This is a genomic window from Streptomyces minutiscleroticus (assembly GCF_014650875.1).
Classification (GTDB): Bacteria; Actinomycetota; Actinomycetes; order Streptomycetales; family Streptomycetaceae; genus Streptomyces; species Streptomyces minutiscleroticus.
In genome coordinates, this window is record NZ_BMVU01000017.1 from 1 (window position 1) to 57,671 (window position 57,671).

Below are 57,671 nucleotides of genomic sequence, written 5' to 3' on the forward strand. Positions count from 1 at the left end.
GGGACCATGGTCCCGGCGCGCTTCGCGCACATCTCCTCCAACCGCCCGGCTCGCCGGCTGCCGCCGCCTGCACCGCCGCTACGAGCGCAAGGCGGAGCACTTCCTGGCCTTCACCAGCATCGCCTGCACCCTCATCTGCCACCGCCGCCTCGCCAAATGAGATGACCTCTTAGCCGGTCCAGTCCGGGCCTGATTCCCCGTCCTTCAAGGTGGTAAGCACGTCAGTCCTGCGGCGGATCCTGCGTCTTTCCCAACAGTGCGTGCCACATCAGCATGGTCCCTCCGCCGTCCGGAGTGGTGATCTCCAGGTCGCCGCCCAGCTGCCGGGCCCGTTCGGCCATGTTGCGCAAGCCGCTGCGCCGGCCGCCGGGCGGGATGCCGACGCCGTTGTCGGAGACGGTCAGGCGCACTTCGCGCCCGTCCGTCTCCAGCACCACCTCGACGCGGTCGGCGTGCGCGTGCCGGGCGACGTTCGTCAGGGCCTCGGACAGGACGGCCAGGATGTGGTCGGCCGTCTTCCTGGGCACGTTCGTGTCGAGCAGGCCTTCCATGCGCACGCTGGGGGGAAAGCCCAGCACGGACGCGGCCTCGCCGGCGGCCCGTACGGCGCCGGCGCGCAGTCCGGGTGCGACGTCGTCGTCCCGCGTCCGCAGGGCGAAGATCGTCGACCTGATGATTTTGATGGTCTCGTCCAGGTCGCCCACGGCCCGCAGCACCCGTTCGGAGGCCTCCGCGTGGTCGATGAACCGGCCGGCGCTCTGCAGGGTCATGCCGGTGGCGAACAGCCGCTGGATCGCCAGATCGTGCAGGTCGCGTGCGATACGGTCGCGGTCCTCCAGAACAGCGATCTGTGCCGCGTCCCTGCGGCGTTCGGCCAGTTCCATGGCGATTGCGGCCTGCGCCGCGAAGCCCTGCAGCGGTTCCATCTCCTTCTCGGAGAACTCGGCTCCGCTCGCCTCCCGTGCCAGCAGGACGACACCGCGTACGCCGTCCGCCGTTCCCACGGGGACCGCCACGGCCGGGCCCAGGCCGGTGAAGCGCGGCGGGCCGGCCGAGATCCGGTCGTCCTGCGAGACCGTCCGGGGTGATCACCGGTGCGGCCTGGGCGAAGGCCCGGCCGATGAGGCTGTTCTCCTTGGGCAGTACCAGCCCGCGGTGTGCCTCGGCCTGCCGGCCCATGGCCAGTTCCACCGTGAGCGTGTCGGTGTTCTGCATCGGCACCGCGACCACAGCGAGGGCGGCACCGGTGATCTCCCGTGCCCGCTCGGCGATCAGCCGCAGCACCTCCGCCTGCCCGCTGCCCGACATCAGACGGTGCGTGATCTCGCCGTTCGCCCTGAGCCAGCGCTCACGCAGCCGGGACTCCTCGTACAGCCGGGCGTTGTCGATCGCCACGCCGGCCGCCACCGCCAGCGTCGACAGCACGGACTCGTCGTCCTTGTCGAACTGTCCCCCGCCGCGCTTCTCGGTCAGGTACAGGTTGCCGAAGACCTGGTTGCGCACTCGGATGGGCACGCCCAGGAAGGTGTTCATGGGCGGGTGGTGGGGCGGGAAACCGTAGGAAGCCGGATGCTCGGACAGCTTCGGCAGCCTGAGCGGTTCGGGGTGGCGGATCAGCTCGCCCAGGATGCCGTGTCCCTCGGGGAAGTTCCCGATGCGGGTGATCTGCTCCTCGCTGACGCCTACGGTGTGGAAGGCCGACAGCCGCTTGCCGTCCGGGCCGATCACGCCGAGCGCGGCGTACTCCGCCTCGACCAGTACCGCCGCGGCTTCCACGATGCTGTACAGCGCCTGCTCAAGGTCGAGTTCCCGGCCGACGGACAGCACCGCCTCCAGCAGGCTGTGCACCCGGTTCTGGGTGCCCCGGGCCGCGTCCAGGCGGGCCTGAAGTTCCTCGAGCAGTTCGTCCAGCCGGAGCTGGGGCAGCCGTATGCGAGCTTCCCGCGCTTCCTCGGAGCCTGCCAACGTGACCCTTCACCGTCCCGCGTAGTACCGACAGCTGTTCGACCCGGCTGCCACGGTAGCCGGTGGAGGAGGAACTCCACCACGGGATCACATCGGCCACGAAAGAGCGGGCCGTCCGGCCGGCGGGCGGGTCGGGAAGCGGGCGGTGGCGCTGGTCAGCGGCGCGGGAGCCGGGCGGCGACGTACTCGGTGAGGTCCAGCAGACGGTTGGTGTAGCCCCACTCGTTGTCGTACCAGCCGAAGACCTTCACCAGCTCGCCGCGCACTTGGGTCAAAGGGGCGTCCAGGACGCAGGAGGCGGGGTCGCCGACCACGTCGCGGGAGACGATCGGGGCGTCGGACACCCGCAGGATACCCTTCAGGGGCCCGTCGGCGGCCTCGCGGAAGGCGGCGTCGACCTCGTCCCCGGTGACGGGCCGCTGAAGGATCACGCTCAGATCGGTCAGGGAGCCGTCCTCGACGGGCACGCGCACGGCGATGCCGTCCAGCGTCCCGGCCAGCTCCGGCAGCACGAGCCCGACGGCCCGCGCGGCGCCGGTGCTGGTGGGAATAATGTTGACGGCGGCGCTGCGGCCGCGGCGCAGGTCCTTGTGCGGGCCGTCCAGGACGACCTGGTCGTTGGTGTAGCCGTGGATCGCGGTCATCAGGCCCTTCACGATGCCGAAGCGCTCGGCCAGCACCTTCGCCATGGGGGCGACGCAGTTGGTGGTGCACGAGGCGTTGGAGACCACGTGATGCCGGTCGGCGTCGTAGGTTCCTTCGTTGACGCCCATGACCACGGTCGCGTCGACGTCCTTGCCGGGTACCGACAGCAGCACCTTGCGGGCTCCCGCCGTCAGGTGCCGGCCGGCCTGCTCACGGGTGCGGAAGCGGCCCGTGGACTCGATGACGATGTCCACGCCGAGGTCGCCCCAGGCCAGGGCGGCCGGGTCCCGCTCCGCGGTCACGGCGACGCGGTGGCCGTCCACGGTCAGCGAGGTGTCGTCGTGCTCCACGGCCCGGCCGAGCCGTCCGTAGGTCGAGTCGTAGGCCAGCAGGTGGGCCAGTGCCTGCGGGGAGGTGATGTCGTTGACCGCCACCACCTCCACCGGCGTACCGGCCCCGCTGTGCGCGCGTTCCAGCACACAGCGCAGGTAGTTGCGTCCGATGCGGCCGAAACCGTTGATGCCCACGCGTACGCTCATGTCGGTCGTCCTTTCGACGGGTCCGTGGTGCCCGGTGAGGTCCGGGCGCGATGTCAGCCTTCCGCCGGTGCCCGGGGACGGGCTTGGGCCGGAGAGGGACCGGATGCGGGACGTTCGGCCCTGCGCGGCGGGCCGGACGGACGGCTCCGGGTCCGCACGCGGGCCCCGGCCGGCGGTCGGCGGCCGGGGCGTCGGTGTGGATGCGGCCCGGCAGGCGAGAAAGGGGGCGGGACCGGTCGGCCGGGCCCGGTTGCTCGCGCCGGGCGGGTTCAGCCGTCCCAGGTCCAGTCGGCGACCTCGGGCAGGTCGGTGCCGTGTTCGCGGATCCACATGTCGTGGCGCTGCCGGGCGTCCTGCATCCGCTGCCGCAGGGCCGCGGCACGCACGGCGAGGCCGGGCACGCGGTCGATGACGTCCATGACCAGCCGGTAGCGGTCCATGTCGTTGCGGACCACCATGTCGAACGGTGTCGTGGTGGTGCCGATCTCCTTGTAGCCGCGCACGTGCAGGTTCCTGTGGCCGGTGCGGCGGTAGGCCAGGCGGTGGACCAGCCACGGGTAACCGTGGTAGGCGAAGACCACTGGCTTGTCCGGCGGGAAGAGCCCGTCGTACTCGAAGTCGGTCATGCCGTGCGGGTGCTCCTCCTGCGGCATGAGCCGGGCGACGTCGACGACGTTGACGACCCGTACCGCCAGTTCCGGCAGGTGGCGGCGCAGCAGCTGGGCGGCGGCCAGGATCTCCTGGGTGGGTACGTCGCCCGCGCAGGCGAGTACCACGTCGGGTGCGCGTGAGCCGTCCTCGGTCCCCGCCCAGTCCCAGATGCCGGCGCCCCGGGCGCAGTGCGCCTTGGCCTCCTCCATGGACAGCCAGTCGAAGCAGGACTGCTTGCCCGCGACGATCACATTGACGTAGTCGCGGCTGCGCAGGGCGTGGTCGGCCACGGACAGCAGGGTGTTGGCGTCCGGCGGAAAGTAGACGCGGACGGCCTCGGGGCTCTTGTTGAGGACGTGGTCGACGAAGCCGGGGTCCTGGTGGGAGAAGCCGTTGTGGTCCTGGCGCCACACGTGCGAGGTCAGCAGATAGTTCAGCGAGGCGATCGGCGCCCGCCAGGGCAGGCGGCGGGTGACGCGCAGCCACTTGATGTGCTGGTTGACCATCGAGTCGACGATGTGGACGAATGCCTCGTAGCAGGAGAACAGCCCGTGCCGTCCGGTGAGGAGGTAGCCCTCCAGCCAGCCCTGGCAGGTGTGCTCGGACAGGATCTCCATCACCCGGCCGTGGTGGTCGAGGTGTTCGTCGACCGGCAGTGTCTGTGCCTGCCATGCCTTGCCGCTGGCGGTGTAGACGGCCTGGAGGCGGTTGGAGGCGGTCTCGTCGGGGCCGACCAGGCGGAAGTCGCGCCGGTCGGCGGTGGCCTCCATGACGTTCTCCAGCAGGTCGCCGAGGACCCGGGTGGGCTCGTGCATGCTCGCCCCGGGCTTGTCCACCGGGACCGCGTAGCGCTCCAGCGCGGGAAGCGGCAGTTCGCGCAGGAGCAGTCCGCCGTTGGCGTGCGGGGTCGCGCCCAGGCGACGGGGGCCTTCCGGGACGCAGGCCAGTACCTGTTCGCGGGGGTGGCCGTCCTTGTCGAAGAACTCCTCGGGCCGGTAGGAGCGCAGCCACGCCTCCAACTGGCGCAGGTGGTCGGGGTTGTCGCGCACGCCGGACAGCGGAACCTGGTGCGCGCGCCACGTCCCCTCCACGGGCAGGCCGTCGACCTCGGCGGGACCGGTCCAGCCCTTCGGGGTGCGCAGCACGATGACCGGCCACAGCGCACGTTCGGTGCCGCCCTCCTCGCGGGCGGTGCGCTGGATGAGCGCAATGCGGTCCAGAGCCTGGTCCATCGCGGCCGCCATCGCTCTGTGCACCGTCATCGGATCGTTCCCCGTGACGTGGACCGGCTCGTGACCGTAGCCGCGCAGGAGGGCGTCCAGCTCCTCGCGCGGGAGCCGGGACAGCACGGCCGGGTTGGCGATCTTGTAGCCGTTGAGGTGCAGGACCGGCAGGACCGCGCCGTCGTGGACGGGGTCGAGGAACTTGTTGGAGTGCCAGGACGCGGCCAGCGGGCCCGTCTCCGCCTCGCCGTCGCCGATCACGCAGGCGACGACCAGGTCGGGGTTGTCCAGGGCGGCGCCGTAGGCGTGGGAGAGGGAGTAGCCCAGTTCACCGCCCTCGTGGATCGAGCCGGGGGTCTCGGGCGCCACGTGGCTGGGCACACCGCCGGGGAAGGAGAACTGCTTGAAGAGGCGGGCCATGCCGGCCGCGTCCCGCGTGATGTCCGGGTAGGTCTCGGTGTAGGACCCCTCCAGCCAGGAATTGGCCAGGACGGCGGGCCCGCCGTGGCCGGGACCCCAGATGCACAGTGCCTGGAGGTCACGGGCCTTGACGGCACGGTTGAGGTGGGTGTGGACCAGGTTCAGGCCCGGAGAGGTGCCCCAGTGGCCGAGCAGCCGCGGCTTGACGTGCTCCGGACGCAGGGACTCGGTGAGCAGGGGGTTCGCCATGAGGTAGATCTGGCCGACGGCGAGGTAGTTCGCCGCCCGCCAGTGGGCGTCCAGACAGGCCAGCTCCTCCTCCGTCGGTGCGTTGGATACCTGCTGCTTGTCCGAGGACATAGGGGTTTCCTCCGTATCGGAACAGCGGTTGGGCAAGTGCGCCGGTGGTGTCGTCTCCACCCTCCGCCGATCCGCCGGGCGACCGACAGGGCCCATCGACCCCGACGCCCGGGTCCGCCGGCACCTGTCGGCGGGCGCACGCCCGGACCCACCCTGGCACCGGAACGCGTCAGCCCCCGGCCCGAGGAGCGCAGCGTCATGGCCCGTTACGTGTACGACTTCACGCAAGGCGGCCGGGACCTGGCCGACCTGCTCGGCGGCAAGGGAGCGAACCTGGCCGAGATGACCCGGCTCGGCCTGCCGGTCCCGCCGGGGTTCACCCTCACCACCGAAGCCTGCCGGGCCTTCCTCACCACCGGCGAAGAGCCCGCGGGCATGGCGCGGGAGGTCTTCGACCACCTGGCGGCCGTCGAGACCGCCGCGGGCCGCCGGCTGGGGCAGCCCGACGACCCCCTGCTGCTGTCCGTGCGCTCCGGAGCCCGCTTCTCCATGCCCGGCATGATGGAGACCGTCCTCGACATCGGCCTGAACGACGCCTCCGTCCTCGGCCTGGCCAAGGCCTCCGGCAGCGAACGCTTCGCCTGGGACTCCTACCGGCGCCTGCTGCAGATGTTCGGCAGCACCGTCATGGGCGTCGACCCCGCCCTGTTCGAACGGGCTCTCACCCTGCTCAAGGACCTGCGCGGCGTCCCGGACGACGTCCACCTGGGCACCGCCGACCTGACCGAACTCGTGGCGGTCTACAAGAACCTCATCCGGGACGAGACCGGGGAGGACTTCCCCCAGTCCCCCGCCGAGCAGCTGCGCCGGGCGATCCTCGCCGTCTTCGCGTCCTGGAACGGCGAGCGCGCCCGCCTGTACCGGCGCCGCGAGCACATCCCCGACGACCTCGGCACCGCCGTCAACGTGCAGCGCATGGTCTACGGCAACCTGGGTCCCGACTCCGGCAGCGGCGTGGCCTTCACCCGGGACCCCGCCACCGGGCGCCCGGACCCGTACGGCGACTACCTGCCCGACGCCCAGGGCGAGGACGTCGTCGCCGGCATCCGCAACACCGTCCCCCTGTCCGAGCTGCAACGGCTGGATCCCGTCTCCTACGACCGGCTGCGCGACCACCTGCGGACCCTGGAACGGCACTACCGGGACCTGTGCGACATCGAGTTCACCATCGAGCGCGGCACGCTGTGGATGCTGCAGACCCGCATCGGCAAGCGCACCGCCGAGGCCGCCTTCGTCATCGCCGCAAAGCTGGCCGACGAAGGTCTCATCACCCCTGACGAGGCCCTGGCCCGGGTGAGCGGGGACGAGCTGGCCCGGCTGATGTTCCCGCGCTTCGACACCTCCGCCGCCGGCGAGCCGCTCACGCGCGGCCTGCCCGCCTCCCCCGGCGCCGCGGCCGGTACCGCGGTCTTCGACTCCGCCGAGGCCGTACGACGCGCCGCGGCCGGTGAGAAGGTCGTCCTCGTCCGCCAGGAGACCACCCCCGACGACCTGCCCGGCATGATCGCCGCCCAGGCCGTGCTCACCGGCCGCGGCGGGAAGACGAGCCACGCGGCCGTGGTGGCCCGCGGGATGGGCAAGGTCTGCGTGTGCGGTGCCGAGGAACTCTCCGTGGACACCCGCGGACGGCGCTTCACCGCACCCGACGGCACCGTGGTCGACGAGGGCACGGTCATCTCCGTGGACGGCTCCACCGGGGCGGTGTACCCGGGATCGGTGCCCCTGGTGGACTCGGCGGTCATGCGCTTCCTGCAGACCGGCGACGGCGACGGAACGGCGTCCGAGCCGGTCGGCGCGGTGGCCCGCGCACTGACGCGGGCCGACGCCGTCCGGCGGCTCGACGTACGGGCCAACGCCGACACCCCCGAGGACGCCGCCCGCGCCCGCCGATTCGGCGCCCAGGGCATCGGCCTGTGCCGCACCGAGCACATGTTCCTCGGAGAGCGCCGCAAGCTGATCGAGAAGATGATCCTGGCCCGCTCGGACACCGAGCGCGACCAGGCCCTGGCCGCGCTCCTGCCGCTGCAACGGCAGGACTTCGCCGGCATCCTGGAGGCGATGGACGGCCTGCCGGTCACCATCCGCCTGCTGGACCCGCCGCTGCACGAGTTCCTGCCCGACCGCACCGACCTCGCCGTCCGCGTCGCCGCCGCCGAAGCCCGCGGCGGCGTACCCGATCCGCACGACGTCGAACTGCTGGCCGCGGTGAACCGGACGCACGAGGAGAACCCGATGCTCGGCCTGCGCGGCGTGCGCCTGGGCCTGGTGGTTCCCGGCCTGGTCGCCATGCAGGTACGGGCCATCGGCGAGGCCGTCGCGGAGCGCACCCGGGCCGGCGGCACTCCCCGCGCGGAGATCATGGTCCCGCTCGTCGGGGACGTGAGCGAACTGCGGATCGTGCGCGAGGACGTGAAGCGGGTGCTGGCCGAGGTCTCCGCCTCCTGCGGCGTCCCCGTCACCTGCCCAGTCGGCACCATGATCGAGCTGCCGCGGGCCGCCCTCACCGCGGGCCGGATCGCCCAGGAGGCGGAGTTCTTCTCCCTGGGCACCAACGACCTCACCCAGACCACCTGGGGCTTCTCCCGCGACGACGTCGAGGCCTCGTTCTTCTCCGCCTACCTCGACCAGGGCGTCTTCACCGCCTCCCCGTTCGAGACGATCGACCGCGACGGCGTGGGCCGCCTGGTCCGCATCGCCGTCGAGGAGGGCCGCACCACCCGGCCGGACCTGACCGTCGGCGTGTGCGGCGAACACGGCGGCGACCCCGGCTCCGTCCACTTCTTCCACGCCGCCGGCCTGGACTACGTCTCCTGCTCGCCGTACCGGCTCCCGGTCGCCCGCCTGGAGGCCGGACGGGCCGCACTGGGGGAAACCGATGTCAGCGACAGCAGGTGACCGAAACCCACGCCCCTCCGCCCGGGGCCGACCGGCCCTGGCACAAGCGGCTCGGCGAGCAGCAGCCCCGAACCGGCGCACTGATCACAAGGAGTGAGACGCATGACCGCCAAGGACGTCGAAACCAGCGGCCCCACCGAGGCTGTACAAGTGCGGACCGAGGGTGACGTGGACGAGGAGTCGCTCGCCTACTTCCGGGAGAAGGTCCGCGCCGTGCTCGGCCGCCCCGGACTTCCCCCCGCCAGCGGCGAGGTGCGCCTCACCCGGGCCGCATCCCACCACGTCGTACTTCCCTGGTTCGCCGGCGCCGAGATCCAGGTGGGCGGCGACCTCGTCGTCGTACACGCTCGCGAGGCGAGCGCCCGGGAGGTCGCCGACCGGTTGCAGGACCGGCTGCGCAGCCGCACCGAACGCTGCGCGCACCGCCGGGACACGGACCGCAGGACGGCCACACCGCCCCCGTGGCGCGGCGGCTCCCGGCCGTAGCGGAAACTCCCCCGGCAGCCGTCCAACCGCCGGAGCGGTCAAGCGGCCGGTGACGGGCCGCCTGCCAAAAGCGCCGGCCCCGGCCCGCGACGGGCCACCCGGCCCGGGTGACCGGGACCGGCGGATGCCGAATGGGGACCTTCGGCGCCTGGGGCGGCCCCGCGAACCGCAGCACAGTGGAGATCGCGAGCGGCGTCCACGGCGCCGCTCCCGCCCGTCCGCCGCCGCCCGTCCGCGGCGGCTCCCCACCACGGAGGCGCATCCCCATGACCCGACACGACGCAACCGCGGACCCGGCTGTCACCGGCGCGCCGTCCGACACCGCCATCGCCGTGGACCGCCTGGTGACCTCCGCCCTGAAGGCGCTCGACGACTATGAGGCGCTCACCCAGGAACAGGTCGACCACATCGTGAAGAAGGCCTCCGTCGCCGCCCTGGACCAGCACACGGCGCTGGCACGGCTCGCGGTGGAGGAGACCGGACGCGGCCTGTTCGAGGACAAGGCCGCCAAGAACATGTTCGCCTGCGAGCACGTCACGCACAGCATGGGTCCGATGAAGACCGTCGGCGTCATCGCCCGCGACGACACCGAGGACATGGTCGAGATCGCGGAACCGGTGGGCGTGGTGTGCGCGGTCACCCCCGTCACCAACCCGACCTCCACCACCATCTTCAAGGCACTGATGGCACTGAAGACCCGCAACCCGGTCGTGTTCGCCTTCCACCCCTCCGCCCAGCGGTGCAGCGCCGAGGCGGCCCGCACCGTACGCGACGCGGCCGTCGCCGCCGGGGCGCCCGAGTACTGCGTGCAGTGGATCGAGACGCCGTCGGTGGAGGCGACCGGCATGCTGATGCGGCACCCGGGCGTCTCACTGATCCTCGCCACCGGCGGCAACGCCATGGTCAAGGCCGCCTACTCGGCCGGCAAGCCCGCCCTCGGCGTCGGCGCCGGCAACGTCCCCGCCTACGTCCACAAGAGCGCCGGGCTGCGGCGCGCCGTCAACGACCTGGTGCTGTCCAAGTCCTTCGACAACGGCATGATCTGCGCCTCCGAACAGGCCGTCATCCTGGACACCGAGATCTACGACGCGGCCCTGGCCGAGTTCGGCACCCTCCACGCCCACTTGGCCACCGCCGAGGAGAAGGCGAAGCTGGAGGCGTTCCTCTTTCCCGCCTCCGGCGGCTCGGGCGCGGGCTGCGAACCCAAGGTCAACGCGGCCGCCGTCGGGCAGAGCCCGGCCTGGATCGCCGAGCACGCCGGATTCACCGTGCCCGACGACACCTCCCTGATCCTGGTGCAGGCCGAACGGGTCGGTCCCGACGAGCCGCTGACCCGCGAGAAGCTCTGCCCCGTCCTGGCCGTGCTGCGCGCGAAGGACGAACAGCAGGGCTTCGACCTGGCCGCCGACATGGTCGCCTTCCACGGCCAGGGCCACAGCGCCGTCGTCCACACCGAGGATGCGGACCTCGCCGAGGCCTACGGCCGGCGCATGAAGACCGTACGGGTCATCGTCAACGCCCCCTCCTCCCAGGGCGCCATCGGCGGCATCTACAACAGCCTGCTGCCCTCGCTGACCCTGGGCTGCGGTTCCTGGGGCAGCACGTCGGTGTCCGACAACGTCTCCGCCGCCCAGCTGCTGAACGTCAAGCGGGTCTCCACCCGCCGCAACAACCTGCAGTGGTTCAAGGTCCCGCCGAAGATCTACTTCGAACCGCAGGCCATCCGCTACCTGACCTCGATGCCGGACGTGCACCGCGTCACCGTGGTCACCGACGCGACCATGACCCGCCTCGGCTTCGTCGACCGGATCACACGCGTGCTCCAGCGCCGACGCGAGCCGGTGACCATGCAGATCATCGACAACGTCCGGCCCGAGCCGAGCATCGACTCCGTGCAGCGCGGCGCCGACCTGATGCGGGACTTCCGCCCGGACACGATCATCGCGCTGGGCGGCGGCTCACCCATGGACGCGGCCAAGGTGATGTGGCTGCTGTACGAGCAGCCCGGCATCGACTTCGCCGACATGCGGCAGAAGTTCTCCGACATCCGCAAGCGCGCCTTCCGCTTCCCCGTCCTGGGCAGGCTGGCCCGCCTGGTGTGCGTGCCCACCACCTCCGGCACCGGCGCCGAGGTCACCCCCTTCGCCGTCATCTCCGACCCGGCCACCGGCAAGAAGTACCCCCTGGCCGACTACGCCCTCACCCCCAGCGTGGCCATCGTCGACCCGCTGCTGACCACCGCGCTGCCCCCGGCGCTCGCCGCCGACAGCGGCTTCGACGCCCTCACCCACGCCATCGAGGCGTACGTGTCCGTCTACGCCAACGACTTCACCGACGGCCTCGCCCTGCACGCCGTCCGGCTGGTCTTCGACCACATCGAAGCGGCCGTGAACGACCGCGCGGGCTCACCGCAGGCGCGGGAGAAGATGCACAACGCCGGCACCATCGCGGGCATGGCCTTCGGCAACGCCTTCCTCGGCATCGTCCACGCCATGTCCCACACCCTGGGCGCCACCTTCCACGTCGCCCACGGCCGCACCAACGCCGTCCTGCTCCCCCACGTCATCCGCTACAACGGCACCGTCCCGGGCAAGCTCACCGGCTGGCCCAAGTACGAGAGCTACCGCGCCCCCGAACGCTTCCAAGACATCGCCCGCACCCTCAACCTGCCCGCCGCCACCCCGGCCGAGGGCGTGGAGTCGCTGGCCCGTGCCGTGGAGCGCCTGCGCGACGCCGTGGGCATCGAGCCGACGTTCGCAGCGCTGGGCGTCGACGAGCGAGCCTTCCTCGACGCCCTGCCCCAGCAGGCGCTCAACGCCTACGAGGACCAGTGCGCGCCCGCCAACCCGCGGATGCCGATGCTCGACGACATGCAGGAGCTGATGCGCGCGGCCTACTACGGCTGAGCGCGGACGGCACCGGCGGACGCGAAAGAGCCGGCCGGGGGCCGGGGCCCGATGCCCCGGCCCCCGGCCGGCTCTTGTACACCGCGGCAGGACCGGGGCACGGCTCCCGTCCCGCACGTGGCAGCCGGGCCCCACCACCATGGGCCGGGATGCGCGGAAGGGGCCCGACGCGAAGGCCGTACCGGCCATGTGTGCCGCAGGTCCGCGTGAGCCGTCCGAAGCGTCCAGATGGTTCCGCCGGCTGCGGGCGGCCGGCACGGTGGTCGGGGGGAGCGGGCGGCGGGCGGATCGCCGATCGCACGGACCTGGACAAGAAGAGGAACCGCCGATCAGGACGTGGCAGCACGGCGTACGCAGGGAACGGGAGCCGCCCCGGGTCGCTCGCGGGCCCGGCGCTTCAGCGGGCGAGGTCCACCCCGTACAGGGTGCGCCCGCCGAGGAGCTCCCGGCCGGTGACCAACTCCGGCTCGATCCGCACGAAGACCTCGTCGGGCCGGGCCGCCCAGGAACGCGGGCCGGTCCGGACGAGACGCTCGAGGACGACCGGCCGCTCGGCCCGGGCCACCGCCGCCGTGGCCACGGAGCCGAGCAGGGCTCCGGTGGTCCTGCCGAGGCCGCGGGAGCCGAGTACCAGCAGGTCGGTCTCCCGCGCAAGGACCGGCAGCGCCGTGGCAGGCTGCCCGGGAACCTGCTCGGCGATGATCCGCAGGCCGGGACGACGGTACGCAAGGGACGCCCGTACCTCGCTCAGCATGCGCGCGGACAGGTCCGGGTGGGGCAGGGGCACGGCCTCTCCCGCGAACGGCACGTAGGCGTGCGGCGGCTGGTCCCCGGCGTGGACCACGCGCAGAACGGCCGACCGGAGCTCAGCCTCACGGGCGGCCCAGCCGGCTGCGGCGAGGCTCTCGGCCGAGCCGTCCACACCGACGGCGATGGTGGAACGCATGAGCAGGTCTCCTCAGGGATGTGGGGCCGCTCGGTCCTTCAGCGGGCCGGGGCGGCGGGGGTCGCGGGGCCTTGTGCGCTGTACGGCCGGCCCTTGTGCCGCTGGACGGCGAAACGACCGGGGCACCTCCGCTGCTCGGCGGAGGTGCCCCGGTCCGTCGGGCACGGGGTCACAGGAGCCAGTGGTTGCGGCTGACGAACGGCAGGCGGACCCAGAGCCGGCCCAGTCCCCACGTGGCTCCGGCGCCCGCAGCCGCGAGGGCGATGAGGACGGCGGCGTAGACCAGGTGGTAGTCGGCGAACGGGTTGGTCGACATGCTGGCCGTGCCGTCGGACAGGTGCCGGGCGGGCGGCCACTCGGCGATCCACATCAGCGCCATCATCACCGTGCCGGCGACGGCGGCCGGACGCAGGGCGATCCCTACGCCCAGTGCCAGGCCGATGCCGAGCAGTCCGAGCATGAACAGCCAGTCGGCCCAGCCCGCGCCGGCCCAGTCGTGGAAGGTGGACTCCATCGGCCCGGCGGCCACGGAACCGAGGAACCCCTCGGTGGGCGAGCCGCCGTCGATCCAGCCCTTGCCGGACGGCGTGGCGTATCCGAGGCCGAGCGCCTTGTCCAGGAAGGCCCACAGGAAGACGAACCCGGTCAGGATGCGCAGTCCGGCGAAGACGTACGCGGAATGCGCCGTTGCCGTGGCAGGCGTCTCCGTGGTCTCCGTGGCCGTCCGGAGGCCGCGCGAGGACCGCAGGTGGAGTCCCGGACGCCGCTGAGGGTGGTGGATTGCCATGACGTTCATCCCTTCCAAGGGGGCGAGCGCTTCCCGGTGTCTCTCGTTGCGGCTTCAATGTCCCGCCCCGGCGGTGGTCTCGGCTTGGGCTGCGGGGCCCTACCTCGGCGGGCCGAACGTCCCGACCCTGCAGGTCTGTCGGCGTTCCCGCGTTCCGAGCGCAGACGCCGACCGGTGGTCAACAGGTGGGCGGGCGCCTCGGTGACGGGGCATCACGTCCGCCCCGGACGGCCCGGGCCGTCGTCGTGGAAGCAGCCCTGCCGTGGGCCGGAGGACCACTTGGACCCTTCGTCCGGCCGGCAGGGTACGAGGTCGAGGTGGCCCGCGGATACGGTGCGGTGCCGCCCTTGAGCGGCCCTCCGGCATCTGCCGTCCCGGATTGCGTTCCGCCCGGTGCTCCGCGGGTGCGGGGCACCGGCAGCCGGACAGTCACCACCGTGCGGCCGGCGTGGGCGACGGGCCCGATGCACGGACCGGACGTCCGCCGCCGCGGGACGACGAGGAGTCGAGTCGTGGCATCGTGCAGTCGCACGATCCGGTCACGGCGTCTGCCCGCCCTCAACGCATGCTGCGGGGCTTCCGCCATGCCGGTCGGTGCTGCCGAGCGTCTTGTGAAGCAAGAGCGGCTTCCAGGACCTTGCAGCACCCACCCACCTTGTACGGGCCCGCCGGCCGTTCGAAGGTCGGCACGGAGGCGTCGCGTCTGCCGCGTATGCGCGCCTGTGGAGGCGCCCGCGGCAGCACGTCGGCCGGCACGGCCCGCCTGGGCCGGTCCCCGGACAGACAGTGCCGGCCGAGGCACTGCGTCCCCGTGCGATCACCACGGCCGCGCCTGCCCGGCGGGCCGGGGCAAGGCAGGGGCCGGCCTGGCGCACACCGCTTTCGCTCACTGCGGGACGTGAGCCTGTGGAAGGCCGCGCAGGGCGGCCTTCCACAGGCGCTCTGTCGATGGCGCGCGGGCTCGGCTCAGGGCCGTCGACGCCCTCGGCCGGGTGTTCCGCCGTTCTCAGCCTCCTGTGCCGAGGTCGAAGACGATGCGGGCCTTGACCTGGCCGCGCAGGACCTCGTCGATGGAGGCGTTGACGGCGGCCAGCGGCCGGGTCTCGTAGATGACCTTCGTCCGGCCCGCGGCGTGGAGCTGGAAGACCTCGGCGAGGTCCTGGCGGGTGCCGACGATCGAACCGATCACCGAGGTGCCGTTCAGGACGGTGCCGAAGATGGGGACCTGGACGGTGCCGTGCGCCGGCAGGGCGACCATGACGAGCTTGCCGCCGCGCCGCAGCCCGGCGTTGACCGCTTCGAACGCGGCCGGGTTCACCGCGAGCGCGAGCGCGGCGTGCGCGCCGCCGTGCTGCCTGAGCACCTCGCCGACGTCGTCCTTGCGAGCGTCGATGAGGATGTCCGCGCCGAGTTCCCGGGCGAGTTCGAGCTTGTCGTCGGTGACGTCGATCGCGGCGACGGTGGCTCCGGCGATCTTGGCGTACTGCACGGCCAGGTGGCCCAGGCCGCCCACGCCGGAGACCGCGACGAGTTGGGCGGGCCGGACGCCGGCGACCTTGAGGGCCTTGTAGGTGGTCACGCCCGCGCAGGTCAGCGGGGCGGCGTCGAAGGGATTGACGCCGTCGGGCACCGGCTGGGCGAAGTCGGCCCAGGCCAGCATCTTCTCGGCGTAGCCGCCGTCGCAGCCGTAGCCGGTGTTGACCTGGCTCTCGCACAGCGTCTCCCAGCCGGTCAGGCAGTGCTCGCACCGTCCGCACGCCTTGCCCAGCCACGGCACGGCGACCCGCTGTCCCACGGCGAGACGGGTGACGCCCTCACCGAGCTCGTCCACCACGCCGACGCCCTCGTGGCCGGGCACGAACGGGGGGTTCGGCCTGACCGGCCAGTCGCCGTGGGCGGCGTGGATGTCGGTGTGGCACAGCCCGGAGGCCTCCACCCGGATGCGGACCTGGCCGGGGCCGGGCTCGAGGTCGGGGCGCTCCTCGATGACCAGGGGCTCGCCGAAGCCTCGTACGACCGCTGCTTTCATGACGTGTCTCCTTGCGGGGCGGTGCGTCAGCCGTGCGCGACGACGGCGACGGGGGCGGTGGCGTGGTGCAGGACCGCGTGGGTGACGGGGCCGAGGTGGACGCCGAACGGGCTGCGGCGGATGCGCCGGCCCACCACGACGAGGGAGGCCTCACGGGACGCGTCCACGATGTGCTGGGCGGGACTGCTGCTGCGGGACACCTCGACGACCTCGACACCCGGGTACTTCTGCCGCCAGGGACCCAGTACCTGGGTCAGCTCGGCGACCCGCTGGCGGGCGATCTCGTTTAGGAGGTCGGCATCGGCGGCCATGCCGTAGACGTAGTACGACGGCAGGTTCCAGCCCTGGACGACGTGCAGGGCCGTGCCGCGGCGGGCGGCCTCCTCGAAGGCGAAGGCGATCACCGTCTCGTCGGGGCGGTCGGTGTCCAGGCCCAGGACGACCGGGCGGAACCCGGTCGCCGCCGACGGGACGCCCGAAGGATCCGCCGCGTGCTCGTCGGCGGCCTGCTCCCCGGCGCGCACCAGGACCACGGGCGTCTCGGTGCGCGCGACCACGGCCTGTCCCACGGACCCGACGAGGAAGCCTCCGATCCCGCTGAGCGCGCGGGAGCCGAGGACCAGCAGGTCGGCGTCCTTCGCGGCGTCGACCAGGGCGTCGGACGGCCGGCCCGCGAGCTGCTCCGTGAGGACGTCGACCACGGGGTGGCGCAGCCGCAGGCCCTCGGCCGCCTCGCGCGGGATGCGCTCCGTCCAGTGTTGGTGGGTCTCGGCACCCAGGAGCGGGGCCTGGGCCATCGGTTCCGGTACGGGTTCCCACACGTGGACGAGCTTCAGCGGCAGGCCGCGCAGTTCGGCCTCGCGGGCCGCCCACTCGGCGGCGGCGCGGCTCTCGGGCGATCCGTCGAGTCCTACGGTGATGGTGCGGGGCATGGTGTCCGCCTCTCCAAAGGGGTGAGTGATGCGCCGTGCGTCTTTTGTTGCGGATGTCGGGCGGGCCGAGGCCGCCGGCCCTTGCGTCCGGGACGACCGGGCCGGCCGGGAGCCCGCACGGTGCGTCCGCCGCGGATGCGGCTCAGCGGAGCCGGCGGTGGGTGCGGACGAGCGGGAGCCTGCTCCAGAGCCTGCCGAGGCCGAGGCCGTCACCGGCCGAGGTGACGGCGAGGGCGACGAGTGCGACCGCGTAGATGAGGTGGTCGACGAACGGGTTGGCCGACATGCTCGGCGAGCCGTCCGAGAGGTGCCGGGCGGGCGGCCGTTCGGCGACCCACATCAGCGCCGTCATCACGCTGCCCGCGGCGGCCGCGAGCCGCAGGGCGACTCCGGCGGTCAGGGCGGCACCGACACCCAGCAGTCCCAGCATGAACAGCCAGTCCGCCCACGCGGCGCCGGCCCAGGCGTGGAAGGTGGACTCCGTCGGCCCGACGGCCACGGAGCCGAGGAAGCCCTCCGTCGGCGAACCGCCGTCGATCCAGCCCTTGCCGGACGGCGTGGCGTACCCCGGTCCGAAGGTCTTGTCGAGGAACGCCCACAGGAACACGAAGCCTGTGAGCAGGCGCAGCGTTGCGAGGGCGTAGACCCGCGCAGGGTGCGCTGCCGCGTCGCTGCGTGCCGGCACGGCCGACCTGGTCGCGGCCCGGTTCCTGCGCGCCGACGGCGGGTGGAGGCCCGCGTTCTTGAGTGAGTGTTCGTGTACGGCCATGGCGGGGTTTCCTCGGGAGCGGTCCGGTGGTTGCCGACATGACCACTCTCGTGTCCGGCACCGGTCCGGTCCGGACGCCGAAGGTCCACGACCATGGGGCCGAAGGGCCCTGATCGCCGGGACCGCCGGGCCGGGCATGCGCGGCGGTACCGTGGGAGCCGGCCAGGAAATCGGCTCCCCCCGGCGAACAGGCGCAGCGGCCCGGTCACTTGGCCGAAGAACTCCCTGCCGTCTGCTTCTCGGCCGGGCAGAACCAGGGTTTCCACGGGCTCGCGTTCCGGCCGGCGGGAAGGCCGCCATCACCTGAGGCCGACAAACCACGCCGAAGTCGTCGGGCTGCGGTCGCCCGTAGCCACGTCCGGGATTCTCACCGCCAGGTCACCGGCGCAGGCCCACCCGGTGGGGCTGCGCCGGTGCAGGCGTCACGACGCGGTGCACTCCGCATTCCGGCCACGGTCGTTCTTGGCGCGGGCATCCGGAATCCTTGGTTTCGGAGCGGGAAGGCGCCGGTGCCCGGCTTCGCCCTCCGACGGCTTCAGTTCCTCCCGCTCTGCAAGCGCTCCTGGGTCTGGGTGGCGATGACGGCGGCCTGGACGCGGCGCTCCACGCCGAGTTTGGCCAGCAGTCGGGAGATGTGGTTCTTCACCGTCTTCTCCGCCAGGTACAGCCGCTGGCCGATCTGCCGGTTGGTCAGCCCTTCGCCGATCAGCGCCAGGATCTCCCGCTCCCGGTCGGTCAGGCCGGGCAGGACGTCCGGCTCCTCCTGCTCCCGTCCGCCGTCCCGCAGCCGCGCCATGAGCCTGGTGGTGGCGCTCGGGTCGAGCAGCGACTGGCCACGGGCCACCGTGCGCACCGCCGAGACCAGGTCCGAACCCTGGATCTGCTTCAGGACGTATCCGGACGCCCCCGCCATGATCGAGTCCAGCAGCGCCTCCTCGTCGTCGAAGGAGGTCAGCATCAGGCAGGCCAGCTCCGGCATGCGCGAGCGCAGCTCCCGGCACACGCTCACGCCGTCGCCGTCCGGCAGGCGGACATCGAGGATCGCCACGTCCGGGCGCAGGGCGGGCACGCGGGTCAGGGCCTGCTCGACGTCGACGGCCTCCCCTACCACCGTGATGTCCGCTTCGTCGTTCAGCAGGTCGTGCACCCCGCGCCGCACCACTTCGTGGTCGTCCAGCAGGAAGACCCGGATCGAGGTGTCGGAACCGGTCTGCTCGCTGTCCGCCATCGGCTGCTCCTCGTGGTGTCGTCCTGCCGCCAGGGTCGCCCCTGCCCGTCGAACATACTTCCCCATGATGGAAAGGCGAGACCAGAGCCGATCGGCCCTGATGCCCCATCCACGTCATAGAACACAGTTGACCGCTGTCTTCGCTGTGTGACGCCGACGCGTCAGAAATCCGCTCACAGCACTGGCGGTTCTGATCGTGACCGCGTCACAGCGGCCCGTAGTGCCGTCGCAGGCCGGTCGAAGACGTGCTCCACCTGCACGGCAGGTGGGAACACATGTCCCGGCCCCGGCGGTGTCGGACTGTCCCGCGTCAACCGGGGCGACCGCCATCGCGCCGACCGGCTCGCAGGCCGGCGGTGACACGGCCGGCAGTACCGTGTGCGGGTGATGGCATGTCGGCCTCGGTGCCGAACGCCGGGCGGGCGGACACCGGCGGCGAAGGGGCCCGAAGGGCCCTGCGCCATCGCCTGGTCGGCCCAAGCCGCATCCCGCTCCCGGCTGCCATCTTCTTTCTCATGACATCGAAGAAGCGGCGCGCACCGATGCCCGTGACCAGGAGGACCGGCGAGAGGTCTCACCGTGGGAGAGTGAGGCTGTGGAGGTGGCGGCGCAATCCGCTGCGGCGGCGCGGCGACATCATCGAGGCGTGGGTCATCCTGGCTGTCTGGGCTGTCGTCCTGGTGGGGAGCACGGTCGCGGCTGTGACGACCTTCCGTGCCGCCGACGCCATGTACGCACGGCAGCGAGCCGAGCGGCATCCGGTGAGCGCTGTGCTGGTCACCGACGCATCGTCCGTCGCCGGAGACGAGGACGCCTCCGGCGACAAGGTTCCGGCGAAGGTGCGCTGGACGGTTCCGGGTGGTTCCTCCCGTACGGACAAGACCCTGGTGGATGCCGGTCAGACGGCCGGTACCCGGGTCACCGTCTGGGCTGACGCTCGAAACCGGCTGGTCACCGAACCGCCGACGTCCGCCGAGGCCGTCTTCGAGGCCGCCCTCCTCGGAGGCGCCGCCGCGTTGGCCCTCGCCTGTGCGGCCATCGGCGCCGGGGCCGCGGCTCGCCATGGGCTCGCTCAGAGGCGCATCGACTCCTGGGGAGCGGCCTGGGAGCTCGCCGACCCCCGGTGGGGGCACCGAACCGGTTGAGGCGAGGCTGCCGTTCGTGTCAAAAGACGCGGCGCGACGCAGTACGCCCTGCACCCGAGCCCGCGCGTAGGACGGGGGACCGGCGTCACACGTCAAGGCCGCTGTACCGGCCGCTGCGAGCCCCCTTGCCCGTTTCCCGCGTGCTCCGAGACACCGCGGCACGCCCGCTGACCGCTCCGGTTCCGGCTCCGCCTCGGTACCTGCCGGCGCCATCGCGAACACGTCGTGGAGCGCGCTTCGCTCACCCAGCCGCTCCTTGGAGAGCGAGCGAGCCGCACCGTGAAGGGAAGAGCAGTGGCAACCGGCGGCAAGGCATCGCGCCTACGTATGTGACAGGTGGAAGGTCAGGGCGCTTCGGCCCGGGTCCCCGGGCCTGCACGGCCCGCTGTCCGGGCGCATCGACCCGTGGGCCGCACATCGCCCGGGCGGCAGGCTGGAAGAGCGGGCCCGCGAGCACCGGCCGTTGCGGCCGGCACAAGGCAGACGACACCGGTGAAAGATCCGCTTCTTTCTCGGTGCCCGTGAGGGAGGACAGAGCCGTGAAGACGCACATCGTCGGCGAGATCATGACGACCGAGGTGGTTCAGGCCCGGCGGCAGACCCCGTTCAAGGAGTTGGTCCGGCTGCTGGACCGGCACCGGATCAGCGGTCTGCCCGTTGTGGACCACGACGACAAGGTCGTCGGCGTGGTCTCCGGAACCGATCTGGTGCGCGGGCAGGCGGCCCGGGCCCGTGCCGGCCTGGACTCCCGCTTCCGGCCGTCCCGCCTTCGCCGCCTCACCCGCAAGGCGGCCGCCGGGGGACGCGGCACCACCGCCGGAGAGGTGATGACGGCGCCCGCCGTCACGGTGCACCCTGAACAGGGTGTCCCGGACGCCGCGCGCGTGATGGAACGGCACGGCGTCGAGCGGCTGCCCGTGGTGGACGAGGAGGACCGGCTCATCGGCATCGTCACCCGCCGTGACCTGCTGCGGGTCTTCCTGCGCACGGACGAGGACATCCGCCGGCAGGTGGACGGCGACGTCCTGGCCGCTGCCTTGGGCCTCCCTGCAGACGCCGTGGGTGTGTCCGTCCGGGACGGCGTGGTCACGCTGGCCGGGTGCGTGGAGCACCGCAGCGACATCCCGACGGCAATACGCTCGACCTGGCGTGCAGAGGGCGTGGTCGGTGTGGTCAACCGCCTGACGTACCGCGTCGACGACGTACAGCCGTCTCCGCCCGCCCCCCACGCGGCCACCCGTCCCCAATCGTGATCGAAAGGTCCGGCCCGGTCGTGCGGAGGGCGTCACCGATCGCGTTCGGGGGCCGGACACCGACTGCTCGGAACGGGCGCAGGGACAGCAGGAGTTCCTCAACGGCTGCGGGAAAGGCCCCGGCCGCGGAAGGACGACACGGCCGGGGGCGCAGACGGTGCCCGCACGGCCCAGCCCCCTCGTGGACGACCTGCGCGCGCCTCGTCCGCGACGACCGCCGGAACCTGTTCGGCGGTCCGCCCGGCATTGCCCCGGTGTGCCGCCTGTCCCTGGCCGGCCTGCATCCGCAACGCGTCGATCAGCCCGGGCGGCAGAGGCCGCAGGTCCCGCACCCGGTCCAACCAGCCTCGTCGGTATCGGGCGGCACTTTCTCGGCTCCGGCCGGCCTCGGGGATCCGGGGCGCTGCAGGACTTTGCGCCGCCGCCATGGCATCCAGTGTGGCTCTGACGGCGGCGTTCCAGCCGGTCGACGCACATGCCCCCTTCAAGGAGCGCTCCGGGCAACGGGCTCGACGCCGTGTGGCCGAGGCTTTCCCCGCCTTCGCCGCCCCGCCCCCGGCCCTTGGACCCAGCGGTCCGGGCCGTTCAGCCTCTGCCCTCGCCCCGTCCCGGGGCAGCAAGGTTGTGTCCAGGGGAGGGCTCCTCCCGATACGTGGAAGGAGAGCGTCATGCACCCCCTTCCCCGCGCTGGAGGAGGACCGTGCCGACCGGGAGGACCACGAGGTCCGGCTCCTGGCCGACGCGCTGCGGCCGTGGCGGGAGAAGTATCCGACGGTGCCGGTCTTGGAGGACGTCGTGCTGCTCGACCCGGCCGAAGCCCTGATCCGGCGCACCGGGTCCAGTTCCCTGGTGGTCATGGGGCAGCCCAGCCGGCGGGCGGACACCGTGGTGGAGGCGCTGCTGCGAGAGGTACGGTGCCCGGTGGCGGTCGTGCCCCCGTCGGCCGGGTGAGCGACCTCGAGAATGTGCGGGGACCCGGCCGGAGCGGCGTTCCCGCTGCCCGGCGCGAGCACCGGACCGAGTGCCCGAACACCACGGCCCGAGGTGTGCGCTGCACTGTCCCGACCGCCTGGCACGCCCCCGGTGAGCTGCCGCCGGTGGCGTCACGGCGGCACAGGTCACGACGGTGGCCCGGCCGGTGCAGGCGCTCCTGCGGTCGTGTGCACGGTGGCATCGTCCGGTACGGGCTCTTTCCGCTCTCCGCCCGACACGCCTCGTGTGCTACGGGTCGTCCTGCGCCGTTCGCGTACTGGTGTCAGGTGCTGACTCCGGCTCCGCCGGGGACCCTGCCGCCGGACGGCCCCGCGGCAGCGCGTTCCGGCCGTCCTCCATGCCGGGGCCTGCCGGCCCTTCCGAACGCCCCGCCGTTGCGGATCGTCTTCCACCACGCCCGAAACGCACACCGAGCCGCGAACGTCTGTCACAAAGCACCGCACCGGTCGGACGGGGCGGTGACACGGCCCGAGCCGGACGGCATTTCAGGGTGCCGTCGGCCTTCGCCGTGCCGGATGCGGGGCAAGGACACCCGTGGCCGGGAGTGCCAAAGGACACGGCGCATCCGGCCGCCCCGGCCGGCGGACGGATCAGTAGGCGCTCAGTCCACGGGCGAGGAACTGCTCCCTCACCTGCTGCACCAGTTCGGGAGCGGGGGCTGGGGTGTCCCGCAGCGGGAAGGGCAGGCCGAGGGCCTCGTACTTCGCCGCGCCCAGCTTGTGGAACGGCAGGACGTCCACCCGGTCGACGGCGCCGAGGCCGGACAGGAAGCGGGCCAGACCGTCGATGGCCCTCAGGTCGTCGGTCCAGCCGGGAACCAGGACGTAGCGGATCCATGTGCGCACGCCGAGCCGGTTCAGGCGGGTGGCGAAGTTCAGGGTGGGGGCGAGTTCGCCGCCGGTCAGCCTGCGGTAGGTGGCGAGGTCGAAGGATTTGACGTCCAGCAGTACCAGGTCGGTGTCGGCGAGGAGACTGTCGGTGGCGCGGGCCCCGAGGAAGCCGGAGGTGTCCAGGGCGGTGTGCAGGCCGGCCTCCTTGCAGCGGCGCAGCACGGCGGCGGTGAAGGCGGGCTGGAGCAGGGGCTCCCCGCCGGTGACGGTCACTCCCCCGCCGGCGGTGCTGAGGAAGTTCCGGTACTTGTCGATCCGCGCCATCACCTCATCGACGGTGGCCGGGCGGCCGTCGCGCATGTGCCAGGTGTCGGGGTTGGCGCAGTACAGGCAGCGCAGCGGGCAGCCGCTGACGAAGAGCACGAACCGGGTCCCGGGACCGTCCACGCCGGTGGACAGGTCCCAGGAGTGGATCCGGCCGACCGCCGCAGGCCGCGCCGCGGTCTCGTGCGCAGCGGCCTGCGCCGCCCTGGTCTCCTTCACAGCGATCCGTGGAAGGTCCGGCTGATCACGTCGAGCTGCTGCTCGCGGGTCAGGCGCACGAAGTTGACCGCGTACCCGGAGACCCGGATGGTCAGCTCGGGGTACCGCTCCGGGTTCTCCATGGCGTCCTCCAGCGTGGCCCGGTCCAGGACGTTGACGTTCATGTGGAAGCCGCCCGACGCCATGTAGGCGTCCAGGATGCCCACCAGGTTGGCCGGGCGTTCCCCGGGAACGTGGCCGAGTCCCTCGGGTGTGATGGTGGTGGTCAGGGAGATGCCGTCGCGGGCCTGCTCGTAGGGCAGCTTGGCCACCGACAGCGCCGAGGCGGCCACACCGTGCCGGTCGCGGCCGTTCATGGGGTTGGCGCCGGGCGCGAAGGGCTGCCCGGAGCGCCGGCCGTCCGGGGTGTTGCCGGTGTGCCGGCCGTAGACGACGTTGGAGGTGATGGTCAGTACGGACTGGGTGTGTTCGGCGTCCCGGTAGGTGGGGTGCTTGCGCACCTTCGCCATGAACGACTCCACCAGCCCGGCGGCAAGGGCGTCGGCGCGGTCGTCGTTGTTGCCGTAGGCCGGGTAGTCGCCCTCGGTGCGGTAGTCGACGGCCAGACCGGTGGTGTCGCGGATCACCTTCACCCGCGCGTGCTTGACGGCGGACAGGCTGTCCGCGGCGACGGACAGGCCGGCGATGCCGCAGGCCATGAAGCGGTGCACGGGGTGGTCGTGGAGTGCCATCTCGATGCGCTCGTAGGCGTACTTGTCGTGCATGTAGTGGATGACGTCGAGCGCGTTGACGTAGGTGGCCGCCAGCCACTCCAGGACCTGGTCGTAGGCGGCCGCGAGTTCCTCGTAGTCCAGGTACTCGCCGGTCAGCGCCGGCATCGCGGGGGTGATCTGCTCGCCGGTCATCTCGTCCCGGCCGCCGTTGACCGCATACAGCAGCGCCTTGGCGAGGTTGACGCGGGCGCCGAAGAACTGCATCTGCCGGCCCACCGCCATGGCCGACACGCAGCAGGCGATCGCGGTGTCGTCGCCGGTGTACGGCCGCGTCAGTTCGTCCGACTCGTACTGCACGGCGCTGGTGTCGATGGAGACGCGGGCGCAGAACTCCTTGAAGGCGGCCGGCAGTCGCGGCGACCACAGCACGGTCAGGTTCGGCTCGGGCGCGGGGCCCAGGTTGTACAGGGTCTGCAGGAAGCGGAAGGAGGTTCGGGTGACCAGGGGGCGCCCGTCCTCGCCGATGCCGCCGATGGACTCCGTCACCCAGGTGGGGTCGCCGGAGAACAGCGCGTCGTACTCGGGCGTGCGCAGGAAGCGCACGATCCGCAGCTTGATCACGAAGTCGTCGACCAGCTCCTGGGCCCGGGACTCGTCGATCACGCCGTCGTCCAGGTCGCGCCGGAGGTAGACGTCCAGGAAGGTGGAGGTGCGGCCCAGGGACATCGCGGCCCCGTTCTGCTCCTTCACGGCGGCGAGGTAGCCGAGGTAGAGCCACTGCACGGCCTCGTGCGCGGTGGCGGCGGGCCGGGAGACGTCGCAGCCGTACGCGGCCGCCATGCGGGTCAGCTCGCCCAGGGCCCTGATCTGCTCGGCGAGTTCCTCGCGGTCGCGAATGACGTGCTCGGTGGAGGGCTCGGCGTCCAGCAGCGCGCGCTCGGCCCGCTTGGCGTCGATCAGCCGGTCGGTGCCGTACAGCGCCACGCGCCGGTAGTCGCCGATGATCCGGCCCCGTCCGTAGGCGTCCGGCAGGCCGGTGATGATGCCGACCCTGCGGGCCGCCCGCATCGCCGGGGTGTAGGCGTCGAACACCCCGTCGTTGTGGGTCTTGCGGTAGGTGCCGAAGACCTTCGTCACGAACGGGTCGGCCTCGTAGCCGTACGCCCTGAGGCTGTTCTCCACCATGCGGAGCCCGCCGTTGGGCATGATCGCGCGCTTCAGCGGGGCGTCGGTCTGCAGGCCGACGATCAGCTCGCGCTCGCGGTCGATGTAACCGGGAGCGTGCGAGGTGATCGTCGACGGGGTGGCGGTGTCGACGTCGAGGACGCCGCGGCGCCGCTCCTCGGGAAACAGCGCGCGGACCTTCTCCCACACCGTGCGGGTGCGGTCGGTCGGCCCCGTCAGGAACGCCGCGTCGCCTGTGTACGGGATGTAGTTGGCCTGGATGAAGTCGCGCACGTCCACGTGCTCGCGCCAGCGCCCGCCGGCGAAGCCTCGCCACGCCTCGGCCGCCCGGGACCCGATTGCCGCCGTTGCCGTCATCGCCGGTCTCTCCCTCACTGTGCGCAGGAACTTCCGCACTTCCGATCCTGGCCGCCCGCGCCGCTCCCGAGCAGGGCCCCTCGGCACACCCGGCGCCCGCCGACCGGCCCCGGGCGGCTGGGCCCTTCGGCCCCGGAGCAGTTGACCGATCCGGCAGCATTCAGGATCGTCGTGCCCCGAAGCTGTCCGTCTGCGTTCCGCCGGCGGTTCCCCGGCCGACGCGGGACGGTCGCGGAACACTACCGGCGTGGGGCGGAGCATCAGGCCGACCGATCCGGTACGGGTGCTGCCGCGGGCCGGGCGAGCACGCCCATTCCACCGGCGAGCGCGAGCGTCAGGCGGGCCGACGGGGACGGCTCGCCGACGGGTGCGAGGCTCTGGCCGACAGACGCGGACAGCGGCTCGCCGCGCGGGAGAGCCCGCTCGGCCGCGAGCCCGTGTCCTGCACCGGCCTGTTCCGCACCCTCGCGAGCGCGCGTATGAATCGGTGCAGTACCCCTGTGACCTGCCGGCTGCAAGCCAGGACCGGCGACCGCAGTGAAGATGTGCTGCGCCGCGCCGCAGCACGCGGCCTGCGCAAGCAACGCACCGTTGAGCAGGAAACTGACGCCTTCGCCGGACAACGGCGCGCTCCCGCGCGGACGCCTGGGCGGCGGCGTGCGCCTCATGAGCCCGACGAGCGTTCCCCCAATGATCACTACCGTCCACATCACCAGCGTGGCCCAGACCTCTACGGCATCGTCGCGGCGCCGCAGGGGGCTGGCCCGCCAGCGCCACAGCCGCCTTGCCGCGCTCTTGCCCACGCACATCGCCGTTCCTTCCTCGTCCATTTCGCTGGCCCTTCGCCGGTGGCAGCGCGACCTGACACGTGACAGGGACCGATGAGACGGCTTCCCGGGCCCACCGGACTTGCCTCACCTGTGGCGGGTCACGTCCGCCGAGGCGGTGTATGACGGCCACTCGGCGGTCTCGTCGTTGGGGCTGTGCGGTGAGTTCGGTGGGCGGGGCGGTGTGGGTGGTTTCTGACTCGATCGGGTGGCGGCGGGCCCGGGCGAGGAGGTCGCGGCCCATGGAGCGGCGGGCCTCGGTTCACCGATCAAGTCCCGGAGAGGCTGGCTCGTGAAAGCCCGAGGCTAGGGGCGGCGGGCCAGCAAGTGGGTGTCGAGGAAGCCCCGCTCGGAAGCCGGGTCATGAAGCAGCCGAGCAACCGTGACGAGCCCGGCTCCGGCCAGCAACTCGGCGAACCGGTCCGCCGGCCAGCTATAAGCCGGCGCCACCTTGTGATCGAAGCGGACCGGCTCCGGTGCCTCGGTCCCGAAGAACGAGACCAGGAGCAGTCCTCCCGGTGCCAGGACACGGGCCTGCTCGGCGAGCAGCGCGGGCAATTCCCCGGGCGGAGTATGGATCATCGAGTAGTGGGCCAGCACTCCGCCGAGTGCGCCGTCCTCGACCGGCAGTGCCTCCATGCGCGCCTCGTCGAACCGCAGCGCTGGGTGGGCCCGTCGAGCATGGTCGACCATGGCCGGGGAGAGGTCGAGCCCGAAGGCGTCCAGCCCCAGGTCGTGCAGCATGGCCGTCAGATGTCCGGGCCCGCACCCCACGTCGGCCGCCCGCAGGTTCCCCGTCCCGCGCACCAGCTCGGCGAAGGTGCCGATCATGTTCCGCGCGAACGGCCGCGTCTCCAACCGGTTGGCGAACATCGACGCATAGAGCTCGACGACTCCGTCGTAGGCCGCCCTGGTCTCGATCTGATGTTCCATCACGGGGAGGAAGCTAACACCCGCGCCGTGCGCACCCGTTCTCCGACCCCGCGCCGACCCCGTCTTCAGGAATTGGCACCCCGGCGCAAGATCACAGAACAACCCTGGTAGTTCGGAGAAGCCACGAGCCGAGGGTGCGCAGCGGCAGAGCGTGGTGATAACGCCGGCGGCAGACTGGGCACGTGGTGCGAGCGGCCACGGCCCTGTCGAGCGCGGCTTCCTCGGCGAGCGTCGTCGGCAGCTTGGGCTCGGCCCGGTCGGTGCGGTACAGCCAGGCGGAGCGGCGGCCGCCGCGGCACTCGATGCGGGCGACGGGCCCCTGGCCGCCGGGGCGTGCACGGTACGCGCGGTGCACGGCGCGTACGGCACGCGCTGGGACTCCGGCGGGCGGTCCCGTCGAACGGGACGCGATGCAGAAGTGCCGGAGGTGTACGGCGCTTCCCGGCGCCCGGACCGGGGGCCGCACGACACCTCTTGCGACTCCGAGCGCGGCGCGTCTTGCAGGGCGGCGGGCGGCACGGCCGGTGGACGGCGCCGTGCTCCTGGTCGTCGTCGGCGGTGCACGTCATTGCGTTGACGTACCGGCGCTGGCGGAGACGTACAGGACGACCGCGGCCGGGCTCGCGGGCGGCCGCATGACATCTCGTGCAGCGCGGATCGGCCAGGGTTCCGTCCGGGACGAAAATGCGGCGGCCCGGTGGCCGCCGGCGCCGCCGTCGGCACGGTGGGTGCGCGCCTGCCCTGGCTACGAAGCGACCCCCGGCACTTTCCCCGCCGGGGTCGCTTCGCTCTGCCGGGGTCAGGGCCCGGCGATGAGCCACAGGATCAGTGCAGCGTCCAGGTCGCCACCGGTCATCCGATCCGAGGCGGCGGCCTGCCTGGCGAGGAGGGCTGTGTCGCGCGACGGGGCGAGCAGCACCTCGGTCTGGACGCGGATGCGGGAGGTGGCGCCCGCGAGGACGGCAAGCGCGACCAGGGGTTCGGGGTTGCGGTGGACGAGTCGGTCGAGCAGGCCGAGCGTGCTGAAGGGCCCTGCGTCGGCGCGCTGGGCCCAGGCGAGCAGGATGGCAGGGTCGCCGACGGGCAGGCCGATACCGACGTTCATGAAGGAGACCTCCGAAGGGAAGGGTCGGCAAGGACCGCTGCCGCCCCTCCGGCACCTCGGTGAGGCGGGACGCTCCCGCTCTGCGGCGTGCTTCTGGGGAACGTCTCGTCGAAGTGGTCCCACATCGGGGTGAGACGGTTCGGCGGGACAAGCTGATCTGGGCCGGCTCCCGGCCCAAGCGGTTACAGGCAGGACGTACCGGGGACCGGATGCACGCGGTGTGACAGGGACGCCCGAGCGGTCGGGACGAGCAGCGGCAGCGTTCCTGCGGGCCGGCGCTACGGTGGTGGTGCTGGTGCACGGTTCCCGCGTGCTCGTGCACGACGGGACAGCTCCCCGCCCCTGGGAGCGCGCCGGCCGACCGCGCGGCATCCCACGCCCCTCGGCGGACAGGCCGGACGCGCGGCGCGACTGCGCGAAGTCGAACGCTTCCGCCAAGGCGTTCAAGACGCTGAACAACGCCGGACAGCACGCCAGAAAACCCCATCACCGACAGCACCCCCGGACGAACCCACCCGACAGGTGATCACGGAGCAGCGTCCGGCTGTCGTAAACGCCGCGCTGGACGTTCGACTCGCCCAGTGCGCTCAGGCCGCCCGGTCCGGCGATTGGGCCCTGCGGTCGCCGGGGTCGGGGTGGTGCCGGCGAGGGAGACTTCGGCCCCGCTCCGGCGGGTGCCCAGCCGGTCTTGGCGCAGGTGGGAATGTCGTACCAGCGCAGCCAGCGGAACCAGGTCCGGGCCATGACGATGGCCAGGGGCATCATCAGCCAGGTCAGGATGCGGAAGCGGATGCGTTCGTCGGTGCGGATGATGCCGAGGTAGCGCAGCCCCTGGGCCCGGCCGAGGAGGAAGGGAATCCAGAGCACGCTCAGCGGGGGCATGTTGTCGTAGGCGATGGGTTCCACGACGAGCAGCCAGACGGTGTTCGTCTGGGTGAGGACCATCCGGGTCCAGCGGACGGCGTGCAGCCCACGCGGATTCGACCGGCCGACGAAGGCGGCTCCCGGCCACAGGCTCGCCCGTCGGGCGTGATCCTGCATGCAGCCCCGGGCTGGGAAGGGGGGATTCCGGCCGGGGCCGCGGTACGGGTCGTGGAAGGGGCGGTCGCCTACGCGGCGAGAGGCATCGCAGGGCTTCAGCCGAACGATCGTCCCTGCAAGCAAGAGGTGAGGCCCGGGGACACTGTCCCCTCCCACGACCACACCTGTCACGACGCGAGGTGGGACACGGATGCTCCCATTGCCGACCACCTTGCCGCCGGGTGTTGCACCGCATCCCGCAACGTTCGCCATGATCGCCGGCCGTCGGCCGGGACAGATCCTTGCTGTGCCGGGACGGAGCGTCGTGCCGGGTTCAGCGGTTGAGGTCGAGACAGGGCACGCGGTGGTCCTCGTAGGCTTTCGGGTCGACGGTGGCGATCAGTGCGTCAGCTCCCCATTCGGGCAGGTGGCGCACGGCGTGAACGGCTGCGGCGACGCCTATGGGCGTACCGTTCCTGCGCATCTGCGCCACGGCGAGCACCGCCGGATAGTCCAGATCGACGGTGTGGATGACCTCGAGCTGGCCGACGTGCTCGGCGATCCCCGGATGCTCGGCGTCCGCCTCCAGAACCGACAGCACCGGCGCCCACAGGCGCGTCTCGGGCTCGAAGTGGGCCCGGTGGATCAGCGCCGACACCTGCCGGTTGCCCGAGAGAGCCAGCAGCGTGGGGGCGTCCATCACCAAATGATGCTGGATCACGCGGCGGCGCCCGTCTGCCGGGCGAACGCCTCCCGCAGCCTGCGCCCCATCTCGGCGCTCTCCCCGTCCGTCACCTCGACGCCGAAGTGTTCCGCCAGGTAGGCGCGGGTCCGCTCGGCCCGCTCCCGGCGCTCCTCCTCGGTCAGAGTGGTCTCAGCGAATTCCTGCACCAGGGAACGGATCGAGGTTCCCCGCGACTCCGCAAGAACCGCAAGGCGGTCCCGCACCTCTGCCGGCACACGGATCATGGCATCAGACATGCGAGCAGTATACGCCCACGTATACGCCCTTGGGCGAGGGAACCGTACACAAGCCCGCCAGAAAGCACCGACCGGTCGAGAAGTACGAGACATTTCTCTTCGGCCTGCCGGCTCAGACACGTTCCGGCTGCATGGGCCGACCCCATGCGTACCCGTGTCGACAGCCGGTGCGCACCACCGGCTGCGCAACCGCAGCGCTCCTCCATGGGCACCATTGCCTGCACAACTGAACACCGCATAGCAGTCGCCGATCCGTGCGCTGTCCTGTCCCTTCGGACCGTTGCCGCCGGCGCCTCCGTCCTCTGGCCGATCACCGTGCTTCCACACGGATCTTCTGGCCCACCTGCGACGTGGCGCCGACGGCACACGTTTGCCAGAGGGCTGCCGCACCAACCACCACGCCGCAGATCGGACGCCGGCACTCATCAAACGTCAGAAGTTCGTTGGGCACATTCCCAACCCGGTTCGCGCCTCCGCAGGCACAACGGGCACGCCCTCAACAGGTGCGCACGTGCCCCGGTGAAGCCGGGTCCGCGCGCGTCCTGTGCAATCTCCGGAGCCGTGCCGCCTCTCGGCTATGCCCGTTCGGTGGGGGCCGGCGCGTCTTCCTCCAGAATCTCGAAGAGGTCCGGCTCGGGAGTGGCGAGGCCGCCGAGGTCCTTCACTTTCTCCTGAAACGCCTCCGCCTGCATCGCCGCGCGGTGCGATGCGGCGTCGGTCCACTGCGCGGTCTCGATGAACACCTGCGGATTGCGCAGCGAGCGGTAGAGGCGGTGACCGATGAATCCCGGTTGGCCGCTCATGTGGGCGGTGATTCCCTTGAGTGCCTGTTCGAATGTGGGGACGTCGCCGTGCACGGTGAGCCGGTTGATGACAGTGATCATTGAGATCCTCCATGGAACGGAGTGAGGGACGAATCATGGGCGAGGTCGCTGACGCGTTCGCGTAGAGCGCGGCGGAGAATCTTGCCGTTGGGTGAGCGCGGGATGCCGTCCACGGAGTCGATGTACTCCACGTGCTGGTAGTACGGCAGCTGCCGGTTGACATAGCCGGTGATGTCGGCGAGTTCGTCGGACACTGGCTGTGCCTGCGTCTGCGTGGCGAGAACGACGAAGGCATGAGCCACGGCACCGCGGTAGGGGTCGGGGTGGTCGACAACGGCACAGTCCCGTACGGCCGGGTGCTGGATGAGGACCTGCTCGATCTCGGTGGGCGAAACCACCCAGTTCTCGTACTTGAAGACGTCCTTGAGCCGATCGGTCAGGAAGAGGTTGCCCGCCGCGTCCTGGTGACCGACGTCTCCGGTGGAGAACCAGCCCTCGGCGTCGGTCGGCGGATCGGCGGAACCGAGGTAGCCCCGCATCACCTGTGGTCCGCGTACCTGGACCTCGCCCGGGCGGCCGGGCTCGACCGGAGCGCGGGTGTCGATGTCAACGACCCGGCACTCGGTGCCTGGGACCACCCTGCCCACGGAGCCCGGGACGGGCCTCGACGGACGCTGGCAGTGGGTGAGCGGGGAGGTCTCGGCCAGGCCGTATCCCTGTACCACCGGTACGCCCAGGTGGCGGGCCAGCGTGCGGGCCGGAGCGGGCAGCAGGGCGGACCCGCCCGAGAAGACGGCGCCCACTGTCTGCAGTCGCAGTTCCGGCAGGCGCGGGTCGGCCGCCAGGTGCGCCAGCCGTACCGGAAGGCTGTAGAAGTGCGTGGCCCGGTGGCGGTTGGCCGCCTCCACCGCGGCTGCCCCGTCGGCCTCCGGGACCAGCACCTGGGCCGCGCCCGCCCACACCGCCGAGTTGAGGTGCATCGGGTGGAACAGCGGCAGGTGGTTGAGCGCCACGGAGTTGCTGTTCAGCTCATGGACGGCGGCGATCTGGACGGCATTGACGACGAGGTTGCGGTGCGTCAACTGCACGGCTTTGGGTTCGCCGGTGGTACCGCTGGTGAACTGGATGCACGCCACGTCGTCCGGGGCTGGCCCCGGGCCACCCCGAGGTGGTCCGGGGCGGGCGACATCCTGTGGCGACAGTACGGTAACCGGGTTCGGCAGCCGCCCGCGGATCCGCTCGACGCGTGCGGCCACCTCGGGCGGGGCCACGACGACTGACACTGCCGCGCCGGCGAGAACGTGCGCGAGGGCGTCCTCCCGGAGGAAGGGATTGACGGTCGCGACCACCAGGCCCGCCCGCATCGTGCCGTAATAGGCGACGGCGAAGGACGTCGTCAGGGCCGACACGACGCCCACGACCGCGCCGGGGCGGCCCGCCGCTCCGGCAAGCACCGCCGCGCCGCCGTCGACCAGTGCGTCGAGCTCGGCGAAGGTGACCGTCTGCTGCGGCGTGCGCATGGCTATTCGTCCGGGCAGCGCGGCGGCGGTCCGCCGCAGCAGCCCGTCCAACGGCACCGCCGGGACGTGGGCGAGCGCAGCCGGGCCATCCGGCACGCTGCCGAACACGGACTGCTCGCCGGTGGGCTCAAGCGGTGGCGCCGGCACGGGCACGCTCCTCGGCGAACTGCTGCGCGTAGCGCAGGGTCTGCAGGCTGTTGGTGCTCAGCACGCGCCGCAGGTACCTACGGGCGTCCGCGACCGTCGTGCCCTCGCCCAGCAGCGGCAGGGCGGACGGCTTGATGGTGGCGGTGTGCCGTGCGTGCGCCACCACGCCCTCCGGTGTTTCGACGAAGACCCAGTGCCCGGTATGCGCGTCGAGCAGGGCAGGCAGTCCGGTCTGCTTGTAGACGATCTTGTTGTGGGGCAGGCAGATCCGCACCGAGCGGGTCGTGTGCGCTCGGCCGTCCGGAGTTTCCGTGTGCATGTCGAAGAATTGGATGCCCGGGGTCTTCTCGGTGAGATCCAGCTTGCCCACGTGCGGGACGCGCTCGGGCCACTTGTCGGCGGCGTAAAGGAACTCGTAGACGTCCTCCAGGCGTCCGCCGATGAAGAGCGGGTCCTCGAAGGAGATCACCCGGGGCTCCAGTTCCTCCCACGCCGTGGCGGTCTGCCGCAGTGATTCCAGCTGTCCGGGAGTGCGGCCGTCGAGCTCCTCGGTGACCGTACGCGCGGCGTCCTCCGGGGAGTCGTCACGCAGAGTGAACTCATGGGTGACGACGACCTCCGTGGTGGATGCCGCTTCGGACGAGAACGTCCAGGTGGCGCGCATGGATGCGAGCGGCGCGTCAGGTTCCACCTGGTCCAGCACGATGCGGGCCGCTTCCGGGTCCATCCGTCGCCAGGCGTCCCAGGTGTGGACCGAGGAATCGCCGGTCAGCGCCCACCGCCGGACCAGTTCCGCGCCGTCGTCGGCGCGCTCGAGGATTTCGGCGTGCACAGCGGGGGCGAAGTGCTGCGCCCATGCGTCGAGGTCGGCGATCAGCGCATAGCAGCGCTCGGCGGGGGCCTCGATGGTGACGGCGTGCCGTACGAGATGGGTGCGGGACATGTTGTTCCTCTCATGGTGGGACCGCTTTGGGGCGGTCGTGGTGAGGTGCTCGCGGAGGTGGTACGACCTAGCGGCCCCCGGAGACGTCGAGGGCGGCACCGGTGATGTTGCCGTTGGCCTCCGAGCACAGGAACGCGACGGCGCGAGCGACGTCGTCCGGGGAGCTGAGGCGGCCGCTGGGGGTCCGGGCCAGTTCCTTCTCACGTACCTGGGCCGGCAGGTCGGCGACGACTCCGGCAGTCCGGGTCAGGCCGGGGCTGACGACGTTGACGAGAACCCCGTCCGGGCCGGTGTCCCAGGCCAGGCTGCGCACGAAGCCCAGGAGTGCAGCCTTGCCCGCTCCGTAGAACTCCTGTCCCGGTGCTCCGTCCCGGGCGATGTGCGAGGACACCAGGGCGACTCGGCCCCACTTCCTCATACGCATACCGGGCAGCACTAGCTGGACCGTGCGCAGCGTCTGTTCCAGGTTGTCGCGGAGCAGGGCCTGCCACTCCTCGGCGGGCACGTCCTCCGTGTGCCGGCCCGGCGGGCGCCGGGGGCCGCGCCGCACCGCATTGGCGACAAGAACGTCTACGCCGCCCCAGCGCTGCTCGACGGCGTCGACGGCAGTTTCGACGGCGGCCGGCTCGCTCAGGTCGTACGGAAGGGCCAGGGCCCGGTCGGCTGCGGCGCCGAGTTCCTCGGCCAGACGGTGGGCGTGCTCCGCGCGGCTGCGGTAAGTGATCGCGACCCGGGCGCCCTCAGCGGCGAAGGTGCGTGCAGTGGCGAGTCCGATGCCGGAGGAGGCGCCGGTGACGAGGACGGTCCTGCCGTCGAGTCCGAGATCCACCGTTATCCCTCCCGCCCGGACCGCCGGCCGCGCAGGGCGTCCAGCGCCGGTGCGAGTGCCCGTGCGGTGAGCCGATCGCCGCGCGCGCAGATGTATCCGTCCGGTCGGACCAGCAGCCATCCTCCGGAACTGAGCCCCAGGCGGGCGCGCAGCCGCCCGTCCCGGTCGGCCAGCGGAGCCGGTTCCACGTCCCGCGCCGCCCCGGAATGCGGCGCGTCGTCGAGGGTGCGTACGGACAGCCAGGCGGCGTGCTGGCGCGCGGCCTCGCCCGCCGCGTCCCGAGCCTCGGTGTCCCCGCCCGCCACCAGCAGCGTGCAGTGCGGACCGCGTAGTTCATCCAGAAGTGCCGTCCACGCCTCCGTCCGCGCCTGCTCCTCGGTCACCCGGGGCAGCCGGTCACCCGGGCGCGGGCCGGGCGCGTCGTCGGGCCGGTCGTCCGGCAGGGTCAGCGGACCGTCCGGGTAACCCACCGCCAGGGCCGACATCGTTCCGATGATTTTGCGTTCGATCCGGCCGCGCAGCGCGGCGGACCGGCGGACCACCGCGAAGGCCACGGGCAGGACCGCGGTGGCCGCAGAGTTCTTCAACTGGACGAGGAAGGTGGCCTTCCGCGTCGAGCCGAGCAGGGCGCGACCGATGGGTACACGCTCGTCCGAGTAGCTGTCCAGCAGGCTCTCGTCGGCATGGCCCTGTTCGACCATGGCGAGCTTCCAGCCGAGGTTGTAGGCGTCCTGGATCCCCGTGTTGAGTCCCTGGCCCGACGCCGGACTGTGCACGTGTGCCGCGTCGCCGGCCACCGCACAGCGGCCGACGCGCATCGTACCGATCATCCGCTGCTGGATGGTGAAGACCGATACCCAGGTGGGGGTGCGGACGGTGACGGGCCGTCCGAGGCCGTTCCGGAGCTTGCGGGCGAAGCGCTCGGCGACCGCATCCGGGTCGCCGTCATAGCTGGCGTCGGCGGTGTCGAGCAGGCGCCACTTGCCCTCCTCGGGGAACGGGATGACCATCACTGTGCCCGTGCCGACCTTGACCCAGTGGATGCTGTTCTGCGGCAGGTCGACGTCGACGTATGCGTCAGCGATCAGCCAGGTCTCGGTGGAGTCTCCGACCAGCGGCAGCTTCAGCAGCCTGCGCACCGTGCTGTGCCCGCCGTCGCACCCCACCAGCCAGCGGACGGTGAGTCGCTCCTCGCCGGCCGGAGTGTGCAGCACGGTATGCACGGCGTCGGCGTCCTGTGCGAAGTCGGCGAGCCGCACGCCCCATTCGACCTTTACGCCCAGTTCGGCGACGGCCTGCCGCAGCACATCCTCCGTCGCTGCCTGGTCGATCATCAGGGTCATGGGGAAGCGGGTGGGGTGATCGGAGTAGTCCGGCCCGAGGCGGGCCAGGGTGCGGCCGTTGAGGTGCATGGTGAACCGCTGGATGATCCTGCCCCGGGCCATGATCCGGTCCAACAGCCCCGCCTGGTCATACGTCTCCAGGGAGCGTGCGTGCGTGGCCATGGCCCTACTGGTGGCGGCCGGGCCGTCGGCGGCGTCGATCAGACGTACCCTCACGCCGCGGCGGGCGAGTTCGTAGGCGGTCATCAGGCCCACCGGGCCCGCGCCCGCCACCAGGACGGCGGGCGACGGATCCTCGTGCGCAGTTGTCACGTCGGTCTCCTCACGGTGTCGTGGGGCGTGTGGGGCGGACAGCGCGGTAGCAGGCCCAGCCGTGCCGCCTCACGCAGGGAAGGAGCCGCGGCGTCCCGCTCGGAGAGCGTTCGCGCGTCCGCGGCCGCCGGCCACGGCAGGGCCAGGTCGGGGTCGAGCGGGTGCACCGTGCGCTCCAGTTCGGGCCGGTACGGCGCAGAGCACAGATAGAGCACAGTCGCCCGGTCGGTGAGGGCGACGAAGGCGTGCCCGAGGCCTTCGGTGAGCAGGACGGCGCGCCAGTGATCGGGCCCGAGCCGCACCGCGTCCCAGCGCCCGAAGGTGGGCGAGCCCTCCCGGAGGTCCACGGTGAAGTCCAGGACCTCACCCGCCACGCACGTCACGTACCGGGCTTGGCCGGGAGGCGTGCGGACGAAGTGCACACCGCGGATCACACCCTTGCGAGAGACGGAAGCCCCGGCCAGCGCGACGGGCAGCCGTGCGCCCGTGGCCTGCTCGACGGCATCGGGGCTGTACCACTCGGCGAACGTGCCGCGCTCGTCGTGGTGCGGCCGCAGGCTGAACTCCCAGGCCCCGGCCACGGCCAACGGGCGCATACCGGGCTCTGCGCCCGTGCTGGGCTGTGCGGTCGTACCGGGCTCCACTCCTGCGTCGACGTCGGGCTTCGCGCCCGTACCGCGTTCCGCACCCGTGCCGGCTAGCGGGCGCATGCCGGCTCCTGTGCAGCGACGGCTTGCTCAACAGCGGAGACGGTCCGGGCCGGGGAGGGCATCCGCGCCATGGAGTCGGCCACGGAGCGGGCGGACTCCCGGTGACGCGGATCGCCGAGGAGGATCCGGCACTCGGCCTCGATGCGCTCCGGTGACACATCCGCGGAGTCGAGACGGCGGCCTGCTCCGACCTCCGCCACCGCGTGCGCGTAGGCGGCCGTGTCCGAATGGAATCCAGGCAGCACAAGTTGGGGCACGGCGTGAACGAAGGACGTCATCGTCGTGCCGGGGCCGCCGTGGTGGACCACAAGGTCACATGCGGGCAGCACCTGGTCGAGCGGCAGCCAGCCCACCGCCCGCATGGCCGGCGCGTCCCGACCGGCCGGGACGACCTGCCCGGCGTCGTCCATGGCCAGCACCGCCTCGGCACCCGCCCGCGCCAGTCCCCGCAGAATTCCGTCCAGCAGCGGATGTGCCCGATCCTGCGGCAGGCTGCCGAGCGTCACGCAGACGCGAGGCCGCTCGCGCGGTGCGCGGACCCAGTCCGGGACCACGGTGGAACCGTTGTACGGCACGTACCGCATCGGTAGAACGGGCCACGGCGGCGCGGACGTCCGCCCGCCCCGTACCTCCGGCGGCCAGACGTCGACGAGGAACCGGGGATCGGGCAGGCGCTCCAGGCCCAACACCGTCAACTCGGGGGTGAGTTCCTCCTCGGCCGCCTCCCGATAGAACGAGGAGACCGGCAGGCCCCATCCGTGCTCCACCCAGGGCACACCGGCCCGGCCGGCTGCCATCCGCCCCGCGTACTCAGTGGGTTCGCTGACCACGAGGTCCGGCCGCCAACGCTCGGCTATGCGCAGGGTTTGTTCCAGGGCGTGCGCGGCCATCCTGCCGAACCCTCGTCCGCTGCGGCGAATCCTCCCCTCCGGGTCGACGGGCCGCGGAATGGGCGTCCCGTCGCGCGTACATCCGATCATCTGCCGCATCGTCACGCCCTCGCACGTCCCCATGGCGGCGAGTCCCGCTTTCCGGACGACCGGCGTGAATTCCTCCGGAACGGCTGCCAGAACCTCGTGACCGGCCGCCCGCAACGCCCATGAAAAAGGCACCAGTTGCAAAACATGACCGTGCAGGGGAACACTGGTCAGCAAAATTCTCATGCGGCAGACCTTGCCACAGTGCTGACCGTCAGGAAACAGCGGACGAGGTTCTTCTATTCACGGTTGAGCCGCCCTCGACCAGGGCTCGTGGTGGCGCTGGGAGAAAAGGTCCGGGCCCGCACGGCCCGCGATCGAGAGGGTCGAGAATGCGCATCCTGTTCACTACGTTTCCCTCACCGTCCCACCATTTTCCGATGGTGCCGCTGGAATGGGCGGCGCGTGCGGCGGGCCACGAGGTGCGGGTCGCCAGCGCTCCGTCGCTGGTCGAGGCCATCACCGCGTCGGGGCTGCCCGCAGTGTCCGTGGGCTCGGCCGTCGACCTGGGGCGTGAGGCTCGGCGCAGCCGCGACCTGGTGGCCTGGCACGACCACGACCGCTGGCCGGCGGGCTGGCCCGTACAGCCGGAGCTCTTGGACGAGAAGCGTCTCGGCCTCCTTGCGGCGCTCGGCCGACGGCAGTTCGCCCTCGCCGGGAACATGCTCGACGACCTGGTTGCCTTCGCCCGTGACTGGCAACCCGACCTCGTCGTGCACGATGCCGTGTCGTACGCGGGGCCGGTCGTCGCATCGGTGCTCGGCGTTCCCAACATCAGCCACCTGTGGGGCAGTCCGGGCCTGCAGCGGCTTGAGATGAAAGGGCTCGGGGACGAGCCCCAGGACGGGTACGTGCAGCTCTACGAGCGGTTCGGAGCACCGGTGCGGACCTGGCCGCAGGCCTGGGTCGATCCGTGCCCGCCGCTGATGGGCTTCGGCGCGGTCGAGAGCGTCCGCACGATGCAGTACGTGCCCTACAACGGCCCCGGTGCCATGCCGGACCGGCTGCTCGACCGGCCGCGGCGGCCACGGGTCTGCGTGACCTGGGGTGCCACGACCGCCCGACTGCTGGGCGCCGAGATGGCGGACCTGTTGCGGCAGGCGGTCGAGGCGGTGGCCGCGCTGCCCGTGGAGGTCGTCCTGACCACCACGGCCGACCAGCGCGAACTGCTCGACGACCTCCCCCCGTCGGTTCGCACGGAGGTGTCCGTACCACTGCACATGCTGCTGCCGACGTGCACCGCGGTGGTCCACCACGGGGGCGCGGGCACCACCCTGACCGCCGCCCGCCTCGGCCTGCCCCAGCTGACGGTCACACGTCGGCCGGAGCCCACGCTCAACGGAGAGCGGCAGGCATCCACAGGCGCAGGGATCCACCTGACCTACGGCGAACTGAGCCGCGCGGCCGACCCGGTGAAGGAGATCCGGGAACAGGTCGCCCGTCTGCTGGACGACCCCTCCTACCGGGACGCGGCGCTGCGACTCGCTGACGACATGCGGCGGGTGCCGCCGCCGGCCGAAATCGTCACAGCCCTGGAGGGGGTCGCCCGCAGATGACGAAGCAACGTGCCCAAAGCCCTACAACGGGAGACCATCGATGAGCGCTTCTGATGCCGTCGGAGTCGAACGCGATTCCACACGGCCCCAGCACCTCGTGTCACTCACCGGACTGCGCGGAATTCTCGCCCTCATGGTGTTCGGTACGCATTTCTATCTGGCATTCGTGATGGCGGGCGGATCATTTGACTCGGCCGCCGTTCAGGAATTGCTGAGAATTCTTTTCTCACGAGCGGGAGGTGTTGCGGTCTCCTGCTTCTTTCTGCTGAGCGGATTCGTCCTCACCTTCATCGCGAGACCGGATGACACGGCCCGCTCCTTCTACCGGCGACGCATAGCCAAGGTGTATCCCGTGCACCTGGTGACGCTGGCCGTGGCGTTCGCGATGGTGTCGGTGCACTATGAGGTGCCGGGGGCGAAGGTCACCCTGGCCCACGTGTTCCTGGTGCAGGACTGGGTACCCAGCCAGTGGTACTACCTCACCATGACGGGCCTGGACTGGTCGCTGAGCTGCGAGGCGTTCTTCTACCTGTGCTTCCCTGCACTGCTGTACCTCCTGACGCGGGCACGCACCTGGATGCTGTACGTCCTGCCGGCGACGGCTGTGGTGCTGATCTTCGGCCTGCCGCACGTCCTCCTCAGCACCTTCAGCTTGACGCACCCCGATCCCATGGAGATGGTGCCCACCGGCGACTACGGCGGGCCGGTGGGGTACTGGTTCGCCTACGTCTTCCCGCCTATGCGGATGGCCGAATTCGTCATCGGCATCTGCCTCGCCCTCCTGGTACGCCGCGGCGCGTGGCGCGGGCCCGGAGTGGCGATCAGCCTGGTGCTGTGCGCGCTCGGCTGGTGGGCGACGCTCGAGGCCGACGGGTACCTGCCGCTGGCCGCGACCATGGTCGTGCCGTTCGCGCTGCTCATTGCCGCGCTCAGCACCGCCGACCTGAACTCCGGCTGGTCGCCGCTGCGCGTCAAGCCTCTGGTGTGGTTCGGCGAGATCTCCCTGTCCTTCTATGTCAGCCATCTCCTGGTGCAGGAGGAGTTGTTCGCCCGGCTGTGGAACGCAGGGCAGAGCGCCGGGTTGTTGCCCGCACCCCTGCCGGTGCTGTCCTGGTGGGTCGGAATCCTGTCGTTCACGGCGCAGTTCCTCCTCGCGCTGGCGGTGGCCTGGCTGCTGTACCGGCTGGTGGAACTGCCGATGGTGCGCAGGCTGCGGCCCAAGGACGTTCCGCCGCTACCGCTCACCGCGGCCGCGCAGCCGACCGCTGTCCCACCCGCTCGCAAGGCCCACGACCTGGCGGGGCGGTGACCGGCGTGCGCGTACTGTTCGCCGCCTCCGGCTGGCCCACCCATTACATGGCGATGGTCCCGCTTGCCTGGGCGCTGCGCACTGCGGGACACGATGTCCGGGTCGCCGCTCAGCCGTCCATGCACCCGGTGATCGTCCGCTCCGGCATGCCTGCTGTGGGCGTCGGTCCGGACGTCGATTTCGCGGCCGTGCGACGGCGCACCCTGCCGCACGAGCGGCGGGACACGGACCGGCCGGAGACGGCCGAGGAACTGCGCGCGGCGGCCGAGCGCGACGACGGCGGCCTGTTTCGCGCCTGGAACGAGGCGACCACCGCCGCGCTGGACGACACCGTCGCCTTCGCCAGGGCTTTCCGGCCCGACCTGATCATCGGCGACACCATGGCACCGGCCGCACTGGTCGCTGCTCACGTTCTGGGCGTGGTGGGCGTACGGCACCTGTGGGGGCCGGACATCCTCGGCTCGCCGAACGGTGAGAAGATCCTCGATGTGTTGCCCGGCTACTGGGAGCAGTTCGAACGGCACGGCGTACGGCCCTTTGGGGACCCGGCGCACCGCACGGTGTCGCCGTGCCCGCCGAGTCTGCGGATGCCGGCCGCGCCGAGCCTGCTGCCATTGCGCTGGGTCCCCTACAACGGCACCGGCCACGTGCCCGACTGGCTGAGCGAACCGCCGGCCAGGCCGCGGGTGTGCATCACCTGGGGGACCTCCACGACCGATGTCGTCGGCCGTACCGAGGTGAGCGTGCCGGACGTCCTGGACGCGCTGCACGGCCTGGATGCCGACATCGTCGTGACGGTCACGGCGGCGGAGAGGAAGGCGATCGGCACCCCGCCCCGCGGGGTCCGGGTCCTGGAGAACGCTCCGCTGCACCTGCTGCTGCCCGGCACGTCACTCCTCGTCCACCAGGGTGGTTTCATGACGGCCCTGACCGCGGCCTACCACGGGGTGCCACAGCTGGTCGTCCCACTGCTGCCCAACCAGGAGAGTGACGCCGAGGTGCTGGAGCAGTCCGGAGTGGCCCGCCGGCTGCCGGCCAAGGAGGCTGACACCCAGCGGTTGCGTGAAGTGGCTGAGGCGGTGCTGAATGTGCCGTCGTATGCAGAGGCGGCCGAGCGGGTGCGCGACGAGATTCTCGCGCAGCCTGCCCCTCAGGAGGTCGCCGGGACGCTGCGGGACCTTGCCGTCGCCGGTGTCTGACATGGCGGGTGGTGCGGCCGACCCCCTGGTCGTCGTCCTGGGCGCCTCGGGATTCATCGGATCGGCCGTCGTGGCGGAATTCGCCGGACGACCGGTCCGCCTGCGGCTCGTGGGGCGGCGGCTCGCACCGCCGCCTGACGCGGCGGCGGTGAGCGAAGTGCGCGCGGTCGACCTGTCGGCACCGGGCACCGTGGCACGGGCTGTGACGGACGCCGACGTGGTCATCCATCTGGTGGCCCGGATCGACAGCGGAGTGGCCTGGCGTGCGGCCGAGGAGGATCCGACTGCCGCACGCGTCAACGTGGATCTGACGCACCGGCTGATTGCCGCTCTTGCGGCCGCCCACCGTCCGCCGGGCGCGCCGCCTCCGGTGGTCGTGTTCGCCGGGTCCGCTTCGCAGGCGGGCCTTGCGGGGCGGCTGCGTGGCGACGAGCCGGACTGCCCGAACACGGTGTACGCGCGGCAGAAACTGGCGGCCGAGCTGGCGTTGAAGGAGGCGACGGCACGGGGCACCGTGCACGGCGTGTCGCTGCGGCTGCCGACGGTGTACGGGGTGAGCCCGGGGCCGTTCGGCAGCGGGGTGGTGGCGGCGATGGTGCAGCGGGCACTGGCCGGCCAGCCGCTCACGGTGTGGCGGGGCGGCGCCGGGGAGCGGGACCTGCTCCATGTCAGGGATGCGGCGCGGGCGTTCGTGGCGGCCGTGGAACATGCGCGCGAACTGTCCGGGCGGCACTGGCTGGTGGGCACGGGCCGCCCAGTCGTGGTCGCGGACCTTTTCCGTGCCGTGGCCCGGGCGGCGGCAGCGCGCACAGGGCGGCCGCCCGTGCCGGTGCTGGAGGTGGATCCTCCGGCCTCGGCGACGGCCGCGGACGCGCTGGGCATGTCGGTCGACTCGTCGGCGTTCCGCTCGATCACCGGCTGGCGTCCCCGCGTGCCGCTGGGACGGGCGCTGGACGAACTGGTCGCCGCGGTGTCGGAACGGCGCGAATCGGAGCCGAGGTCCTCATAGGGCTCCGTCAGGTCTTCCCGTTTGCGCTGGTCAGGAGCATGTCGAGGGGTGGGGACGCACACGGAGCGGAGCGGCTGCGGGCGACGCCGGCGCTGTGCGTGGCGGACGTGTTCGCGCCGGTGCCGCGCCGGGAGCAGCGGGCCAAGGGCGACTGCCATCTGCGCGGTCCGATGCCGGACCGCCGGCGCGAGCCGGTGCGGGCGAGGGCATCAAGGCTGCCGGACGGTGACGAGCAGGACCTGCAGCAGTTCGTGAACAAGTCCCCCGCGGGACTGGCTGCCGGTGCAGTGGCGCATCGGTGAGCGGATGCTGCCGCTGGTCGAACCGGTGGCCTGGGCGATCGGCGATGTGTCGGTGCCCGAGGACGGGGACATGTCCGTCGGGTGACCCGGCAGTACTGCGGCGCGCTGGGCGAGCGGGCCAACTACCAGGTCACGGTCGCTGTTCATGCGGTCGGCGACACCGCCTCGTTCCCGCTGCAGCAGCGGCTGTTCCTGTCCGGGTGATGAGCGGCCGATGCCGAACGCCGGGCCAGGGCCGGCGTCCCGCCGCGGTGAGACACCGGCCGAAGCGGCGCTTGGTCCTGGACATGCTCGACACCCCGGCCGCCCGGGAGATGGTGCCGCCGGTCGCCGTCACCGACAGCGCCCATGGCACCAGTGCCCGGCTGCGGGCCGGACTGGAGAAGCGCCCGCCCGGCCCGTGTCGTGGCCGTCGGCCCCACCGCCACCGCCCATCCCTTCGACGCCCGGCCACGAGCACCGGCCCGCCACGTCCATCGCCGAGCTGGTCCGGCTGACGAAGATCCGCAGGCGCACCGAGCAGGACCACCGCGAACTCAAGCACGGCCTGGGCCTGGACCACTTCGAGGATCGCTCCTGGAGCGGCCGGCACCACCACCTCACCCTGGCCACCGCCGCCCAGGCCCTCCTGGCCGAACAGCGCCCGGCCCCGAAAGTGCCCGCACCGGTCTCACCCTCCACCAGGTCCTGGACACCCTCCAGGACGTCCTGAGGTGCCGGGCCGGCACCTGCACCGTCCGCCATCGCCCCCTGCCCGGAACCCGCAGATCAGCACCAACCCAACGAAGTCCTACTGGACCGTGTGGACGCCGGGCACATAGAGGATCCACTGGCCGCCCTGGGCGCGAAAGGCACTCTCCTTGCGCATGATCTCCTCGGCGTGGTTCCAGGCGAACAGCAGGCCGTAGTCGGGATAGGGGGTGGCGAACGCTTCGGGGGCGCGCACCGGGATGTGGGAGCCGGGGCTGAGCTTGCCCTGTTTCGCCGGGGTGCTGTCGACGATGAAGGACACCAGGTCGGGGCCGATGCCGCAGTAGTTGGTCAGGGTCGCGCTTTTGGCCGTGGCGCCATAGCCCACCACGGTCCTGCCCTCCGCGCGGCAGCGCTCCAGCAGGGCGCGCAGGTCGTCGCGGACCTTGTCGACCTTGGCGCCGAATTGCGCCAGAGTCTCCGGCTCGGTGATGCGTGCGGCCTTCTCCCGCTCCAGGAAGCGGCCGACTGCCGGGCTGGGAGTGCGCACGCCGGGGCGGGCCACCGTGTAGCGGATCTCGCCGCCGTGCACGGCGAGCGGTTCGACGTCGATGAGTTCGAAGCCGTGATGGGCCGCCATGGCCTGCACCGAGCGGACGGTGAAGAAGTAGAAGTGCTCGTCGTAGATCTGGTCGAAGGAGGTGCGCTCGATGATGTCGGCCATGTACGGGTCCTCGAAGACGAAGATGCCGTCCGGCGCCAGCAACGCGTCGACGCCGCGGAAGACCGAGTCGATGTAGGAGATGTGCGAGAAGGTGTTGGCGGCGTAGATGACTTTTGCGGGACCGTCGGCTTCAGCGATGGCAGCCGCCGTTTCCTCCTCGAAGAAGGCGTTGCGGACCCGGATGCCCTTCGCGGCGGCCGCCTCCGCGACGCCGTCGCAGGGTTCGACGCCGAGGTGGCGGCGGCCGGCCCGGCGGATCGTGTCGAGCATGATGCCGTCGTTGCTGCCGAACTCCACGAGCAGGTCGCCGGGGTCGCGCAATTCGGTGTCGAGGAACCGGTGCGCCGTGCTGGTGAAGTGATCCTGCATTACGGAGGACAAGGAGGACAGGTAGGGGTAGTCGGTGCGGAACATCCGCTCGCGCGGGACGTCTTCCAGCAGCTGCACCATGGTGCAGGAGGTGCACATACCCACGGCGAGCCGGTGGAAGAACTCCTCCGGTCCGCCGTCGGGGTCGACGAATGCGTCGGCGACGGGCTGGCGTCCGAAGTCGAAGAACTCGTGCAGCGTGCCGCCGCAGATACGGCAGTCGAGCGTGGCAGTCATGATGCGTTCCTCAGCTCGGTGGGAGGGACGGCCTTCAGGGCCGGGCGGGCGTCCGCGCCGGTCGGCGGGTGCCCGCCCGGTCGCGGCGTTCGGGGAGGATCCCGGATGGTCGGGATCGTCCCCGCCGCGACTTGACGATCGCTCAAGGTGTGCTGGACGGGCTCGGGTCTGCGTCCGGGCCCGGATACCACCGGAGGTCTGGAGTGCGACTCAGTCCTGGAACAGCGGACGCAGGCAGCGGGCGGTGACTCCATGGCCCTGGGCGATTCGGCCCGGGGTGCCCTCGGCGACGATCCGTCCGCCCCGGTTGCCGGCCCCCGGCCCCATGTCGATGATCCAGTCGGCGCACGCGGCGACGTGCAGGTCGTGCTCGGCGATGACGACCGAGTTACCCGAGTCGAGCAGGACGTCGAGGGCGTCGACGATGCGCTGTACGTCCGACGGGTGGAGGCCGGTGGCGGGCTCGTCCAGGAGCACCATGCCCCGGCTGCGTCCGCCACTGCCCTGCAGGATGGCGTTGGCGAGCTTGAGCCGCTGCGCCTCGCCGCCGGAGAGTTCGGTGCCGCTCTGGCCGAGCTGAAGGTAGCCCAGTCCGGCCCGCCGCATGGCGTCCAGGGTGGTGGTCAGGGCTTTTGGCTCGGTGAAGAACTCGGCGGCCTCCTCCACGGTCATGGTCAGGACCTCGTCGATCGACCGGCCGTGGTAGTCGACGGTGAGTACGTCGGGGGTGAAACGGCGGCCCTCGCAGACGTCGCATTCGACCCACATGTCCGGCATGAAGTGCAGGTCCACCTGGCGCTTGCCGTACCCGGTGCAGGTCTCGCAGCGGCCGCCCGGCGAGTTGAAGGAGAACGTGCCGGCGCCGAGGCCGAGGTCACGGGCGCGTGGCGTGGCTGCGAAGAGCTTGCGGATGAGGTCGAACGCCTTGGTGTACGTGGCGGGGCAGGAGCGGGGGGTGCGGCCGATGGGATCCTGGTCGACGACTGTCACCCAGTCCAGACCTTGCGTTCCCTCGATCCGGGTGAGGGCCGTCGGCTGCTCTCCGCGCAGCGTCGCGGCCAGACCGGCGCCGAGCGCATCGTGGAGAAGGCTGCTCTTGCCACTGCCGCTCACGCCGGTGATGCAGGTGAGGGTGTTGAGCGGGATACCGACACGGTCCAGCCGTACATTGTGCACATCGACGCCTACGAGGTCGAGTCGGGACGCCGTGGCCGCGTCCCGTCGGCGGGGCCGGCGCACGCGCGGGCCGCGTCCGGCGAGGTAGGCGCCGGTGACGGAGTCCGGGACGCGCTGCACTTGCTCGGGCGGGCCGGAGGCGACCAGGGTGCCTCCTTCCCGGCCGGCGCCGGGGCCGAGGTCCACCACCCAGTCGGCCATGGCGATGAGCTCGGGGTCGTGCTCGACGAGGAGCACGGTGTTGCCGGCATCGCGCAGACCGGTGAGGATCTCCCGCAGCGGGTGCTTGTCGGCGGGGTGCAGGCCGGCGCTCGGCTCGTCCAGGACGAAGATGATGCCCGTGAGGTCCATGTTGAGCTGTGCGGTGACGCGGGCGCGCTGGAGCTCGCCGCCGGACATGGACGGCGCGGTACGCAGCGGCTGGAGGTGCCCGAGACCGAGCGCCGTCATCAGCCGTAAGCGTTTCTCCAGGTCGGGCAGGAACGTGGCCGCGACCTCGCGCTGCATCGGGGTGAGAGTGGGCTCCACCGTCTGTGCCCAGGCGTACAACTCCTCGACGGGCTTCAGGATGACCTCGGGGTAGGTGAGACCGCCGACCTTCAGGGTGCGGGCGACATCACCGTACCCGGTGCCGCCGCAGGCCTCGCAGGTCTGGCGCCGCATGAAGGCGGCGTAGTGCTGCCGGGCCGATTCGCTGCCTGCGGTCTCGTGGAGTCGTGTGATTTCGGCGAGGGCGCCCTTGAGGGGGACACTGCGCTCGACGGTGGCCTCGCTACCGGACTTCTTCTGCCGGGTGGTGATGCGGAAGGTGACGGGCTCGTCGCCGGTGCCGTACAGGACGGCGTGCCGGAATGCCTCCGGCAGTTCGCTCCAGGGCAGTTCGAGGTGGGCGCCGTACCGCTCGGCGAGGGCGGGCAGGGCGAGGTACTCGCCGGAGTGCGCACGGTCGAACCAGGCGCCGGCGCCCTTGAGGAGGGGCAGGTCGGGACGGGTGACGATACTGTCGGGATCCGGGCTGACGGTAGCGCCCATGCCGCCGCACCGCTTGCAGCGGCCCTCCATGCTGTAGCGGTCGAAGTAGGCACTGGTCAGTCCGCGCAGTTCGGGATGTTCCACGGCTTCGGGGCCCAGGGCGGGCATCCGGGCGAAGAGCAGGCCCAGGAAGTCGTTGAGGCCGGTGATGCTGCCCAGGGTGGAGCGCTCGCTGCGGTTGAGACGGCGCTGGTCGACGGCGAGGGTGACGCCCAGACCGCTGATGCGGTCGACCTGGGGCCGGTCCTTGGGGGAGATGAACTGCCGGAAGAACGGAGAGATGCCGTTCAGATAGCGCAGTTGAGCCTCTGCGTGGACGGTGTCGATGGCCAGCGAGGTTTTGCCGCTGCCGCTGACACCGGTGAAGGCGACGATCTTGTTCTTGGGGAAGGTGACGCTGACGTTGCGCAAGTTGTGGGTGCTCGCACCGACGACAGTGATGACGTCGTCGCCCGGAATGCCGTGCGTGTGGTGACTCACCGTGCTCCTTTGTGTACAGCCCTCATGAGTTGACTTCTCGATATTACTCTCGCGATACTAATCTTGTGAATCTCAATCGTTTGATGGCTCTGGGCACGCTGCAGAACGCGGGCCCACTGCACGGGCACGAGATCCGGCGCATCGCTGAGGTGACGAGCGTCAGCAACTGGGGCGGCGTCAGCGTCGGGGCGCTCTACCGCGAACTGCGCACCATGGATGAAGACGGCCTCGTCGAGCCCGTACGGACCGAGCAAGTGGGCCGACGGCCGGCGCGCAAGGTGTACCGCATCACCAGCCAGGGGGAGGCGGAGCTGCGCAAGCTGCGCGAAGAAGCCGTCACCCAGGTGCACCACGGCACCGATCCCTTCAGCGTGGCGCTCCTGTTCACCCGCACCAGCGACCTCCCGACCCTGCTGCACCTGCTTCAGCGGCGACGTACCGCTGTCGCCGCGATGCGCGACGACATCGACGCCGAGCGTGAAGCGCTGTCGAAGGGAGGTGCCATCGGTCCATTGGACGAAGCGATGTTCCGACGCAGGGTCATGCAGCTCGAAGCCGAACTCGCCTGGCACGACGAACTCGACAAGGCGATCGAGGCGTCGACCGCCGCCCCCGCAGACACCACGCAGGAGGACCCGCAGTGACCATGATTGACGCCCAGGGACTGGCCCGCAGCTTCCAGGCCCCACAAGGAGAGGTCAACGCCGTGCGCGGCGTTGACTTAAAGGTCGAGGACGGGGAGATCGTCGGTTTCCTCGGCCCCAACGGAGCCGGCAAGACCACCACCTTGCGCATGCTCACCACCCTCCTGCGCCCTACTGCGGGCACTGCCCGCGTCGCTGGCTGCGACCTGCTCTCCGACCCGGTCGGAGTGCGCCGCCGCATCGGTTACGTCGCGCAGGGCGGTGGCGCCAACCCCGCCGAGGTCGTTGCCAACGAACTGCTTCTTCAAGCCCGGCTCTATGGCATGTCCAAGTCCGAGGCGGGGCCACGCATTGCGGACCTGGCGGAACGGCTGGGCCTGGGTGGCCTGGAGACCCGACTGATCGGCAGCCTGTCCGGCGGTCAGCGACGACGTCTGGACATCGCACTCGGACTGGTGCACCGGCCACCGCTGATCTTCCTGGACGAACCGAGCACCGGCCTCGACCCGACCAGCCGCAACCAGCTCTGGGACCACATCCGCGGGCTGCGGGACGAACTCGGCGCGACGGTCTTCCTCAGCACGCACTACCTGGACGAGGCCGACGCGCTCTGCGACCGCATCCTGATCATGGATCAGGGCGCCATCCTCGTCGAGGATCGCCCAGAGGAACTGAAGAACCGGGTGTCGGGCGACGCGGTGACACTGGAGGTTGCTGCCGCGGACGTCCCGGCCGCCCAGGACGTCGTCCGCGGGCTTGCCGGAACCCGGGCCGTCAACGTCACCGGCCAGACCATCAGGTTCCGCGCGGACCACAGCAGCCGCTCGATGATCGAGATCATGCGCGCGCTCGACGCCCGTGCCGTCGACCCGATCTCCATCCAGGTCGACCGGCCCACGCTCGACGACGTCTTTCTCACCCTTACGGGGCAGTCGGCCGCTGCCACCTCCGCCCGCGCCGCCTGACCAGGGAGAACCACTATCATGCAGACCCTCAGGGACACGTTACTGGTCTTCGAGAACCAGCTCCGCTTCACCTTCCGCTACAAAATCACCATCGTCATGGGCCTGGTGCAGCCGGTCCTCTACCTCCTTCTGTTCGGTCCGCTACTGACCAAACTCGGCGACATGGGCCGGCCTGGGGACACCTGGCAGACCTTCGTCCCCGGCGTCCTTGTCTACCTCGCCCTGTTCGGCGCCGGCTTCTGCGGGTTCGGCATCATCGCCGATGTGCGCTCCGGTGTCATCGAACGACTGCGCGTCACCCCGGTCAGCCGCTTCGCGCTGTTGATGGGGCGGGTGATCCGCGAGGTTGCGGTGCTGCTCGTTCAGTCGGTAATCATCATCGCGGTCGGCCTGCTGCTCGGACTGCGCGCCAATGTTCTCGGCATTCTCAGCGCGGTCATCCTGGTTGTCCTGCTGGGTACCGCCCTGGCGGCGCTGTCACTGTCGCTGGGCGTGGCACTGAAGTCGGAGGACCAGTTCGCGCCGCTGCTCACCTCGGCCACACTTCCCATCATGCTGCTCGCCGGCATCCTGCTGCCCATGACCTTGGCCCCGACCTGGCTCGATGTACTGTCGCGGATCAACCCGCTGCGCTACATCGTCGACGCCATCCGCGATCTGTTCGCTGACCGGTTCGCCACCTGGGCGGTCCTGGAGGGAACCGCAGTGTCCGTGGTACTGGCGGTCGTCTGCGTCGCCGTCGGCATGCGCACGTTCGCCAAGGAGAGCGCCTGAGGAAAACGGACGTGCCCGCGGCCGGTCGGCCGCGGGCACGTGCCTGCGCGTCCCCTCACACGCGGCCGCTCAGATAGAGGTAGCCGTCGTGGTCGAGTCGTCCGATGTCGCCCGAGCGGAGCCAGCCCTTGCTCAGTGCATGCTCCGTTGCCTCCGGCTCCCGCCAGTAGCCGCTCATCATGTGCGGTGCCCGCAGCCAGACCTCACCGGTCTCCCCCGACGGACGCTCGCGCCCGTCCGGCCCGCAGATCCGGATGTCCACCTCCGGCAGCGGGCGGCCTGCGGAGCCCAGCAGATGAGGCCGCCCGTCGGCCGCGGCCAGATGGTCCTCCTGCCGCAGCAGCGTCACGGCACGCACCTCGCTGGTGACGTAGTTCTGCGACAGGATCGGGCCGAACGCGTCGATGGCCCGCCGCAGCACATCCGGCGCGATGGGGGCGTTGCCGTACGGCAGGTAGCGCAGGCTCGACAGGTCCGCGTGTCCCAGGTCACCATGAGCGACCAACCGCTCCAGACACGGGGACGGCAGATACATGCTGGCGATCCGCTCGGTGTCGACGGTGGCCAGCACCCGCCCCGGCTCGAAGTCGTCCATGAGCCGCACTGTGCATCCGGCGCGCAGCAGCATCAGGGCGACCTCACCGGCGTTACCCGACAGCGGGCTGACGGCCAACGTCGTCACGCCCGCGGGGAAGTCACCCAACTCACCTTCGTCGGAGCGGCGCCAGTTGACGTTCATGGCGGAGAAGCGGTGCACGGCGCCCCGGCGCGGCCCGGTTGTGCCCCGCGAGTGGACCACCAGCGCGATGTCGCGTTCACGGGCCTTCGGAGCCAAAGGTTCTGCGGACTCCGCGTCTGCGAGTGCCTGCAGGTCGTGGTCTGCGCCGTTGGCGCCGAGTGAGAACATTCCCGGCACTGGGGCACCCAGCGCCTGGGCGCCCCGCCGGTCGACGACGAAGATCGCCGGACGCGCCGCCGCCAGCACCGTGTGACATGCCGCAACGTCGTCGGGCGTGCCGGCGTGCAGGGCGGTGAACCGGCTGCCCAGCAGATGCGCGGCCAGACGCAGACAGACCATTTCGGGAGAGTTGCCCATCAGACAGACGATTCCCTCGTGCTGGGTCTGCCCGGTGTCCTCCAGGGCACGGGCGATTCGGTAGCTGCGCGCCAGCATGTCGTCGAAGGTGACGCACTGATCCTCCGTGCGCAGCGCGACCCGTCCCGACCAGCGGTGGAGCCCGGTGAACAGATCGGTCGCATAGCGGGCCGGTGGCTCCGCATCCATACTGCCTCCTTGCTCGGCTCACGGTTTGGACGGAGTGTTCACATCCGCGGTTCAGGCCGCTGTACTGTGCACGGCCACGGGCTCGAGAATCTCGTCGACGCGCGCGACGAAGTCGGCGTCGAGCCGGACGCCGGACGCCGCTGCGTTCTCCCGCACCTGCTCTGCCCTGGACGCGCCCACGACCGTCCCGGCCACGTTCGGGCGGTGCAGCAGCCAGGCCAGGGCGAGCTGGGCCATCGACAGCCCGGCCTCCTTGGCGAGCGGCTCCAGCAGCCGCACTCGCTCCAGGACCTCATCGGTGAGCATGCGCCGCATGAACTCAGCCCGCCCGCCGACCAGCCCGACTGCGGCACGGGAATCCGCAGGCGGCGGCGCGCCCGGAGCATACTTCCCCGTCAGCACGCCCTGGGCGAGCGTGAAGTACGGGACCTGGCTGATCCCCAGCGACTCGCACGCCGGAACGATCTCGGTCTCGGGGGTGCGCCACAGGGCCGAGTACTGGGGCATGTGGTAGACGAGCTGGATCTTCAACTCCGCGGCGAGCCCGGCGGCCTGCCGTATCTGCTCGGCGGTCCACTCGGACACGCCCATGTACAGGACCTTGCCGGTCCGGACCAGGTCGGCGAAGGCCGTCATGGTTTCTTCCAGCGGGGTGTGCGGATCGTAGCGATGGGCCGTGTACAGGTCGACATAGTCGGTGTCGAGACGACGCAGCGAGGCGTCGAGCGCTTCGCGCACGTGCTTGCGGGACAGCCCTGAACCGTTGGGCCCCTGTCCGGTCGGGAAGAACACCTTGGTACAGATCACCACGCCGTCGCGAGGTTCGCCGGCCAGCGCACGTCCAAGGAGTTGCTCAGAGCGACCCATACCGTAGATGTCGGCCGTGTCGAACGTGGTGATCCCGCAGTCCAGAGCGGCGCGGAGACAGGAGAGCACGCTTTCGTCGGGGGTGCTGTCGTGCGGGTAGAGAAGGTTACCGAAGACGATCTCGCTGATACGCAGTCCGCTGCGCCCCAAGTTCCGGTGTTCCACTGGGTGCTACCTCCAGTCCTTCGGCCCGAACCATCGGGTCAGCGCGTCGATCAACCCGTCCTCGGGCGGCCGGTCGTCGGCGGTCCGCTCGTCGACCGCCCAGGCGACATGTCCGTCGGGCCGGACGAGCAGTGCGGCCGGGGAGCCGGCCGCGGCGCCGCGGGCGGTGACGGTGTCGATGCGGTCGGCCCAGGGCGCGGCCGTACGGGCGGGGCCGCCGTGCGCGGTCAGGTCGAGCAGCAGCCCGCGCCCGGACCGCAGCAGTTCTGCGGTCCGCGTCGAGACACCGCCTACCTCCAGGCCGAGGTCAGGGGCGAACAAGCCCAGCAAAGGGTGGGAGGTCTCCCGGCTGTCCGTCTCACCGTCTTCTCCGCCGCCCGTCCCCGGCCCGTAGCGCAGGTCGAGGCCGTTGAGCGCGGCGGTCAGCAGACGGTTGGTGTCGTCCAGCGCCAGCAGTTCCTCGAATATCTCGCGCAGCGCGGTGACGTGCTGCTCGTCAGGGTGCATCAGGGCGAGTTGTGCGCGGGTGAGGTGGAGCATGCGGCGCCCGGCCCGGTGCCGCTCCTCGTGATAGGTGTCGAGCAGGCCGGGCGGCGCCCAGCCGACGATGTGGGCAGCCAGCTTCCAGCCGAGGTTCATTGCGTCGTGAAGGCCGGTGTTCAGACCCTGACCGCCGATGGGGAAGTGGATGTGGGCGGCGTCACCGGCGAGGAAGACCCGGCCGCGGCGATAGCTCTCGGCCTGGCGAGTGGCGTCGCTGAACCGGGACATCCACACCACCGGTTCGTGCAGGTCGAGTTCGCGCCCGTAGACCCGGTGCACGCCTGCGCGCAGTTCCTCCAACGTGACCGGTTGATCCGGGGAGGGGTGCGGACGGTCGTATTCCACCACTACCACACGGCCGATGCCGCCTTCTGGCGGAAAGGCCAGGATCACGATTCCGTGTGGGGTGCGCTGCCAGCGGCGCGGCACGTTCTTCTCACGCGTGGTGACGTAGCCGATCAGGGCGCTCACACGGGCACTGTGCCCGGGGAAGCCGATGCCGGTGAGCCGTCGGACGGTGCTGCGGCCACCGTCGCATCCCACCACGTATCCGGCGCGGACGACGCGTTCGCCCTCGGGTGTGGCGAGGCTGATGTCCACACCGTCGTCGTCCTGCCGCAGCGCGCTCACCTCGTGGCCGCGGTGGACGGGCACGCCGAGCTCCGCGGCGTGCTGTGCGAGGAGTTCCTCGGTGCGCGACTGTGGCACCAGGAGGCTGTAGGGGTGCCGTGTGGTCAGCAGTGCGTGGTTGAGCCCGCGGCCGAACAGACCTGCGAAGGGCAGTCCGGTGACGGTGTCGTTGCCCTCCTTGAACCGGCTGAGCAGCCCGCGCATGTCCAGATATTCAACGGTGCGCGTGTGCAGGACGCCGGCGCGGTCATGGCCGGCCGGCTCCGTCAGGCGGTCGACGACCAGGACGCGGGCGCCGGCGCGTTGCAGTTCGCAGCCGAGCAGCAGGCCTACGGGCCCGCCGCCCGCCACGACGACGTCGTACTCCATGCTTCCTCCTCAGGCGGCGGGCGCGGTGGGGGCGTCGGCGCGGGCCGCCTGCTCCAACCGTCCGACGACCTCGTGGAGCGGCGGCATGGCGAGGATTTCCTCACGCAGGCGGCGGGAGGCTGCGGCGTACGGTGAGCCGTCGCGGATCAGGTCGGTCACGGCGGCACGGATGGCGACGGGGTCCCTGCGGTCGTCACCCTTCAGCTGGATCGAGGCCCCGGCTGTCTCCAGAAGATCGGAGTTGAGCCGCTGTTCGAAGAGGTGGGGAATGGTGAGCTGGGGGACTCCGAACCGGGCAGCACTCAGGACGGTGGTCGCTCCGCCGTGGTGGATCACGGCTGCGCACCCGGACAGTATGGTGTGGATCGGTAGGTCCTGCACCACCGTGGCCCTGTCGCCCACGTCGCCGAGCAGGTCGCGTTCCGCTGCGGTCACTGCGAGCACCGGCTCGACATCGAGCGCGTCGAGTGCGTCGAGGATTCTCGGCACCAGGAACATTTCCGGCTCGTCGGTGGCGGTGGAGGTGAAGGTACCCCAGGTGACACAGACACGGGGGCGGGTCGGCGGCTGGACCGCCCAGGACGGCACCACACCCGGCCCGTTGTAGGGTACGTAGGCCATCGGCACGGAGACGCCGGGCGCGTCGATGTGCAGACTGGGCGGCGTGGGGTCGACGGCCAGGTGGTCCAGGACGGTGGGCGGCGTGGCGCCGTACAGCTCGTAGGTCGGTCCGAGCCGTTCGAGAATGTGATGGGCCAGCCATGCGCCCGGTGCCGTGCCGTACAGGTCCGGCCCCCAGGCGTGGCGCACCAGAGGCGCGCCGACCACCTCGGCAGCGACGGACCCGGCGAAGGCCACGGGGTCTCGGACGACCAGGTGGGGTCGCCAGGTTTCCGCGAAGCGGACCAGATCGGGTGTCATCATCTCGGCGACGCGGTGAAAGATGGTGATGATGGCGTCCCGCGTCCGGTACTGCGCGGGGTCGGTGTCGGCGACGAACTTGCGGTGCAGCCGGGCGAAGTCGAGGTCGGGGCCGACGGGCACGACGGTAAGCCCGGACTTCAGCACCGTGTCCACGACATGCGGCTGTGCCGCGATGCGCACCTCGTGGCCGGCAGCGCGGAATGCCCAGGCGAGGGGCACCATGAACAGGTAGTGGGACGGCCAGGCCGCAGTGGTCAGCAGTACACGCATGGTCGAGTCTTCCGTTGGGGGCCGGTCGGCCGGAGGAGTCAGGACGGCTTGGCGGCGACAAGGACGCGGTCTCCGGTGAGGCTGTCGATCCGTTCGGCGGACTCGAAGCGGAAGCCGGCGCGCTCCACGTAGCCGCGGCACTCCCCGACGGTGTACTCGGAGCCGCCGTCGCGCATGATGGAGCAGTTCAGGCTCTGCAGGAGCGACCGGGCGTCCTGGCGATCATCATCGAGCATCGCGTCGTAAACGACGATGATCCCACCCGGCTCCACCGCGTCGTGCACCCGCTTCACCAGGGTTTCGCGGGCGGTCGGTGGCCAGTCGTGCAGAACGTGGCCGAGGATGATGACATCGGCGCGGGGCAGCGGGTCGGCGAAGAAGTCTCCGGCGGTGAAGCGGACCTTTTCCGCCGTGCCCAGGGCCGCCATGTGCTCGTCGAAGAGGGGTTCCACGGCCGGCAGGTCGAACACGCCGCCCGCCAGGTGGCCGTGGGTGCGCACCAGATGTGCGGCGACGTTGCCGCGGGCGCCGCCCACGTCCAGGAAGGTGGAGTAGCGGGCCCAGTCGATGCACCGGTCCAGTTCATGGGCGACAAAACTGTTGAACACGTCCATGTGTCCCATGAGGCGGCGCACGTTGTCGAGGTCCTGGAAGTCCTTGCGGAAGTCCTTCTGGTCCAGGACGGATTCGCCACTGAGTACCTGGGTGAGGGAGGCCCAGGCGCGGTAGTGGAGCCGGGCGTGCTGGGCGATGCTGTCGCCGAGGTACCGGGGGCCACCGGGGGTAAGGAACTCCGCGACGCCCGGCCGGTTGGCGTACCGGCCGTCCTTCCGTTCCAGCAGCCCGAGGCCGACCAGCGCGTCGAGAAAGTCGGCAGCGCGCACAGGATGCAGACCGAGACGTGTGCACAGGGCGTCCGCGGATGCGGGCTTCTCGGCGAGCACGCCGAACAGGCCGAGTTCGACGGCGCTCTGGAGCACCTTCGCCTGGAAGTAGGCGGTGTTCAGAGCGAGCAGGGTACGCGCCACGGACGTGGGGCTCGTGGTGTGGTCGAGTGTCTCTTGTGTCGTCATGTCCTGCCTCTCGTTGGGGCGGTTTCGGCTGGTTGGTCGAGGTACCGGTCGATGACGCTGCGGTAGTAGTCAGAGTGGAAGGAGGGGCGGGCGGCCGGCGGTAGCAGGGAAAGGAGCTTGTGGTTGGAGACGGCGTGTTTGTCAGCCACATCGACGTACCGGCGTTCGGCAGTGACGCCGAGACGGGTCTCGAGGTGGGCGACGATGTCCTCGACCGGCACGGCGAATCCCGACGCGATGTTGATCACCTCGTCGGCCGTGTCCCTGGCCAGCAGGGCGTCGACGATTCTCACCACGTCGTCCACGTGCACCAGGTCGCGTCGGGCACCGCGGTGGATGCGGACAGTGCCGAAGCGGATCTGACGCAGCAGCGCGGGGATCAGCTGGTGGCCGCGCTGGTCACGGCCCACGGTGTAGGCCAGGCGCAGCACCAAGGTCTCCACACCCGAGGACCGCAGGACGCCCTCCATGGCCAGCTTGTGCCGACCGTACGGAGTCGTCGGGAAGACCGGCCCGGCCTCGTGGCTGGGGCCGTCCGGCCCGTACAGACCGCCACCGCAGGTGGAGAAGTACACCAGTTTCCTGCCTCGTGCCCGGCACCGATCAAGGATCTGGTAGAGCAGTGTGGCCTCACGGGCGAAGTCGGTCTGCGACGTGCTGTGGGCGCTGGAGACGCCCGCCGCAAAGACGACGGCCGTGGAGTGAGATCCGGTCAGCGGCGCAAGACTCCTGGCGAGGAATCCCCGCCCGACGATCTCCATGACACCTCTCAGAGTCAGATGCGGTCGGCCAGCAGGACGCGCAGCGG

Annotated in this window: 45 protein-coding genes and 3 pseudogenes (1 of these 48 running past the window's edge); 14 read left to right on the forward strand and 34 right to left on the reverse strand. The window is 71.2% G+C overall.

Annotated elements, in window-relative coordinates:
* Positions 1–221 precede the first annotated feature (221 nt).
* From IE271_RS18230 to IE271_RS18240, 3 genes and pseudogenes are all read right to left on the reverse strand, one after another.
* Positions 222–1,965: pseudogene (locus IE271_RS18230) on the reverse strand (sensor histidine kinase).
* A 155-nt stretch (positions 1,966–2,120) separates the two neighbouring features.
* Positions 2,121–3,149 (reverse strand): type I glyceraldehyde-3-phosphate dehydrogenase, encoded by a 1,029-nt coding sequence (gene gap / locus IE271_RS18235; protein WP_190191410.1) that lies wholly within the window; start codon positions 3,147–3,149, stop codon positions 2,121–2,123.
* 269 nt (positions 3,150–3,418) lie between these two features.
* Positions 3,419–5,803 (reverse strand): phosphoketolase family protein, encoded by a 2,385-nt coding sequence (locus IE271_RS18240; protein WP_190191411.1) that lies wholly within the window; start codon positions 5,801–5,803, stop codon positions 3,419–3,421.
* 198 nt (positions 5,804–6,001) lie between these two features.
* Here IE271_RS18240 and ppdK point away from each other — a divergent pair, with 198 nt between their 5' ends.
* From ppdK to adhE, 3 genes are all read left to right on the forward strand, one after another.
* Entirely contained in the window at positions 6,002–8,698 is a 2,697-nt protein-coding gene (gene ppdK / locus IE271_RS18245) for a pyruvate, phosphate dikinase (protein ID WP_190191412.1), read from the forward strand.
* Positions 8,699–8,800: 102 nt separating this feature from the next.
* Positions 8,801–9,184 carry a hypothetical protein gene (locus IE271_RS18250; protein ID WP_190191413.1) on the forward strand — a complete coding sequence of 128 codons (384 nt, stop codon included), beginning with the start codon at positions 8,801–8,803 and terminating at the stop codon, positions 9,182–9,184.
* A gap of 266 nt (positions 9,185–9,450) precedes the next feature.
* Positions 9,451–12,090, forward strand: a complete 2,640-nt coding sequence (adhE, locus tag IE271_RS18255; protein WP_190191414.1) for a bifunctional acetaldehyde-CoA/alcohol dehydrogenase — start codon at positions 9,451–9,453, stop codon at positions 12,088–12,090.
* Between the two features lie 397 nt (positions 12,091–12,487).
* On the opposite strand, the gene IE271_RS18260 is transcribed toward adhE, so the two are convergent.
* The 6 genes from IE271_RS18260 to IE271_RS18285 all read right to left on the reverse strand — a co-directional run bounded on the left by IE271_RS18260 (position 12,488) and on the right by IE271_RS18285 (position 18,781).
* Positions 12,488–13,036 (reverse strand): universal stress protein, encoded by a 549-nt coding sequence (locus IE271_RS18260; protein ID WP_190191415.1) that lies wholly within the window; start codon positions 13,034–13,036, stop codon positions 12,488–12,490.
* Between the two features lie 169 nt (positions 13,037–13,205).
* Complete coding sequence (locus tag IE271_RS18265) at positions 13,206–13,823, reverse strand: DoxX family membrane protein (RefSeq protein WP_190191416.1); 618 nt, start codon at positions 13,821–13,823, stop codon at positions 13,206–13,208.
* 1,006 nt (positions 13,824–14,829) lie between these two features.
* Complete coding sequence (locus IE271_RS18270; protein WP_190191417.1) at positions 14,830–15,852, reverse strand: zinc-dependent alcohol dehydrogenase; 1,023 nt, start codon at positions 15,850–15,852, stop codon at positions 14,830–14,832.
* A 26-nt stretch (positions 15,853–15,878) separates the two neighbouring features.
* The gene (locus IE271_RS18275) at positions 15,879–16,784 is read right to left on the reverse strand and encodes a universal stress protein (RefSeq protein ID WP_190191418.1); all 906 of its coding nucleotides are present in this window, start codon (positions 16,782–16,784) and stop codon (positions 15,879–15,881) included.
* A 142-nt stretch (positions 16,785–16,926) separates the two neighbouring features.
* Positions 16,927–17,553, reverse strand: a complete 627-nt coding sequence (locus IE271_RS18280; protein WP_190191419.1) for a DoxX family protein — start codon at positions 17,551–17,553, stop codon at positions 16,927–16,929.
* A gap of 535 nt (positions 17,554–18,088) precedes the next feature.
* Positions 18,089–18,781: a response regulator gene (locus IE271_RS18285; RefSeq protein ID WP_190191420.1), complete on the reverse strand. Its 693-nt coding sequence runs from the start codon at positions 18,779–18,781 to the stop codon at positions 18,089–18,091.
* A 587-nt stretch (positions 18,782–19,368) separates the two neighbouring features.
* On the opposite strand from IE271_RS18285, the gene IE271_RS18290 reads away from it, so the two are divergent.
* From IE271_RS18290 to IE271_RS18300, 3 genes are all read left to right on the forward strand, one after another.
* Complete coding sequence (locus tag IE271_RS18290; protein ID WP_229919395.1) at positions 19,369–19,926, forward strand: Rv1733c family protein; 558 nt, start codon at positions 19,369–19,371, stop codon at positions 19,924–19,926.
* Positions 19,927–20,465: 539 nt separating this feature from the next.
* The gene (locus tag IE271_RS18295; RefSeq protein ID WP_229919396.1) at positions 20,466–21,179 is read left to right on the forward strand and encodes a CBS domain-containing protein; all 714 of its coding nucleotides are present in this window, start codon (positions 20,466–20,468) and stop codon (positions 21,177–21,179) included.
* 624 nt (positions 21,180–21,803) lie between these two features.
* On the forward strand, positions 21,804–22,130 hold the full coding sequence (locus IE271_RS18300; RefSeq protein ID WP_190191421.1) for an adenine nucleotide alpha hydrolase family protein: 327 nt from the start codon (positions 21,804–21,806) through the stop codon (positions 22,128–22,130).
* 632 nt (positions 22,131–22,762) lie between these two features.
* Here the strand turns inward: IE271_RS18300 and pflA are convergent.
* The 16 genes and pseudogenes from pflA to IE271_RS18380 all read right to left on the reverse strand — a co-directional run bounded on the left by pflA (position 22,763) and on the right by IE271_RS18380 (position 38,457).
* Positions 22,763–23,545, reverse strand: coding sequence for a pyruvate formate-lyase-activating protein (pflA, locus tag IE271_RS18305; RefSeq protein WP_190191422.1), 783 nt, complete (start codon positions 23,543–23,545; stop codon positions 22,763–22,765).
* Complete coding sequence (gene pflB, locus IE271_RS18310; RefSeq protein ID WP_190191423.1) at positions 23,542–25,800, reverse strand: formate C-acetyltransferase; 2,259 nt, start codon at positions 25,798–25,800, stop codon at positions 23,542–23,544. The genes pflA and pflB overlap by 4 nt, the downstream gene beginning before the upstream one ends.
* Positions 25,801–26,060: 260 nt before the next feature.
* Positions 26,061–26,630, reverse strand: a complete 570-nt coding sequence (locus tag IE271_RS18315; protein WP_190191424.1) for a hypothetical protein — start codon at positions 26,628–26,630, stop codon at positions 26,061–26,063.
* Positions 26,631–26,933: 303 nt separating this feature from the next.
* A complete protein-coding gene (locus IE271_RS18320) occupies positions 26,934–27,560 on the reverse strand; it encodes a class I SAM-dependent methyltransferase (RefSeq protein ID WP_373308789.1) in 627 nt (208 codons plus the stop codon).
* A gap of 91 nt (positions 27,561–27,651) precedes the next feature.
* Positions 27,652–27,915 (reverse strand): RRQRL motif-containing zinc-binding protein, encoded by a 264-nt coding sequence (locus IE271_RS18325; RefSeq protein WP_229919397.1) that lies wholly within the window; start codon positions 27,913–27,915, stop codon positions 27,652–27,654.
* Between the two features lie 483 nt (positions 27,916–28,398).
* Positions 28,399–28,665 (reverse strand): annotated as a pseudogene (locus IE271_RS18330) (LLM class flavin-dependent oxidoreductase); the annotation flags it as partial.
* A 486-nt stretch (positions 28,666–29,151) separates the two neighbouring features.
* Positions 29,152–29,706 carry a hypothetical protein gene (locus IE271_RS18335; protein WP_190191426.1) on the reverse strand — a complete coding sequence of 185 codons (555 nt, stop codon included), beginning with the start codon at positions 29,704–29,706 and terminating at the stop codon, positions 29,152–29,154.
* Positions 29,707–30,019: 313 nt separating this feature from the next.
* Positions 30,020–30,385, reverse strand: a complete 366-nt coding sequence (locus IE271_RS18340) for a PIN domain-containing protein (protein ID WP_229919398.1) — start codon at positions 30,383–30,385, stop codon at positions 30,020–30,022.
* A 17-nt stretch (positions 30,386–30,402) separates the two neighbouring features.
* Positions 30,403–30,666 carry a hypothetical protein gene (locus IE271_RS18345; protein WP_190191428.1) on the reverse strand — a complete coding sequence of 88 codons (264 nt, stop codon included), beginning with the start codon at positions 30,664–30,666 and terminating at the stop codon, positions 30,403–30,405.
* 575 nt (positions 30,667–31,241) lie between these two features.
* The gene (locus IE271_RS18350; RefSeq protein WP_190191429.1) at positions 31,242–31,550 is read right to left on the reverse strand and encodes an antibiotic biosynthesis monooxygenase family protein; all 309 of its coding nucleotides are present in this window, start codon (positions 31,548–31,550) and stop codon (positions 31,242–31,244) included.
* On the reverse strand, positions 31,547–33,157 hold the full coding sequence (locus IE271_RS18355) for a class I adenylate-forming enzyme family protein (protein WP_229919399.1): 1,611 nt from the start codon (positions 33,155–33,157) through the stop codon (positions 31,547–31,549). The genes IE271_RS18350 and IE271_RS18355 overlap by 4 nt, the downstream gene beginning before the upstream one ends.
* Positions 33,138–34,100: an aromatase/cyclase gene (locus tag IE271_RS18360; RefSeq protein ID WP_190191430.1), complete on the reverse strand. Its 963-nt coding sequence runs from the start codon at positions 34,098–34,100 to the stop codon at positions 33,138–33,140. Before IE271_RS18360 ends, IE271_RS18355 begins: the two co-directional genes overlap by 20 nt.
* A gap of 67 nt (positions 34,101–34,167) precedes the next feature.
* Positions 34,168–34,929: an SDR family NAD(P)-dependent oxidoreductase gene (locus IE271_RS18365; RefSeq protein WP_190191431.1), complete on the reverse strand. Its 762-nt coding sequence runs from the start codon at positions 34,927–34,929 to the stop codon at positions 34,168–34,170.
* 2 nt (positions 34,930–34,931) lie between these two features.
* Complete coding sequence (locus tag IE271_RS18370; protein ID WP_190191432.1) at positions 34,932–36,584, reverse strand: FAD-dependent oxidoreductase; 1,653 nt, start codon at positions 36,582–36,584, stop codon at positions 34,932–34,934.
* The gene (locus IE271_RS18375; RefSeq protein WP_308435186.1) at positions 36,581–37,294 is read right to left on the reverse strand and encodes a dTDP-4-dehydrorhamnose 3,5-epimerase family protein; all 714 of its coding nucleotides are present in this window, start codon (positions 37,292–37,294) and stop codon (positions 36,581–36,583) included. Before IE271_RS18375 ends, IE271_RS18370 begins: the two co-directional genes overlap by 4 nt.
* Positions 37,282–38,457: a nucleotide disphospho-sugar-binding domain-containing protein gene (locus IE271_RS18380; RefSeq protein WP_373308786.1), complete on the reverse strand. Its 1,176-nt coding sequence runs from the start codon at positions 38,455–38,457 to the stop codon at positions 37,282–37,284. The genes IE271_RS18375 and IE271_RS18380 overlap by 13 nt, the downstream gene beginning before the upstream one ends.
* Before the next feature lie 194 nt (positions 38,458–38,651).
* On the opposite strand from IE271_RS18380, the gene IE271_RS18385 reads away from it, so the two are divergent.
* The 5 genes and pseudogenes from IE271_RS18385 (at position 38,652) to IE271_RS43335 (ending at position 44,358) form a co-directional block, all read left to right on the forward strand.
* On the forward strand, positions 38,652–39,827 hold the full coding sequence (locus tag IE271_RS18385; protein WP_229919401.1) for a nucleotide disphospho-sugar-binding domain-containing protein: 1,176 nt from the start codon (positions 38,652–38,654) through the stop codon (positions 39,825–39,827).
* A 40-nt stretch (positions 39,828–39,867) separates the two neighbouring features.
* A complete protein-coding gene (locus IE271_RS18390) occupies positions 39,868–41,136 on the forward strand; it encodes an acyltransferase family protein (RefSeq protein WP_190191435.1) in 1,269 nt (422 codons plus the stop codon).
* A 5-nt stretch (positions 41,137–41,141) separates the two neighbouring features.
* The gene (locus IE271_RS18395; protein WP_190191436.1) at positions 41,142–42,335 is read left to right on the forward strand and encodes a nucleotide disphospho-sugar-binding domain-containing protein; all 1,194 of its coding nucleotides are present in this window, start codon (positions 41,142–41,144) and stop codon (positions 42,333–42,335) included.
* 1 nt (position 42,336) lies between these two features.
* Positions 42,337–43,344 carry an NAD-dependent epimerase/dehydratase family protein gene (locus IE271_RS18400; protein WP_190191437.1) on the forward strand — a complete coding sequence of 336 codons (1,008 nt, stop codon included), beginning with the start codon at positions 42,337–42,339 and terminating at the stop codon, positions 43,342–43,344.
* Positions 43,345–43,382: 38 nt separating this feature from the next.
* A pseudogene (locus tag IE271_RS43335) lies at positions 43,383–44,358 on the forward strand (transposase).
* A gap of 78 nt (positions 44,359–44,436) precedes the next feature.
* Here the strand turns inward: IE271_RS43335 and IE271_RS18410 are convergent.
* Positions 44,437–45,666, reverse strand: a complete 1,230-nt coding sequence (locus tag IE271_RS18410; protein ID WP_190191438.1) for a class I SAM-dependent methyltransferase — start codon at positions 45,664–45,666, stop codon at positions 44,437–44,439.
* A 210-nt stretch (positions 45,667–45,876) separates the two neighbouring features.
* On the reverse strand, positions 45,877–48,354 hold the full coding sequence (locus IE271_RS18415; protein WP_190191439.1) for an excinuclease ABC subunit UvrA: 2,478 nt from the start codon (positions 48,352–48,354) through the stop codon (positions 45,877–45,879).
* 65 nt (positions 48,355–48,419) lie between these two features.
* Here IE271_RS18415 and IE271_RS18420 point away from each other — a divergent pair, with 65 nt between their 5' ends.
* From IE271_RS18420 to IE271_RS18430, 3 genes are read left to right on the forward strand one after another with little or no spacing between them, the layout of a single operon-like run.
* Entirely contained in the window at positions 48,420–48,998 is a 579-nt protein-coding gene (locus IE271_RS18420; protein WP_190191440.1) for a PadR family transcriptional regulator, read from the forward strand.
* Positions 48,995–49,963 carry an ATP-binding cassette domain-containing protein gene (locus IE271_RS18425; protein WP_268256200.1) on the forward strand — a complete coding sequence of 323 codons (969 nt, stop codon included), beginning with the start codon at positions 48,995–48,997 and terminating at the stop codon, positions 49,961–49,963. Before IE271_RS18420 ends, IE271_RS18425 begins: the two co-directional genes overlap by 4 nt.
* A gap of 18 nt (positions 49,964–49,981) precedes the next feature.
* Positions 49,982–50,737 (forward strand): ABC transporter permease, encoded by a 756-nt coding sequence (locus IE271_RS18430; protein ID WP_190191441.1) that lies wholly within the window; start codon positions 49,982–49,984, stop codon positions 50,735–50,737.
* Between the two features lie 55 nt (positions 50,738–50,792).
* On the opposite strand, the gene IE271_RS18435 is transcribed toward IE271_RS18430, so the two are convergent.
* The 7 genes in view from IE271_RS18435 to IE271_RS18465 are tightly spaced (at most 51 nt apart) and all read right to left on the reverse strand, a layout consistent with a single transcriptional unit that may run on beyond the window.
* A complete protein-coding gene (locus tag IE271_RS18435) occupies positions 50,793–52,022 on the reverse strand; it encodes an AMP-binding protein (protein WP_190191442.1) in 1,230 nt (409 codons plus the stop codon).
* 51 nt (positions 52,023–52,073) lie between these two features.
* Positions 52,074–53,054 (reverse strand): aldo/keto reductase, encoded by a 981-nt coding sequence (locus IE271_RS18440; RefSeq protein WP_190191443.1) that lies wholly within the window; start codon positions 53,052–53,054, stop codon positions 52,074–52,076.
* 6 nt (positions 53,055–53,060) lie between these two features.
* Positions 53,061–54,596 (reverse strand): FAD-dependent monooxygenase, encoded by a 1,536-nt coding sequence (locus IE271_RS18445; RefSeq protein WP_190191444.1) that lies wholly within the window; start codon positions 54,594–54,596, stop codon positions 53,061–53,063.
* Positions 54,597–54,605: 9 nt separating this feature from the next.
* Complete coding sequence (locus tag IE271_RS18450; protein WP_190191445.1) at positions 54,606–55,790, reverse strand: nucleotide disphospho-sugar-binding domain-containing protein; 1,185 nt, start codon at positions 55,788–55,790, stop codon at positions 54,606–54,608.
* A gap of 38 nt (positions 55,791–55,828) precedes the next feature.
* Entirely contained in the window at positions 55,829–56,863 is a 1,035-nt protein-coding gene (locus IE271_RS18455) for a methyltransferase (RefSeq protein ID WP_190191446.1), read from the reverse strand.
* Positions 56,860–57,624 (reverse strand): NAD-dependent epimerase/dehydratase family protein, encoded by a 765-nt coding sequence (locus tag IE271_RS18460; RefSeq protein ID WP_190191447.1) that lies wholly within the window; start codon positions 57,622–57,624, stop codon positions 56,860–56,862. Before IE271_RS18460 ends, IE271_RS18455 begins: the two co-directional genes overlap by 4 nt.
* Positions 57,625–57,638: 14 nt before the next feature.
* Positions 57,639–57,671, reverse strand: the end of a protein-coding gene (locus IE271_RS18465; protein ID WP_190191448.1) for a class I SAM-dependent methyltransferase. 999 nt of this gene lie beyond the right edge of the window; 33 of the gene's 1,032 nt are visible here — the last part of the coding sequence; the start codon falls outside the window, past its right edge — the gene reads right to left on this strand; its stop codon occupies positions 57,639–57,641.

Excerpts from the sequence above, each read along its gene's own strand:
- IE271_RS18460 (WP_190191447.1), bottom strand. The coding sequence starts at position 57,624 with ATGGAGATCGTCGGGCGGGGATTCCTCGCCAGGAGTCTTGCGCCGCTG.
- IE271_RS18410 (WP_190191438.1), bottom strand. The coding sequence starts at position 45,666 with ATGACTGCCACGCTCGACTGCCGTATCTGCGGCGGCACGCTGCACGAG.
- IE271_RS18285 (WP_190191420.1), bottom strand. The coding sequence starts at position 18,781 with ATGGCGGACAGCGAGCAGACCGGTTCCGACACCTCGATCCGGGTCTTC.
- IE271_RS18445 (WP_190191444.1), bottom strand. The coding sequence starts at position 54,596 with ATGGAGTACGACGTCGTCGTGGCGGGCGGCGGGCCCGTAGGCCTGCTG.
- IE271_RS18400 (WP_190191437.1), top strand. The coding sequence starts at position 42,337 with ATGGCGGGTGGTGCGGCCGACCCCCTGGTCGTCGTCCTGGGCGCCTCG.
- IE271_RS18275 (WP_190191418.1), bottom strand. The coding sequence starts at position 16,784 with ATGCCCCGCACCATCACCGTAGGACTCGACGGATCGCCCGAGAGCCGC.
- IE271_RS18435 (WP_190191442.1), bottom strand. The coding sequence starts at position 52,022 with ATGGATGCGGAGCCACCGGCCCGCTATGCGACCGATCTGTTCACCGGG.
- ppdK (WP_190191412.1), top strand. The coding sequence starts at position 6,002 with ATGGCCCGTTACGTGTACGACTTCACGCAAGGCGGCCGGGACCTGGCC.
- IE271_RS18335 (WP_190191426.1), bottom strand. The coding sequence starts at position 29,706 with ATGCAGGATCACGCCCGACGGGCGAGCCTGTGGCCGGGAGCCGCCTTC.
- IE271_RS18345 (WP_190191428.1), bottom strand. The coding sequence starts at position 30,666 with ATGTCTGATGCCATGATCCGTGTGCCGGCAGAGGTGCGGGACCGCCTT.
- IE271_RS18250 (WP_190191413.1), top strand. The coding sequence starts at position 8,801 with ATGACCGCCAAGGACGTCGAAACCAGCGGCCCCACCGAGGCTGTACAA.
- IE271_RS18315 (WP_190191424.1), bottom strand. The coding sequence starts at position 26,630 with ATGGACGAGGAAGGAACGGCGATGTGCGTGGGCAAGAGCGCGGCAAGG.
- IE271_RS18260 (WP_190191415.1), bottom strand. The coding sequence starts at position 13,036 with ATGCGTTCCACCATCGCCGTCGGTGTGGACGGCTCGGCCGAGAGCCTC.
- IE271_RS18320 (WP_373308789.1), bottom strand. The coding sequence starts at position 27,560 with ATGGAACATCAGATCGAGACCAGGGCGGCCTACGACGGAGTCGTCGAG.
- IE271_RS18450 (WP_190191445.1), bottom strand. The coding sequence starts at position 55,790 with ATGCGTGTACTGCTGACCACTGCGGCCTGGCCGTCCCACTACCTGTTC.
- IE271_RS18265 (WP_190191416.1), bottom strand. The coding sequence starts at position 13,823 with ATGGCAATCCACCACCCTCAGCGGCGTCCGGGACTCCACCTGCGGTCC.
- IE271_RS18360 (WP_190191430.1), bottom strand. The coding sequence starts at position 34,100 with ATGTCCCGCACCCATCTCGTACGGCACGCCGTCACCATCGAGGCCCCC.
- IE271_RS18380 (WP_373308786.1), bottom strand. The coding sequence starts at position 38,457 with ATGAGAATTTTGCTGACCAGTGTTCCCCTGCACGGTCATGTTTTGCAA.
- IE271_RS18390 (WP_190191435.1), top strand. The coding sequence starts at position 39,868 with ATGAGCGCTTCTGATGCCGTCGGAGTCGAACGCGATTCCACACGGCCC.
- IE271_RS18280 (WP_190191419.1), bottom strand. The coding sequence starts at position 17,553 with ATGGCCGTACACGAACACTCACTCAAGAACGCGGGCCTCCACCCGCCG.
- IE271_RS18375 (WP_308435186.1), bottom strand. The coding sequence starts at position 37,294 with ATGCGCCCGCTAGCCGGCACGGGTGCGGAACGCGGTACGGGCGCGAAG.
- IE271_RS18385 (WP_229919401.1), top strand. The coding sequence starts at position 38,652 with ATGGTGCCGCTGGAATGGGCGGCGCGTGCGGCGGGCCACGAGGTGCGG.
- pflB (WP_190191423.1), bottom strand. The coding sequence starts at position 25,800 with ATGACGGCAACGGCGGCAATCGGGTCCCGGGCGGCCGAGGCGTGGCGA.
- IE271_RS18350 (WP_190191429.1), bottom strand. The coding sequence starts at position 31,550 with ATGATCACTGTCATCAACCGGCTCACCGTGCACGGCGACGTCCCCACA.
- IE271_RS18270 (WP_190191417.1), bottom strand. The coding sequence starts at position 15,852 with ATGAAAGCAGCGGTCGTACGAGGCTTCGGCGAGCCCCTGGTCATCGAG.
- IE271_RS18340 (WP_229919398.1), bottom strand. The coding sequence starts at position 30,385 with ATGGACGCCCCCACGCTGCTGGCTCTCTCGGGCAACCGGCAGGTGTCG.
- adhE (WP_190191414.1), top strand. The coding sequence starts at position 9,451 with ATGACCCGACACGACGCAACCGCGGACCCGGCTGTCACCGGCGCGCCG.
- IE271_RS18240 (WP_190191411.1), bottom strand. The coding sequence starts at position 5,803 with ATGTCCTCGGACAAGCAGCAGGTATCCAACGCACCGACGGAGGAGGAG.
- gap (WP_190191410.1), bottom strand. The coding sequence starts at position 3,149 with ATGAGCGTACGCGTGGGCATCAACGGTTTCGGCCGCATCGGACGCAAC.
- IE271_RS18455 (WP_190191446.1), bottom strand. The coding sequence starts at position 56,863 with ATGACGACACAAGAGACACTCGACCACACCACGAGCCCCACGTCCGTG.
- IE271_RS18430 (WP_190191441.1), top strand. The coding sequence starts at position 49,982 with ATGCAGACCCTCAGGGACACGTTACTGGTCTTCGAGAACCAGCTCCGC.